Source organism: Amycolatopsis sp. NPDC059021, assembly GCF_042739895.1.
Classification (GTDB): Bacteria; Actinomycetota; Actinomycetes; order Mycobacteriales; family Pseudonocardiaceae; genus Amycolatopsis.
This window is the reverse complement of the sequence record NZ_JBHYIQ010000056.1, coordinates 22,482-65,617: the sequence shown is the minus strand read 5'-3', so window position 1 is coordinate 65,617 and position 43,136 is coordinate 22,482. Positions and strand designations below refer to the sequence as shown.

General features: G+C 69.3%; 41 protein-coding genes and 1 riboswitch. Of the genes, 27 read left to right on the top strand and 14 right to left on the bottom strand.

The window, feature by feature from the left end:
• Window positions 1-530: 530 nt before the first annotated feature.
• The 5 genes from ACFWX1_RS29080 to ACFWX1_RS29060 form a co-directional block, all read right to left on the bottom strand.
• Window positions 531-1,877, bottom strand: a complete 1,347-nt coding sequence (locus tag ACFWX1_RS29080) for a dipeptidase (RefSeq protein WP_378392627.1) — start codon at window positions 1,875-1,877, stop codon at window positions 531-533.
• Window positions 1,878-1,880: 3 nt separating this feature from the next.
• The gene (locus ACFWX1_RS29075; RefSeq protein ID WP_378392625.1) at window positions 1,881-2,312 is read right to left on the bottom strand and encodes a hypothetical protein; all 432 of its coding nucleotides are present in this window, start codon (window positions 2,310-2,312) and stop codon (window positions 1,881-1,883) included.
• Window positions 2,309-3,766, bottom strand: coding sequence for an APC family permease (locus ACFWX1_RS29070; protein ID WP_378392623.1), 1,458 nt, complete (start codon window positions 3,764-3,766; stop codon window positions 2,309-2,311). The genes ACFWX1_RS29075 and ACFWX1_RS29070 overlap by 4 nt, the downstream gene beginning before the upstream one ends.
• Before the next feature lie 163 nt (window positions 3,767-3,929).
• On the bottom strand, window positions 3,930-5,066 hold the full coding sequence (locus ACFWX1_RS29065; protein WP_378392621.1) for a M24 family metallopeptidase: 1,137 nt from the start codon (window positions 5,064-5,066) through the stop codon (window positions 3,930-3,932).
• A gap of 139 nt (window positions 5,067-5,205) precedes the next feature.
• A complete protein-coding gene (locus ACFWX1_RS29060) occupies window positions 5,206-6,132 on the bottom strand; it encodes an NADP-dependent oxidoreductase (RefSeq protein ID WP_378392619.1) in 927 nt (308 codons plus the stop codon).
• A 189-nt stretch (window positions 6,133-6,321) separates the two neighbouring features.
• On the opposite strand from ACFWX1_RS29060, the gene ACFWX1_RS29055 reads away from it, so the two are divergent.
• From ACFWX1_RS29055 to ACFWX1_RS29020, 8 genes are all read left to right on the top strand, one after another.
• Window positions 6,322-7,098, top strand: coding sequence for an AraC family transcriptional regulator (locus ACFWX1_RS29055; protein WP_378392617.1), 777 nt, complete (start codon window positions 6,322-6,324; stop codon window positions 7,096-7,098).
• Between the two features lie 78 nt (window positions 7,099-7,176).
• A complete protein-coding gene (locus ACFWX1_RS29050; protein WP_378392615.1) occupies window positions 7,177-8,772 on the top strand; it encodes an AMP-binding protein in 1,596 nt (531 codons plus the stop codon).
• 45 nt (window positions 8,773-8,817) lie between these two features.
• Window positions 8,818-9,702 (top strand): amidohydrolase family protein, encoded by an 885-nt coding sequence (locus ACFWX1_RS29045; RefSeq protein ID WP_378392613.1) that lies wholly within the window; start codon window positions 8,818-8,820, stop codon window positions 9,700-9,702.
• A complete protein-coding gene (locus ACFWX1_RS29040) occupies window positions 9,702-10,505 on the top strand; it encodes an SDR family oxidoreductase (RefSeq protein ID WP_378392612.1) in 804 nt (267 codons plus the stop codon). Before ACFWX1_RS29045 ends, ACFWX1_RS29040 begins: the two co-directional genes overlap by 1 nt.
• A 128-nt stretch (window positions 10,506-10,633) precedes the next feature.
• Window positions 10,634-10,819: riboswitch (cobalamin riboswitch) on the top strand.
• 446 nt (window positions 10,820-11,265) lie between these two features.
• Window positions 11,266-11,820 (top strand): hypothetical protein, encoded by a 555-nt coding sequence (locus ACFWX1_RS29035; protein ID WP_378392610.1) that lies wholly within the window; start codon window positions 11,266-11,268, stop codon window positions 11,818-11,820.
• Complete coding sequence (locus tag ACFWX1_RS29030; protein WP_378392608.1) at window positions 11,820-13,283, top strand: prenyltransferase/squalene oxidase repeat-containing protein; 1,464 nt, start codon at window positions 11,820-11,822, stop codon at window positions 13,281-13,283. Before ACFWX1_RS29035 ends, ACFWX1_RS29030 begins: the two co-directional genes overlap by 1 nt.
• Complete coding sequence (locus ACFWX1_RS29025; protein WP_378392607.1) at window positions 13,283-14,131, top strand: ABC transporter substrate-binding protein; 849 nt, start codon at window positions 13,283-13,285, stop codon at window positions 14,129-14,131. Before ACFWX1_RS29030 ends, ACFWX1_RS29025 begins: the two co-directional genes overlap by 1 nt.
• 623 nt (window positions 14,132-14,754) lie before the next feature.
• On the top strand, window positions 14,755-16,914 hold the full coding sequence (locus ACFWX1_RS29020) for a putative bifunctional diguanylate cyclase/phosphodiesterase (RefSeq protein ID WP_378392606.1): 2,160 nt from the start codon (window positions 14,755-14,757) through the stop codon (window positions 16,912-16,914).
• A 100-nt stretch (window positions 16,915-17,014) separates the two neighbouring features.
• Here ACFWX1_RS29020 and ACFWX1_RS29015 read toward each other — a convergent pair whose 3' ends face one another.
• Window positions 17,015-17,827 (bottom strand): SAM-dependent methyltransferase, encoded by an 813-nt coding sequence (locus ACFWX1_RS29015; protein WP_378392629.1) that lies wholly within the window; start codon window positions 17,825-17,827, stop codon window positions 17,015-17,017.
• 160 nt (window positions 17,828-17,987) lie between these two features.
• Here ACFWX1_RS29015 and ACFWX1_RS29010 point away from each other — a divergent pair, with 160 nt between their 5' ends.
• Both ACFWX1_RS29010 and ACFWX1_RS29005 read left to right on the top strand, forming a co-directional pair.
• Entirely contained in the window at window positions 17,988-19,313 is a 1,326-nt protein-coding gene (locus ACFWX1_RS29010) for a cytochrome P450 (protein WP_378392604.1), read from the top strand.
• Between the two features lie 35 nt (window positions 19,314-19,348).
• Window positions 19,349-20,410 carry an alpha/beta hydrolase gene (locus ACFWX1_RS29005; protein WP_378392602.1) on the top strand — a complete coding sequence of 354 codons (1,062 nt, stop codon included), beginning with the start codon at window positions 19,349-19,351 and terminating at the stop codon, window positions 20,408-20,410.
• A gap of 21 nt (window positions 20,411-20,431) precedes the next feature.
• Here the strand turns inward: ACFWX1_RS29005 and ACFWX1_RS29000 are convergent, their stop codons facing one another.
• On the bottom strand, window positions 20,432-20,611 hold the full coding sequence (locus ACFWX1_RS29000; protein WP_378392601.1) for a hypothetical protein: 180 nt from the start codon (window positions 20,609-20,611) through the stop codon (window positions 20,432-20,434).
• A 163-nt stretch (window positions 20,612-20,774) separates the two neighbouring features.
• On the bottom strand, window positions 20,775-20,951 hold the full coding sequence (locus ACFWX1_RS28995; protein WP_378392599.1) for a hypothetical protein: 177 nt from the start codon (window positions 20,949-20,951) through the stop codon (window positions 20,775-20,777).
• 123 nt (window positions 20,952-21,074) lie between these two features.
• Between ACFWX1_RS28995 and ACFWX1_RS28990 the strand changes: the two genes are divergently transcribed.
• Both ACFWX1_RS28990 and ACFWX1_RS28985 read left to right on the top strand, forming a co-directional pair.
• Window positions 21,075-21,725, top strand: coding sequence for a lamin tail domain-containing protein (locus ACFWX1_RS28990; RefSeq protein ID WP_378392597.1), 651 nt, complete (start codon window positions 21,075-21,077; stop codon window positions 21,723-21,725).
• Between the two features lie 493 nt (window positions 21,726-22,218).
• Complete coding sequence (locus ACFWX1_RS28985) at window positions 22,219-23,970, top strand: arabinofuranosyltransferase (RefSeq protein ID WP_378392595.1); 1,752 nt, start codon at window positions 22,219-22,221, stop codon at window positions 23,968-23,970.
• A gap of 40 nt (window positions 23,971-24,010) precedes the next feature.
• On the opposite strand, the gene ACFWX1_RS28980 is transcribed toward ACFWX1_RS28985, so the two are convergent.
• Both ACFWX1_RS28980 and ACFWX1_RS28975 read right to left on the bottom strand, forming a co-directional pair.
• Window positions 24,011-24,262: a hypothetical protein gene (locus ACFWX1_RS28980; protein WP_378392594.1), complete on the bottom strand. Its 252-nt coding sequence runs from the start codon at window positions 24,260-24,262 to the stop codon at window positions 24,011-24,013.
• Window positions 24,228-25,427, bottom strand: coding sequence for an AbrB family transcriptional regulator (locus ACFWX1_RS28975; RefSeq protein ID WP_378392592.1), 1,200 nt, complete (start codon window positions 25,425-25,427; stop codon window positions 24,228-24,230). Before ACFWX1_RS28975 ends, ACFWX1_RS28980 begins: the two co-directional genes overlap by 35 nt.
• A gap of 427 nt (window positions 25,428-25,854) precedes the next feature.
• Between ACFWX1_RS28975 and ACFWX1_RS28970 the strand changes: the two genes are divergently transcribed.
• The 4 genes from ACFWX1_RS28970 to ACFWX1_RS28955 are packed head-to-tail and all read left to right on the top strand — an operon-like array spanning window position 25,855 to window position 28,915.
• Entirely contained in the window at window positions 25,855-26,790 is a 936-nt protein-coding gene (locus tag ACFWX1_RS28970; protein WP_378392590.1) for a hypothetical protein, read from the top strand.
• Complete coding sequence (locus tag ACFWX1_RS28965; RefSeq protein ID WP_378392588.1) at window positions 26,787-27,902, top strand: hypothetical protein; 1,116 nt, start codon at window positions 26,787-26,789, stop codon at window positions 27,900-27,902. Before ACFWX1_RS28970 ends, ACFWX1_RS28965 begins: the two co-directional genes overlap by 4 nt.
• 5 nt (window positions 27,903-27,907) lie before the next feature.
• Window positions 27,908-28,258: a hypothetical protein gene (locus ACFWX1_RS28960; protein ID WP_378392586.1), complete on the top strand. Its 351-nt coding sequence runs from the start codon at window positions 27,908-27,910 to the stop codon at window positions 28,256-28,258.
• On the top strand, window positions 28,259-28,915 hold the full coding sequence (locus tag ACFWX1_RS28955; RefSeq protein WP_378392584.1) for a caspase domain-containing protein: 657 nt from the start codon (window positions 28,259-28,261) through the stop codon (window positions 28,913-28,915).
• A 68-nt stretch (window positions 28,916-28,983) separates the two neighbouring features.
• Here the strand turns inward: ACFWX1_RS28955 and ACFWX1_RS28950 are convergent, their stop codons facing one another.
• Window positions 28,984-29,841 (bottom strand): helix-turn-helix transcriptional regulator, encoded by an 858-nt coding sequence (locus ACFWX1_RS28950; RefSeq protein WP_378392582.1) that lies wholly within the window; start codon window positions 29,839-29,841, stop codon window positions 28,984-28,986.
• Between the two features lie 138 nt (window positions 29,842-29,979).
• On the opposite strand from ACFWX1_RS28950, the gene ACFWX1_RS28945 reads away from it, so the two are divergent.
• From ACFWX1_RS28945 to ACFWX1_RS28920, 6 genes are all read left to right on the top strand, one after another.
• Window positions 29,980-30,759 carry an NAD(P)H-dependent oxidoreductase gene (locus ACFWX1_RS28945; RefSeq protein WP_378392580.1) on the top strand — a complete coding sequence of 260 codons (780 nt, stop codon included), beginning with the start codon at window positions 29,980-29,982 and terminating at the stop codon, window positions 30,757-30,759.
• Window positions 30,760-30,828: 69 nt separating this feature from the next.
• Complete coding sequence (locus ACFWX1_RS28940; protein ID WP_378392578.1) at window positions 30,829-32,364, top strand: DUF4157 domain-containing protein; 1,536 nt, start codon at window positions 30,829-30,831, stop codon at window positions 32,362-32,364.
• Between the two features lie 16 nt (window positions 32,365-32,380).
• Window positions 32,381-32,944, top strand: a complete 564-nt coding sequence (locus ACFWX1_RS28935) for a hypothetical protein (RefSeq protein ID WP_378392576.1) — start codon at window positions 32,381-32,383, stop codon at window positions 32,942-32,944.
• Between the two features lie 29 nt (window positions 32,945-32,973).
• Window positions 32,974-33,564 (top strand): prolipoprotein diacylglyceryl transferase family protein, encoded by a 591-nt coding sequence (locus ACFWX1_RS28930; RefSeq protein ID WP_378392574.1) that lies wholly within the window; start codon window positions 32,974-32,976, stop codon window positions 33,562-33,564.
• Window positions 33,565-33,628: 64 nt separating this feature from the next.
• Complete coding sequence (locus ACFWX1_RS28925) at window positions 33,629-34,384, top strand: methyltransferase domain-containing protein (protein WP_378392572.1); 756 nt, start codon at window positions 33,629-33,631, stop codon at window positions 34,382-34,384.
• Between the two features lie 76 nt (window positions 34,385-34,460).
• Window positions 34,461-35,135, top strand: a complete 675-nt coding sequence (locus tag ACFWX1_RS28920) for an MFS transporter (protein WP_378392570.1) — start codon at window positions 34,461-34,463, stop codon at window positions 35,133-35,135.
• Window positions 35,136-35,165: 30 nt separating this feature from the next.
• Here ACFWX1_RS28920 and ACFWX1_RS28915 read toward each other — a convergent pair whose 3' ends face one another.
• The gene (locus tag ACFWX1_RS28915; protein ID WP_378392568.1) at window positions 35,166-35,792 is read right to left on the bottom strand and encodes a winged helix-turn-helix transcriptional regulator; all 627 of its coding nucleotides are present in this window, start codon (window positions 35,790-35,792) and stop codon (window positions 35,166-35,168) included.
• Window positions 35,793-35,866: 74 nt separating this feature from the next.
• Between ACFWX1_RS28915 and ACFWX1_RS28910 the strand changes: the two genes are divergently transcribed.
• Entirely contained in the window at window positions 35,867-36,787 is a 921-nt protein-coding gene (locus ACFWX1_RS28910; RefSeq protein WP_378392566.1) for an alpha/beta fold hydrolase, read from the top strand.
• A gap of 39 nt (window positions 36,788-36,826) precedes the next feature.
• Here the strand turns inward: ACFWX1_RS28910 and ACFWX1_RS28905 are convergent, their stop codons facing one another.
• Window positions 36,827-38,062, bottom strand: coding sequence for a cytochrome P450 (locus ACFWX1_RS28905; protein WP_378392564.1), 1,236 nt, complete (start codon window positions 38,060-38,062; stop codon window positions 36,827-36,829).
• Between the two features lie 202 nt (window positions 38,063-38,264).
• A complete protein-coding gene (locus tag ACFWX1_RS28900; RefSeq protein WP_378392562.1) occupies window positions 38,265-39,347 on the bottom strand; it encodes a PLP-dependent cysteine synthase family protein in 1,083 nt (360 codons plus the stop codon).
• A gap of 315 nt (window positions 39,348-39,662) precedes the next feature.
• Here ACFWX1_RS28900 and ACFWX1_RS28895 point away from each other — a divergent pair, with 315 nt between their 5' ends.
• The 4 genes from ACFWX1_RS28895 to ACFWX1_RS28880 are packed head-to-tail and all read left to right on the top strand — an operon-like array spanning window position 39,663 to window position 42,830.
• Window positions 39,663-40,187, top strand: coding sequence for a GNAT family N-acetyltransferase (locus tag ACFWX1_RS28895; protein WP_378392560.1), 525 nt, complete (start codon window positions 39,663-39,665; stop codon window positions 40,185-40,187).
• A complete protein-coding gene (locus tag ACFWX1_RS28890; RefSeq protein ID WP_378392558.1) occupies window positions 40,171-40,878 on the top strand; it encodes a TenA family transcriptional regulator in 708 nt (235 codons plus the stop codon). The genes ACFWX1_RS28895 and ACFWX1_RS28890 overlap by 17 nt, the downstream gene beginning before the upstream one ends.
• A complete protein-coding gene (locus tag ACFWX1_RS28885) occupies window positions 40,875-42,101 on the top strand; it encodes an MFS transporter (RefSeq protein ID WP_378392556.1) in 1,227 nt (408 codons plus the stop codon). The genes ACFWX1_RS28890 and ACFWX1_RS28885 overlap by 4 nt, the downstream gene beginning before the upstream one ends.
• An 18-nt stretch (window positions 42,102-42,119) precedes the next feature.
• Window positions 42,120-42,830 carry an aspartate/glutamate racemase family protein gene (locus tag ACFWX1_RS28880; RefSeq protein ID WP_378392554.1) on the top strand — a complete coding sequence of 237 codons (711 nt, stop codon included), beginning with the start codon at window positions 42,120-42,122 and terminating at the stop codon, window positions 42,828-42,830.
• Window positions 42,831-43,136 lie beyond the last annotated feature (306 nt).

The following is a 43,136-nucleotide window of genomic DNA, read 5'->3' as shown; positions in this document are numbered from 1 at the left end:
ATTTCGGTGTTCAGTCCGCTGCCGAGCACGTTCTGCGTGCTGAATCCGATCGCCAGACCGGCGGTGACCATCACGATGGGAGCGCTGATCCGCCATTTCGCCAGCCGTGCCGCGGTCAGCGCCCACAGCAGTACGACCGCCGTCGCGGTGAGCAAACTCTGCTTCATCGCGTCCTCGTTTCACATCCCCGTGCCGGCGCTCCGGATCCGCCGCCAGGAGAGTAACCGGTCGACGTTCGCACAGCGCGGCGGAAACAGCGTGGTCGTCCCGGAGACGCCGGATCCGGCGACGGTTCTCGCCGATTACTCACCCGATCGAGTGGATCATCCTCGTCGGCGAAGTCGCCATGGTGGTGGTCGACCGCCTCGACCGCCCGCACCCATCGACCCGGGCGCGTACGGACAGGCGCAACTCCAAGCGAGTCCACAAGGGACTCGAAGGCAGCGAACCGGGTGAAATCGTCCAGTGTGGACTGATCATCGATCGGTGTCCGGCGGCGCGAGAGCGTTTGTGGCCGTGCGGCGGCTCGGTCAGTGGCCGGTGGTCGCGTAGTGGCGCAGGAACAGGGATTCGGCGAGCGCGACCGTGGCGAGTTCGCAGGGGTCGACGCTTTCGTTGGGCGCGTGGATGGCGGCGTGGGGGTCTTCGACGCCGATCAGGAGTATCTCCGCGCCGGGGTGGGTTTCCGCGAGGACGGTGCAGAGCGGAATCGAGCCTCCTTGCCCGAGCGTGGTCATGGGTCTGCCGTAGGCCTGACGCATCGCGGTGGCAAGGGCTTGGTAACCGGGGCCGTCGGTGACGGTGTGGAACGGAGCGCTGGTCGCCTGGGTGCGGACGCTGATCCGGGCGTGCCACGGCGCGGCGGCGTGGAGGTGCCGGATGAGTGCGGTCCGGGCTTCGCGGGGATCGGTTCCGGGTGGAATACGGAGATTGAGCCGTGCGCCGGCTTCCGGGGTGATCGCGGCCGCCGATCCCCGTGCCGGCGGGCAGTCGATGCCGAGGATGGTGACGGCCGGCCTGGCCCACAGCATGTCGGCGACGGTGCCCTCGCCCAGCAGTGCGACGCCGTCGAGCACGCCGGCGTCGCTGCGGAAGCGCTCCGGTGGGTATGGCTCCCCTGTCCATCGCCGGGTGTTGTCCAGTCCGTGCACGGTGGTGTTGCCCCGGCTGTCGCGCAGTGACGCCAGGATCGACACGAGCGCCGCGAGTGCGTCGGGGGCCGCGCCGCCGTACATGCCGGAATGCACCGGTGCGGCAAGGGTTTCCACGGTGACGGTGAGGTCGATCATGCCCCGCAGGCTCACCGTGGCGGCGGGCAGGCCGACGGCGGCGTTGCCGGTGTCGCAGATCAGCATCGCGTCGGCGCGCACCAGGTCGGCGTTTCCGGGCACGAAGTCCTCGAGGCCGCCGGTGCCTTGTTCCTCGGATCCTTCGACGACGAGCCTGAGGTTCACCGGGATGTCGTCGCCGAGCGCGCGCAGAGCGGTGAGGTGCATGAGGATGTTGCCCTTGCAGTCCGCGGCGCCGCGGCCGTACCAGCGCCCGCCCAGCTCGGTGAGCCGGAACGGCGGTGTGCGCCACGCGGCCTCGTCCAGCGGGGGTTGCACGTCGTAGTGGGCATACAGCAGAACCATGGGAGCGCCGGGGTCCGCGCAGCCGCGCGCACCGATCACGGCCTGGCTCCCGTCGGACGTGTCCACCAGGCGCGAGTCGACGAAACCGAGTTCGGCGAACTTGTCCCGGACCCACAGGGCGGCGCGATGACATTCCTCCGGCGGAAACCGGCTCGAACCGGCCACGGAGCGGAAGGCGACGAGCTCGGCCAGTTCCGTGCGTGCGCGCGGCATCAGCTCGGCGATACGGGCTCGCAGATCCATGGCTCACCCGCCCGCCGTCTCGGCGGTCCGCAGCCGGGAGACCGACTGCTCGAAACCGCGCAGCTTGTCCGGGCAGTAGGTCGTGATCACGAGTGTCTCGCCGACGACGAGCCTGCGGTCGGCGATCACCGGTCTCGTGCCGGGACCGCCGGCGCCGTTGGCCAGCTGAGTCGCGGACGCGGCCCGGAGCAGGGCGTCGTCCGGGTTCGCGCAGACCGCGCCGCCGTCGTCACCGAGCACGCGCACGACCTGTTCGCGAGCAGGGGGCCGCGTGCCCGCGATGGTGAGTGCCGCGATGAGCTGGTCGGCCTTGGCGTGCGTCCGCGGCAGTGGCTGCCCGGTGCGGCCGATGAGCAGCCCCAGGCCCATCAGGATGAGCAGCACGGCGGCGAAGATGCCGTACAGGACGAAGCGTTCCCGGGTCGAGGTCGTCATGGCGTGGTCTCCTCTCGGTGCGGCTGTTTCCAGGACGGTTTCCGGCATTGGTAGAACAGGTAGGGCACGAGCAGGCCGAGGCCGAACGCGCCGCCCACCACGATCACGACGTAGGTGCCCACACTCCCGGCGCCGAATTGCGACGGCGGGACGAAACCCACCAGCAGCGCGGCCAGCGACGCGGCGCAGCCGACACCGCAGAGCGCGGTGAGCATCGGCGCCCGATAGCCGCGGGGATGGTCGGGGGCGATGCGGCGGAGCCGGACCGCGGCGACGAACATCAGCAGGTACATGATCAGATAGACCTGCGTGGTGATCACCGAGAAGATCCAGTAGGCGCTGGAGACGTCGGGGACGAACGCGTAGAGCAGCGCGATGAGAGTGGTGACCGCCCCCTGTGCCACCAGGATGTTGCGCGGGACGCCGTGCTTGTTGAGCCGTTGCAGGAACGGCGGGAGGTAGCCCTCCTGCCGGGCGATGAGCAGCAGCCCCTTGGACGGTCCCGCCAGCCAGGTCAGCATGCCCCCGAGCGAGGCGGTCACGAGCAGGACCCCGATGACCGGCGTCAGCCACTGACCGCCGAACTGGGCGAACACCGAATCGAAGGCCTGCATGACCCCCGCGGTGAGGGAAAGCTGCTCGGCGGGCACGACCCAGCTGATCGCCAGCGCGGGCAGCACGAAGATCAGCAGTACCAGTCCCATGGCCAGGAACATCGCCCGCGGGAACTCCTTGGCGGGCGTGCGCAGCGACGACACGTGCACCGCGTTCATCTCCATGCCGGAGTAGGACAGGAAGTTGTTGACGATCAGCACCAGGCTGGCCAGACCCGCCCACGGGGGAAGCAGATCACCGGCGGTCATCGGCGCCGCGGGGGCATTGCCCTTGGCGAGGAAGACAATCCCGAGAACCACCAGCAGTGCCCCGGGAATCAGCGTCCCGGCGACCAGGCCTCCGCTGGCCAGACCGGCGACTCCCTTGGTGCCGCGCGAGGAGATCCAGACTCCGGCCCAATAGGCGACCATGATCACCGCGGCCGTCCACAGCCCGCTGCTCGCGAGCGCGGGGTCGAACACGTAGGCCAGCGTGCTGGCCACATAGCCGAGCAGGCTCGGGTAGTAGAAGATCGTCATCGCGAACTGGCACCACACCGCCAGAAACCCGGCCGGACGGGATATCCCTCGCGCCACCCAGTTGTAGACACCGCCCTCCCAGCCCGACGCCAGTTCCGCTGAAACCAGCGACGTCGGCAACAGGAACACCAGTGCCGGCAGCACATAGAGGAACACACACGCCAGGCCGTAGACCGCCATCGTCGGCGCGGGCCGCAGGCTCGCCACCGAACTCGTGGTCATCAACGCCAGCGCCGTCCACGAGATCCAGGTCGCCGCCGATGCCCGGGAGCGGCGACCGTCCACACCGGACCGATTCCGTGCCGCGTCCGCGGCACTCATGGCAACCATCCGGCCGGTATGCCGTTCCGGGATCTCACCGTCATCCGTCTCACCCTTCGCCGTCGACGTGCCCCTGCGGGGATCAACCTAGAAACCACCGCCGGTACGCCAAATCACCTGCACCGGGTGAAACCGGTCCTCGGCGTTCCGCTCGCCACGTTTCCTAGCGCACGACGAGCAGGCCACGATTCGTGGTGTTCAGCCGTTCACCCCCGTATTCGGTGACAGCGACGACGTCCTCGATCCGGACACCGAACCGGTCCGGCAGGCAAATCCCCAGTCCGATGCTCAAACACATTCCCGGCACCAGTGGCTGGCGTTCACCTCGCACGAGACAGGGCGGCTCATCGGCGGTCACGCCGATCCCGTGCCCGCTGCGGTGGCCCGCCCATTCCCCATAGCCGGCCTCGTCGACGACCGATCTGGCGACCCGGTCGAGTTCTTCACACGCGACTCCCGGCGCCACGGTCTCGAACGCCGCCTGCTGCGCCGCTCGCACGACGTCGTGGATCACCCGTGCCTCCGCCGACGACTCCCCCACGACCACCGTCCGCGTCGTGTGCGACCGGTAGCCGCACAGCACGCCGCCGAAGCGCAGTACCACGACATCGCCCGGCACGAATTCCCGCTCACCGGGCTCATGGCGTGGCCTCGCCCCGTTCGGCCCGGATGCCACCACCGCGACGTCGGCCCGCTCGTGCCCGAACTCGCGCAGCAGATCGGCGAGACCGGCGGCGACCTCCTTTTCCCGCCGGCCGGTGAATCGCACGCCGGTGATCTCCCGGTACGCCGCGTCCGCCGCCGCGCCCGCCATCCTCAGGCAATCCACCTCGTTGTCGTCCTTCACCGCACGCAGCAGGGGAAGAACTTCGCCCAACGCCCAGTACGTCGACCTCGCGACAGCAGCCTGCACACCGAGCAGGTGAGCCGACCACGTCGCATCGGAAATCCCGTAGCGGCCGCCCGCCGGCACGAGCTGACCGATCACCCGGTAGGCGTCCGTATCATCGGTCCACTGGACGATTCCATAACACGACGCTCCCGGAGCCATGGCGGCGCCGGCCTCCGCTCCCTCGGGAACCAGCAACGCCGGTCGTGTTCCCGGGCGCAGGATCAGCATCGTGCGCCGCCGGTCCGCCGGTATCGGCTGATAGCCGGTCAGCCACAGCAGGTCGGGGCCAGGGGCGACAAGCAATCCGTCCAGGCCCGCTTCCACGGCCTGGCCGACGACACGGGAGATTCTCGACAGATAGTCATGTTCGGTAAACGGCGGAGATCCACGGAGCACGAATTTCGTCATCGAATTCCTCCTTCTGGCAGAAGGCTATCGACGCGCCCCGCCGGGAAACCCACCCGGAAAGGGTGAGAAGAGTGTCCCCGCACTCCACAGTGGACAATCCCGGCTACCGCCGAAATCAGCGAAATCGTCCAACACCGGCTCAGACGGTGAGGACCACTTTGCCCTGGAGATGCCCGGCGTCGAGCAGCCGGTGCGCGTCGGCGATGCGCTCGAACGGGAACGTTTCCTGCACGTGGACCTGAAGCCTGCCCTGCTCGACGAGGTCGGCGAGACCTCGCAGGCCGACCGGATCGGGGTCGACGCCGATACCGCTGAAGCGCATCCCGGCCGCCTCGAACTTGGCGGCGAGCTCCGCGTCCTCGTCGGCGACCGCCGTCACCACGTGCCCGCCCGTGCGGAGCACGCCGAGTGAGCGCTCGACGGTGTCACCGCCGAGCGTGTCGAGCACGACGTCGATGTCGCGGACCGTTTCGGTGAAGTCGGCCGTCGTGTAGTCGATCACTTCGTCGGCGCCGAGTCCCTCGACGAACTTCCGTTTGCTCCCACTGGCAGTGGTGATCACGTGCGCGCCGAGTGCTTTCGCGATCTGGATCGCGACGTGGCCGACCCCGCCACCACCGCCGTGGACCAGGACGCGGTCGCCCTCGGTCACGCCACCGAGGTCGACGAGGCCCTGCCACGCCGTCAGCCCGACGATCGGCAGCGCCGACGCCTCGACGTGCGAGAGCGACGCCGGCTTGCGCACCAGGTGCAACGCCGGAGCAGCCACGACCTCGGCGTACGCGTTGGCCGCCCGGGGAAACAGCGGCATCCCGAACACTTCGTCGCCGGGCCGCAGCCGCCACGTCCGCGCTTCTTCGACCACGCCGCTGATGTCCCAGCCGAGGATGAACGGTGGCCGGCCGAGCAGCGGGAACTCGCCGGCGCGCAAGCGCGCCTCCAGCGGGTTCAGCCCGATCGCCTTGACCCGGACGAGAACCTCGGTCGGCAGGGGCCGGGGCTCGGGCGCGTCCACGATGGTGAGTACCTCGGGACCGCCGAGCTGCTGCTGGGTGATGACTCGCATGACTCTCCTTTTGGGTGTGAGAACGAGATGCCGGCTTCCGCGGCCGGGGATGGCGAGGGCGCGCTCACCCGCCACGAGATTCCTTCACTGCGGCATACCTCGACCATGGTCGCCGCAACGCGGGCGCGCCACCGGTTCCCCGCCGGAAAATTCCGATAACCCGCCAAACGCGGGCTAGGCTGGGTACCCATGAGCGAAGGTGCCGGCGAGCCGGTGTTCTGGACCGACGATGCGGCGGTCTGCAAGCCCCTGGCCCACGGCGAGGACGTCGCCGCGCACTTCCATGACTTCGGGCAGCTCAGGTACGCCGCCTCCGGAGCGCTGGTCACCGCCACCCGGGTGGGCACCTGGGTGGCGCCGGCGAGCCGCATCACCTGGGTGCCCCCTTTCCACGTGCACAGCAGCCGCTCGCACGGCGAGACCGACGTCCGGTTGCTCCGGGTTCCGGCGGAACTGGCCGAGCGACTGCCGGCCGAGCCCTCGGTGTTCGTGGCCAGCGCGCTGCTGCGCGAGGCCTACCTGGCGTTGCTCAGCGACCACGACCCGGCCGACAGCCCCCGCGCGAAGCTGCTGCTCGAAGTCGTCGTCTCGGAACTCGCCCGCGCCCGCCGGGAACCACTGCGTCTCCCGGAGCCGAGCGACACCCGCCTCAAGGCCGTCACCGATCTGCTGCACGCCGACCCGGCCAGCCCGTCGACCCTGGCGGAACTGGGGCACCGGACCGGCTCGAGCGAACGAACCCTCAGCCGTCTCTTCGGCAGCGAACTGTCGATGAGCTTTCACCAGTGGCGCACGCTGCTGCGCGTTCAGCGGGCACTGCTCGAACTCGGCGAAGGCGCCTCGGTCACCGACACGGCGATACGGCTGGGCTGGGCGAACCCGAGCAGCTTCATCGAAGCGTTCACCGAACTCGTCGGCCAGACACCCGGTCGCTACCGCTCCGCGGCGCGTGCGGCCCACGACTAGCGCCGGCGTGGCGGGTTATCCGTAATTGCTGGCGGAACATCGGTGGCACGTCCGCCGGGGAACACCGATCGTTGAGGCATGTCTCATCCGGTCAACGCACGGAGCGATTCCGTTTCGGCAGCTGCCGCAACGGCTTCCTCCGGGGTGACACTGGGCGACCTGATCGTCCAGGCCCTCACCCGGCACAGCTCGTCCGAGGCCTTCGTCGCCGGAAACCGGCGGCTGACCTACCTCCAGGTCCGAGATCTCGTCTCGCGGTACGTGACCGCGCTGGCCTGTCGAGGCGTAGGGCTCGGAGCGGGTGTCACGATGCTCAGCCCGAACATGCCCGAGTCCTGGATCGTCCAGGCCGCGACGTACCTCTTGGGCGCGCGCTTCACCGGCCTTCAGGCCCTAGCCTCGATCGAGGACCACATCGTCGTCTGCGAGGACGCGGAGGCCACGGTGCTGGTGGTGACCGCGCCCCTGGAGGAGCACGGGCGCCGGCTCCTCGCCGAGGCCGGTTCGCTGAGACACCTGATGGTGATCCCGGCCGCGGGCGGCCTGCCCGAGGGCGAGTCTCCCGCGGCCGGCCCCCTTGATCCTGGTCCGGCCACCGAGACGGACCTCGCGTGGCTGCAGTACACCGGGGGAACGACCGGCAGGCCCAAGGGCGTGATGCAGCCGCATCGGTCGATGGTGCAGATGGTCTACGCGCACATGGCCGATTTCGAACAACCGCACTCGCCGCGGTACCTGGCCTCGGCTCCGCTCACCCATGCCGCCGGGCTCGGGGTCATCCCGACGCTGCTTCGTGGCGGCACCGTCGTGATCGAGCAGGGTTTCGATCCCGGCCGGTTCCTCGACCTCATCGAGACGGAACGCGTCAACTGCGTCAGCGGCATTCCGACGATGATCTACACGCTGCTGGACCATGAGCGCCCGGAGACCAGAGACCTGTCCAGCCTCGAGGTGATCTGGTACGCCACCGGGCCGATGTCCCCGGTGCGCCTTGCCGAGGCCCGGGAACGCATCGGTCCGGTCTTTTCCCAGATATACGGGCAAACCGAGTCGACCGGCATCGGGACTGTCCTGCCCAAGGCCGCGCACGAGACCGCGAACCTGGAGCAGCTCGCCTCCTGTGGCCGTCCCGTGGCAGGCAACCGCGTCAGGCTGATCGACGAGGACGGTCATGACGTTCCCCTTGGCGAGGTGGGCGAGATCGCCATGCGCAACCGCGGAGTCATGCTCGGCTACCGGAACCTTCCCGAAGAGACCGAGGCAGCGCTCAAGGGCGGCTGGCTGCACACCGGGGACCTGGCCCGCCAGGACGACGAGGGCCTGCTGTACATCGTCGACCGCAAGAAGGACATGATCATCTCCGGCGGCTTCAACATCTACGCAAGCGAAGTCGAGGCCACTCTGGCCGGGCACCCTTCGGTCGGCTCGGCGGCGGTGATCGGCGTGCCCGACGACAGGTGGGGCGAGCTCGTCACCGCGTTCGTGGTCGCGCGCCCTGGGCAGGAGGTCGACATCCTCGCCCTCCAATCCTTCGTGAAGCAGGTCAAGGGCTCGATGTATTCGCCGAAAAAGGTCGTGGTCGTCGACTCGCTTCCCCAGACGACGGTCGGAAAAGTGGACAAGAAAGCGTTGCGCGCACCGTATTGGGGCGATTCGGCGCGCGAAGTCCACTGATCATCTCACATTTTTCCGGCAACTATTCACGAAAGGCATTCAGCGTTGAGCGCACTGCCACCCCGGCTGATCGACTTCCACTCCCATTGGGGCACCGAGCAGGGCTGGAAGGGAAGCCCGTACGAGACCGCCGAGGACCGAGAGGCCCTGCGGGGCTACTTCAAGTGGGGCATGAACTTCGTCAGCGACGAAGAACAGGCGGCACAGTTTCGCCAGGCCAACGCCAAGGTCATGCTCGACTTCGCCTTCACCTACAAAATGGACGCCGGTGCGCTACGAGACCAGCACGACTACGCGTTCGACTTCGCCCGCAAGCACCCCGACGTCGTGCTCGGCAACTGGATCGGCGTCGACCCGACGCAACCCGATCATGTCAAGGAACTCGAGCGCTGCCTGAGTGAAGGGCCCGGACTGACCGGGCTGACGGTTCATTCGTTCACGCCGGCAGGCACACCGGACCAGCCGGAGTGGGAGACCTGCCTGAACCTGTGCGCCGAGGCCGGCCGTCCGGTTCTGGTTCATGTGGGCATGTCGGCGACCGGCGCCGGAACCCGGGGAGGGATGGGCATCACGCTCGAGGGCTGTCACCCCCGGTATGTCGACCGCATCGCGGCGAGGTATCCCGGCCTGAACGTGATCGCGGCCCGGGTGGCGTGGCCATGGCAGTCGGAGATGATCGCCATCGCACTCCACAAAGCGAACGTCTGGATGGAGCTCCACGGCTGGTCTCCGCGCTATTTCCCCGACGAGCTCAAGCGCGAGATCGGGAAGCGGCTTCGCAAGCGAGTGTTCTTCGGCGCCGACTACCCGATGCTCAGCCACGAACGGCTGGTGGAGGAATGGCGTGAGCAAGGCTTCTCGCCGGACGTCCTCGACGACGTGTTCTCGGGCAACGCCGAATCATTTCTCACCTCGATGGGAGTCGAGTGATGGACCTGGGACTGACCGGGAAAGTAGCCATTGTGGGCGGTGGCAGCGATGGCCTGGGTTTCGCGATCGCCGATCGCCTCTTGCGCGAAGGCGCCTTCGTCACGATCTTCGCGCGTCGCGCGGAGAAGATCTCGGCCGCCGCGAAACACCTTGCCGGCAAATACGGCGAGGAGCGGGTCCTCGGGCTTGCCGCCGATTGCTCGGCCGAGGCCGACCTCGAACGGGTCACGGCCGCGACGCTCGCACGGTTCGGTGAGGCCGTCCACGTCCTGGTCACCAACGACGGTGGACCGCCGATCCGCCGGATCGCGGAACTCACCGACGACGTGTGGCTTCAAGCCTTCGAGCGCCACTTCTTCTACGTCGTCAGGTCCGTGCGAGCCACGCTGCCGCACATGACGGCCGAAGGGGGCAGCATCCTCAACGTCGTCTCGGGTGTCGTCGAGCGCCCGGCCGCCGGCATGGCAGCGCCCGTGGCGGTGTGGTCCGCGGTGATCGGTTACGCCAAGACCCTGGCCCTGGAGGTCGGGAAGCACGACATCACCGTCAACACCCTGTTGTCCGGCTACTTCGACACCCCGCTGCTGGGCAGAACCCTCGACAGGCAGCCGGAACTCTCCAGGGTCCGGCTGGGGAGCGGGTTGCCGATGGGACGCATCGGGGAGCCCCGCGAGTTCGGCGACGTGGTCGGCGCGCTCGTGTCACCGAATCTCAGGTTCGTCACCGGCGCGGTGATTCCGGTCGACGGCGGGGCCGGTGTCGGGATGGGCGCGAGCTTCGATTCGCCGCCCGCCGCGAAGTGACCACCGTGGCTGTGAAGGTGTCCAGTCAGCGTGTCGGGTCGCGATGTCGCAGGCAAGAACCTAGCCGGGCGGCGACGCCGCATCTCTGTCTCGTCGACGACAAATGCTCGCGCTGTCACCGGGTGCTGGCTTAAGATGCGAAGGCCGGTCCACGGGATCGGCCGCGACGGGAACCAGGAAGCCGGTGTGAGTCCGGCACGGTCCCGCCACTGTGACCGGGGAGCCGACCTCGCGCTGACCACGGCGAAAGCCGGAAGGTCGGGGAAGGCGCCGATCCGGGAGTCAGGAGACTGACCTGTCGCGGACACCATCTACGGGGCGCGGACCCCAGGAGGCGTTCATGCTGGGAGTGTCGGCGCGACCGAGGCTCGACGACCCGGAGCGGCACCGGTCCGCTCGGTCCTCTGCCTCTGGCGGCCATCGGGCTTCTCACCGAGCGTATCGGCGCGAACGATACGGCGGACCGTGTGCGCGGTCAGCAGATTCACGTTTGGCTGTGCGGCGCCTGTCATTTTCCTGTGCCCATTCCTGAGCCGCGGCATTCCGCAGCCATCAGGCTTTCGAGCGGTCCCGGCGTGCGCTACTATTTTTTTCAGGCGCCTGAGGCGCCAGGAATCTGGGGGCAGGGCACAAGGGAAGAACGGTTCGCGGCACACTGCCATGCACTGTTCTCGCGGCCCTGCCGGGTGTCGTCTTTGTCATCGTGACCCGCATCTTCCCCGCGCGTACCGCGCGGTTTGCAGCTTGGAGAGGACCAGTCGTGAAAGACAGACGCAGGTATCGGCGCGCGTTCGCGGTGTTGTTCGCCTTTTTCGCCGCGCTGGTGGGGACCGCTGTTCCGGCGGGTGCTTCGGCCGCCGTGTCCTGGACCGAGGGCCCGTGCGGTGGGACACCGGGGATCACCGTGGTCGCGGATCTGACGAAGTTCCCCGGTGGCAAGGTGATCCGCCGGTGCGACACGGGCAGCCCCGCCACCGCGTTCGCCGCGCTCGCCGACGTCGGGCTGTCTCCGGAGCACGGCACCGGACAGGGGCAGAACGGCCCGTACGACTACCTGTGCCGCATCGACGGGCATCCGACCGCGGCCGAGGACCCCTGCACCGGGTTCGTGCCGGACGGCGGATACTGGGCGTTCTGGGTCCCCGACACGGCGGGCGCGAACTGGACCTATGCCCTGGAGGGTGTCGACACCTACCATCCGGCGTCCGGTGCGGTGCTCGGATTCTCGTTCGGCGCGGGTACCGCTTCGGACCCGAACGCGATGAGCCTGACGCTCGCCCAGGCGAAGGATCCGAACGGGAACCCGCCGCGCTGATGTCCAGGAGCCGGGCCGGCGCGCTGTTCGGGTGCCTGCTGATCGCCGGTGTGCTCAGCGCACCGGCTGTGCCGTCGTCGGCCGCCACGGGTTCGCCCGCGGCGTCGGCGGCGGCCGGTTTCCTGGAACGGGAATTCGCCCGGCTCGGCCACAGCTATCCGGCACCGGGGTCAGGCGGTGCCGACGGTGGCCTGGTCGCCGACGCGCTGCTCGGCCTGCACGCGGCCGGGGAGACCGGCGGCGAGTTCGCCGCGGCTGCGGCCAAGCTGCGACAGTCGTTCTTCAACGGCGCGATCACCGTCTCCGGGATCGTCGCGAAGTATCTGATGGTCGCGACGCGGGCCGGAGTGGATCCGGCGTCGTGGGGCACTGACTCCCTGGGCAAGTCGATCGATCTGGTGCGGCGCCTGGAGTCCACTGTGGACGAAAACGGCCGGTACCGCGATCTCAATGCCGGTCCGTACGACCCACGGCGGGACAAGTCCAATGTCTTTTCCCAGTCGCTGGCGCTGATCGCGCTGCACGAGCGCGGCAGGACGGGCAAGGAGCGGAAGGCACTGGACTACCTGCTGCGGCAGCAATGCCCGGGTGGCGGCTTTCGCGCGGCTCCGGCCAGGGACGCCCCGGCTTCGGCCTGCACGACGGAGGAGACGCTGGTCAGTGTGGACTACACGGCGATGGCGGTGTGGGCGCTGGCGGAACTGAAGAGCGATCCGGCCGCGCTGGGCCGGGCGGTCGCCTGGTTGCGGTCGCGGCAGCAGCCCGATGGGAGTTTCGCGGACCTGGGCAGGTCCAACGCCAACAGCACCGGGCTGGCGGCCTTGGCGCTGACCAAGGCCGGCGACGTCGCCGACGCCGGCCGGGCCAACGGCTGGCTGGTCTCCCTCCAGCTACCGCCCGGCGGGCCGGTACCCGCGATGGCCGGGGCAGTGGCTTTGAGCGCCGACGCCTACCAGGCGATGCAGCGCGATCCCGCCGGATTCTGGGCCGGTCAACAGGATCAGCTGCGCCGGGGCACCGCGCAGGCGATCCTCGCGCTGTCGGCGGCTCCGGTGCGAGATCCGCAGCCGCCCCCGGTAGCTCCCCCGGATCCCGTGACTCCCCAGCCGAATCCCAGCGGAACTCAGCGGGTCACGCCTCCGACGACATCGGTGGCGAGGAGTGCTTCCGACAGCGATCCGGCGGCGGTCGGGTCCGCTGGGCCGAGGCACAGTACCTCGTCGGCGGAGAGCATCCCGGCAGCGCCGTCCGCGCCACCTGAGCTGCCGCAAGCGGTCCCCGCCCCGGAGCCGGCCGTGGCTGTGGGCGTAGCCGCCGCGTTGCCCCCGCGTGAGGCGGATTTCCTGGCCTTTCTGCGAGGCCCGTGGGGAATCGCGTCCTCGGTACTGCTCGGGTTCGCCCTCGCCGCCGCGGGTTACTGGCTTTTCGCGCGCAAGAACGGGACCGAGCGGGGGACGAAGTGATGGAGCGGCGGAGAACCCTCTTGCTGCCAGCGGTATTAGCCCTGCTCGCGGGTACCGCGGCTCCCGCGGCGGCGGTCGACCAGGGCCGGGGCAGCGCCGGTTACTGCCAGGACGCGAGCGGGGTCACCGTGGTCGTGGACTTTCAGCAGCTCGGTGGTGACGTACTGATCCGGTGTGCGCGGGGTGAGCAGGAGAGCGGGCTCGCGGCGTTGCGGAACGCCGGGATCGAGGTGACCGGGACCCAGCGCTGGGGGCCGGCGTTCGTCTGCCGTCTCGAAGGAAAGCCCGGCTCCGACAGCGAGGACTGCGTGGACACCCCGCCGGCGAGCGCGGCCTGGATGTACTGGACCGCGGCGAACGGGGGAACCTGGGCGAGCAGCCAGTACGGTGCGATGAACCGCAAACCCCCGCTGGGGAGTTTCGAGGGCTGGTCGTTCTCGAAGGACCGGACGGCCGGGAGCAATCCGCCGCCGAGGATCGGGCCGGTGCGGCCCGGCCAGCGGGCCGAGGCCCCGCCGCCGGCCGATGTCCAGCACGGTGCGATCCCCGGCAGGGAGGGCGCGCCGCGGTCCGCCGCGCCGCCGTCGGCTCCGCCGTCCCCGGCCACCCCCGCTGCCTCGTCCGCCACCCCTGGCACGGTTTCTCCCTCAGCTTCCGGCCCGCCGCCGTCCTCGGTTGGCGGGGTCGCGCCCGGTGGTGTCACCTGGACCGGCGGGCAGGGCGTGTCCAGTCCCACCGCGGACGAGAGCGGCTTCCCTTGGGGCGCCTTGATCGGTGGCGCCGGCGCGCTACTGCTCGGCAGCGCTGCTGCTTACGTCGCGCGGAAACGCGCACGCGCCTCCGGATAGCCTTTCGAGCCCGGCCGACGTTCCTGCGCGACGGTATTGCAAAGGGGATTTGACCGATTCACCCGCAACCCCGTTCGCTTTCATCGTTGCCTAGAATCGAAAATGTCGGCGGGCAGCTGAGAAACCGGCTTGCCGCGGCGACGAGGCGGTGATTCACCAACCCGCGACTTGCCGGGAAATACGTTTCCTGTGGCCGGAACGTCCATTCCTGTTCCTTGGCCGCGGAAAAGATCAGCGCTACTTCAAGTGCCGACCGGCGCCTCGCGACGTCACCCCATCGACTGATCTGCCGTCACACCGATGGACCAGACACCACCACGGCGGAAGTGAGTAAGCTGTCCGTCCCAAGCTGAGTGAGGTGTGCGGTGACGACGCCACGTCAGGAACAAGGCCGCGTTCCACCCGGAATCGGGCCGGCCCGCGAATGATGACCATGGCGCGCCGGAGCGCGGCGGAGCCCGCCGGTTGCGCATTGTGGCGACCGAGCAGACCGGGTGACATTTCGGAGGCACCCTCGGGAGATCACCCCATGGTGGACCTGCCCTACCCTGAACGGCCTCGGACGGAAACGGAATCGGCATGAGTGGCCGGTCGGCGACACGGAATTCAGGGGGCCACGCGTCATGACCAGGCCATTACCTTCCGGCGGGCAGGAGCGGCCCGCCGGAACGCGGCCTCTTCCCTCGCAGCGGGAACGCGTCAAGGTCGCGCGGAAATGGGCCTATCTCGTCAGTCTCACCACTTACATCCCCCTGTCGCACGACGAGATCGAACGAGAGCTGCTCGGCCTGCTCGACCGGCTGCTCGACGCGGTGAGCGGAGACCAGCCCGCCATCGAGAGCGCGGCGGAGGTCGGCGCCGAACTCGTCCGGCTGCACTGTGTCGGCAAGACGAGCCTGCAATGCACGGTGGACGTGCTCGCCTCCGCGATGCTGACACCGGCGGATTCCTCGTCCGCCGGCCGGTTGCCGGAGCGCGTCGCCCGATTGCTCGGTGCCCTGGCATCCGGTTACGTGGAGGCGATCCGTTCGACGACCGTCGAGCAGCAGGACGCCAGTAACGAGGCGTTGTTCAACGCGGTCCGGAAGTCGCAGCGTGAACTACAGGCCAGCGAAGCCCAGCTGGACGAGATCTTCGTCAGTTCGCCGAGCGGCATCGCGGTCACCGGGCCCGACGGGCAGTTCATCCGCACGAATCCCGCTCTGCACCGGATCCTGGACCGGACGGCGGGTGAGGTCGCGAGCGGCAACCTGTTCGAGTTCGCCCACGAAACGGATCGACGGATCCTGCGGGACGGATACCGCGATCTCCGGGAAGGCAGGTTCGACCGGCTGCGATCGCGCCCGCACTTCGTCACCAAGGACGGTGACCTGTCCCAGGTCACGCTCACCGCTTCGCTGCTGCGCGGTGCGCACGGCCGTACCGGGCACTACGTCACGATCGTGGCCGACGACGCGGAACTGGCGCTCCTGCAGAACCAGCTGCGCCACCAGCTGTTGCACGACATGCTCACCGGGCTGCCGAACCGGCAGTTCTTCAGCACGCACCTCGAGCATGTGCTGCACCTGCCGAATCCGGCGACGCTCTACCACCTGCAGCTCGACGGACTGTCGCTGGTCACCGACGGTCTCGGCAGGAAGGCCGGGGACACCCTGCTGCGGACCGTCGCGGACCGGCTCAGCTCCGCGGTAGCGGGTGAGAACGCGATGGTCGCGCGGTTCGAGAGCGACAAGTTCGGAATTCTGATCGAAAACACGGCGACCACCCCGGACGCGGCCACGACGATCGAGCGGATCAACGAAACGCTGGCCGAGCCGGTCTACGTCGGCGGCAAGGGCCTGGCGGCGATGGCGACCTTCGGCGTGGCCGAAAGCCTTTCCCGTGACGTCGAACCGGCCGAGTTGCTGCGTTCGGCGGACCTGGCGATGCGGCGGGCCAGGAGCAAGGGCCCCGGCCGGTGGGAGCGGTACGACCCGGTGTGGGACGCCCACGCCGGGGAGGCCATCGGCCTGGTGGCCGCCATGCCCGGCGCGTGGGAGAACGGCGAACTGGGCATCGGTTACGAGCCGCTGGTACGCCTTGCCGACGGCACGATCATCGGGGCCGAGGCGCGGCTGCGGTGGGAACACCCGGAACTCGGGGTGGTACCGAGGGAACGGTACCTCGAACTCGCCGAGCGCACCGCGTTGATCGGCCCGCTCGGCGCGTGGCTGATCGAGCGCGCCTGGACGGAGAAAGCCGCGGGCGGTGGCGTGGATCTGTCGCTGCTGGTTCCGCTCACGCCGAATCAGCTGGCCGATCCCGGGTTGCCCGGGAAGATCCAGGGAATCCTGGACAGCGCCGGGCAGGCCGCCGGACGGATGTGGCTCGGCCTGCCTGCCGGGGCGTTGCTCGGGTCAAGGCACGAGATCGCCGACAACGCGCGCGTGCTCGCGGACCTGGGAATCGGAATCGTGCTGGACGACTTCGGCGCGACGCCGGGTGAGCTGGTGCTGCTCGAGGATCTTCCGGTACATGCCGTACGCCTCGACTCCCGCCTCGTGTGGCGTGCCGCCGAGGACTCGATCGTCATCGCCGCGACGAGGAACATGATCGCGCTGGTTCGCCAGGCCGGGCTCACCGTGCTCGCCGGTGATCTCGAAACGGGCGCACAGGCGCGGTGGTGGCAGCGAGCGGGAGTCGATCTGGGAATGGGCCCGCTGTTCACCGGCGACGCCGGGTCGGCGACCGACCTCGAATCCCTCATCCGCGGCGAACGGGCCGGACCGTTTCGAGGACGATGAGCCTCAGTGTCCTGAGTGGACTATCGTGCGGCGGAAACGTTCGTGCGGGCCAAAATCGCCGACGACCAGGACCACGGTGGGCAAGCCGCGGATCGTGGTTTCAGGATTTGTGCGCGACTCCGGCGTAGAGGATCTGGTTCAGTACCGGGTCCTCGGCGATGTCGCCCGGCCCGGCAGGACGCCAGGTGCCGCACCCGACCAAGCCGGGTTCGAGCAGTTCGAGGTCGCCGAACAGGGTGCGCACCTCGTCGTAGGGACGGGCGGTGACCTGGTCGCCCCCTCGGGTGGCGACCTTGAGCGCTTCCCGGACCTGGGAGGGCTGGTAGTCCTCGGTGATGTGGGTGATCGCCAGGTAGCTCCCGGCGGATATCGCGTCGACGTAGCGGTCTACCAGGCCGCGGGGGCCGGACTCGTCCGGGATCCAGTGCAGCAGGCACAGGAACAGCATCCCGACCGGCTCGTCGAGATCCAGCAATCGACGCAGCCGAGGATCGCTGAGGATGACGCTGGGTTCGCGGGCGTCCGCGTGGAGCACGGTGGCGCGCTTGTTGCCTTTCAGGATCAGTTCGCTGTGTGCGACCGCGATGGGGTCGTGGTCCACATACACCACCCGGCATTCCGGGTCGGCGTCCTGCGCGATCTCGTGCACGTTGCCGACGGTCGGCACGCCCGAACCGATGTCGAGGAACTGGCGGATGCCCTGATCGACCATGAACCTGACGGCCCGCCGGAGAAACGCGCGGTTGAGCCTCGCGACACCACGCGCGTGCGGCACGAACCGCTCGGCCTTGGCGGCGGCCTCGCGATCCACCGCGAAATTGTGCCCACCGCCCAACATGTAGTCGTAGATTCTGGCGGCACTCGGCACCGCGAGGCTGATACCCGGTGGGACCCAGTCCGGCGTTTGTGTCAGCGTGGACACCCCAATCGTTCCTCGGGCCGTGAGCATACCGAGCTCGGCACGGTGATCGGTATCAGGTCACGACTTCGCGCTCACCCGAACGAGCGCTGTCGGCTGCCGCCGAACGGCGCTAGCGTGATCTGTCCCTTGCTGCGTCGGCGATGGAGTGCGAATGCCCGTACCGGTTGCGCCCGGTCGATGGCCGGTGCTCGGACACACTCCTGCCATGCTGCGGCGTCGCTTCCGATTCACCTCGTCCTTGCACACGCACGGGGATGTGGTGCGGATTTATCTCGGTCCGATGGAGACATATTTCCTGACCAGTCCGGAATTGACACACCAGGTCCTGGTCACCGACGGAGGCAGTTTCCGCAAGGGTGCGATGTTCGAGAAATTCCGGCCGTTGATCGGCAACGGACTCGCCTTCGCCGACGGCGCTTTCCATCTGCGGCAGCGCCGGCTGATGCAACCCGCTTTCCATCGCGACACCATCGCGCGGCACACGGAGATCATGGCGCGGGCCGCCGCCGGGCTGATCAGGACATGGCGGCCGGGCGAGGTGCGCGAAGCAGACCACGACATGCAGGCACTCGCGGTCGGCATCGTCGGCGAGGCACTGTTCTCCACCGAACTCGGCAAAGCCGCGATCGAGGAGGCCCGCCGTTCGATCCCGGTCATCGTCAAATACGGCATGATCCGCGTCCTGGCGCCCACGTTCGTGGAGAAGCTCCCCATTCCGGCCAACCGGCGGTTCGACGACGCCATCGACCGCATGCGCGCGATCGTGCTGGAGCTCATCGAGGACTGGCGTGCCGAACAGGCCGACCACGGCGACCTGCTGTCCATGCTGCTACTGGCCAGGGACGCCGAAACCGGCGAGGGGATGACGGATCAGCAGGTGCACGACGAGGTCATCACCCTGCTCACCGCGGGAATCGAGACCAGCGCGCTGGCATTGTCCTGGCTGTTCCACGAAATCGCCCAGAACCCGGAAGTCGAACAAAAGCTGCATGACGAGGTCGACGAGGTCCTCGGCGGCAGGCAGGTCACCGCCGGCGACGTACCGCAGCTGGTCTACACGCGGCAGATCATCAACGAGGTGCTGCGTGTATATCCGATCTGGATTCTCATGCGGCGGGTCATCAAGGAGGTCGAGCTCGGTGACGTGCGTTTGCCGCCGGGCAGCGAGGTGATCGTCAGCCCGCACGCCATGCATTTCGACCCCAGGTTCCACGACCACCCCGAACGTTTCGACCCGGGCCGGTGGACGGGCGAACGAGCCAAGAACCTTCCCCGCGGGGCCTATGTTCCGTTCGGCGCCGGTACCCACCAATGTATCGGGAATTCCTTCGCCATCACCGAGATCACGATCGTCGTGGCCACGATCGCCGCGAAGTGGCGCCTGGTTCCCGTCCCGGGAAAACCGGTTCGGGTGAGGTACACGACCACCGCCTATCCGAGCCGTCTGCCGATGACGGTCGTCCCCCGCGACCGATAATTCTCGATCACGGTATTTCAGTGGAGGTTTGTTTTATGCACCGGCGTCATGGCAGGGTGAAACGCCGTCCCCTGCGCCGTGCCGGCGCGGCCACGTCGGCCGTTCTGGCGACCACGCTCCTGCTGGCGCCCGCTCAGGCACAGGCCACCGAGTCGTCCTGCCAGGACCTGAACATCCCGGTGCAACTCCTCGGACTGGTTCCCGAGACAGTCCACGGCAGACTGTGCACACCGCCGGGAGGCGCGGAAACCGTTCAGGTGCTGGTTCCCGGCGCGACCTACAACAGCGCGTACTGGGATCCCGCCCTCACCCCGGAGATCCGTTCGTTCCGGCTCGCGATGAACCAGGCAGGGTATGCCACTTTCACCCTCGACCGGCTCGGCAGTGGCGCCAGTTCCCGGCCACCCAGCGCACTGCTGACCGCGTTCACCCAGGCGGACGTGGTGCACCAGGTGATCCAGGCGATCCGGCGCGGCGAAGCGGGATCGCGGTTCGGCAAAGTGATTCTCGGCGGGCACTCGCTCGGCTCCGCCATCACCGTGCTCGAGGCGGGGACTTACCACGACGTGGACGGCGTGCTGGTCACGGGCCTGGCGCACCACATCAACCCTCCTGGCGCGCTGATCGTCCTCGGCTCGTTCATCCCGGTCGCGCTCGACCCGGCGACGTCGCAGCGGGGACTCGACCCCACCTACCTGACCACTCGGCCAGGCACCCGCTACCCGGCATTCCACGCGCCCGGACCCGACATCCCCGAGGTGGTCGCCTACGACGAGGCCACCAAGGACGTCGTCGCCCCCGGCGAACTGCTCGACGCCGCCGCCCTCGCCACGATCCTCCCCTACACCTGGCAGATCACCGCGCCGACGCTGGTCGTCGTCGGAGGCGGGGACGCCGGCCTCTGCGGCCCGCTCGCGACCGACTGCACCTCCTCGGCCGGCCTGCTGGCGTCCGAAGCGCCCTACTATTCGACGGCGGCGCGACTGCGGACCTACGTCCTGCCCGGCTACGGCCACTCGATCAACTACGCGCCCAACGCACCCGACTACCACCAAGCCGTCGCGCAGTGGGCCGCCGACATGGGATTCTCCCAGTAGCCGACGCCGAAAGACGCGGGGTCACTCCGGGTCCTTCACCAGACCATCCGCGGCTTCGAGACCGAGAATGTCGAGCAACAGCGCGCAGTCCTGCGCGTCGAGCGCCGCCGAGGCAACCATGCGCGCGCCGCGACGACGCTGTTCCTGACTCAGTTCCGCGATGTCGACCTCGTCCGCCGCACCCCGCGAGTACCGCCCCATGATCCCCCTTCGATCGCTGCCGCCATGCGTTCTCGGTACCGCCGGGGGCCAGGGCGGGCTGGGTCCGAAACCGTTTCCCGACGGTAGCGGGAAAGCCGCTGTGTTGTGGATACGGCAGCCGGGCAGTACCGAGGACCACCACTGCCACCGACAGTGGGTTTACCTACACCGGCCGGGTGAGCCCCGCGGGCGACGACGGTGGCAAGTGTCCGGTACCGGCGGATTGACCCGTCCGCCCGGTGTTCAGGCGGTGACGGCGGCCGGGAAGACCCGGCCGGCGCAGGAGATCCACAATGGACGGTCCGGCCGCCGCGAGCACGCCGGCCGGCACCCGGGTCACACCGGGACTTCGGCCCTGCCCCCGAGGCCGGATGGCGGCGGCGCCGCCGACTGGCCCCTTGTGAGCGGTGTTTTCCTTGCCCAGCATGGAAACACACCGACCCACGACCTGAGGAACCACATCATGATGAGCCGTCTCGTCATCGGGGTGTTCGCCGCGCTCACGGTGCCGACCGTCACCGCCGCCCCGTTGGAGGCCCAGGGCCTCGCTCCCCAAGTGTCGACCACGGTGGTGGTCAACGAGGTGGCCCCCTCGGGCCCGGCCGGTGAGAAGGACGAGTTCCTCGAACTGCGCAACATCAGCACTGCCCCCGTGAGCCTCACCGGTTTCACCCTGCGGTTCTCCGGGCCGACCTGCGCGCTCACCACCGTCCTCGCCCTTCCGGCGGGGCTTGTGCTGCAGCCCGCCAATGCCGCGGGCCAGTACCTCGTCGTGACGGGCCAGGACTTCGCCGGCACCATCTACGACCAGACGAACGTGCTGTCGTTCGTCGGCCCCGACCTGATGCGCGCCGACGTCGGCGCGGTGGCTCTCTTCGACCCCACCGGAAGGCGGGTCGACGCGGTCGGGTGGGCAGCACCGTTCCGCTCGGCGTGCCCGCAGGAGGGGCCGCCCGCGCGCACCCCGCCGCCGTCGCTGGGCCTGTCCCTGTCCCGCAACTACCTGAGCTGGGACACCGACAACAACCGCAACGACTTCAACCCGACGCCCCGTACTCCCGGCGCCCAGTGGCCGGAACCCCTGGCACGGCCGGAAACCGGTCTCCCCCGCTGAGCGCCGGTGCCTCAGGTCCAGACACCAACGCCCCCCGGGCGATCCTGATGCTGCCCGAATGGAATGGCCGCCCGCCCGCCTTTCCGGCAATCCCACGACCGGCGATCACTTTCACATAACAACACTCCGGAATAGGCAACCGGACGGGCATTACGCCGAACGGCCCAATCACCAGTTCCCTGAAGCGCGATGCGTATTTCGTCGGCGAACCGCATCGGAAGACCGCCACGCGCAAGCAGAGTGCCCCAGGCGGTGATCCACCTCACAAAGCAAGTATCAGCCGTGGCGGATGTAACGCCGGACGTCGCGCGACCGATGCGCCCGTCAGGTGAAACGCTTTCACCACGTTTCGGGGGGATCCCAGCACGCGTATCGGGAATGCACGCGCGATGACATTCCGGATACCGGCTGTCTTCCGTATTACGAGCTGCCTACGGCGGGTCGTGGTCGGGAATTCCCCCGCTCACACTTGTGAAGTAGGAGAGTCTCCCGGATGACCACGGTCCTCACCACTGAGCCCGGCGCCTCGGCCGCCGAGCCCGCCTCGGTGTCTCCCCGCCCCCGGGCCCGGGTCTGGAACTGGTTCGCATTCGGGCTCACCACCGCGGTTTTCGTCGTGCTGGCCTGGAACCGGCGCTGGATGAGCGACGACGGGCTGATCGTGCTGCGGACGGTGCGGCAGATCCTGGCCGGGAACGGGCCGGTGTTCAACCTCGGCGAACGGGTCGAATCCAATACCAGCACGCTGTGGACGTTTCTGCTCACGTCATTGGCCTGGATCCCCGGCCTCCGGCTCGAGTGGCTGGCGGTGCTCACGGGCTTGATCTGCGCGACCGGCGGTCTGCTGCTCGCTCTCGACGGCGCCCGGCGGCTCGCCGGCTCCGGCCGGTCGGTGTTCGTGGTGCCGGCCGGTGCGCTCGTGATGATCGCGCTGCCGCCGTTTCGCGACTTCGCCACGTCGGGACTGGAGACCGGGCTGATCACGCTGTGGCTCGGTGCCACGTGGTGGCTGCTGGTGCGGCACGCCCGGCGCCAAGCGAACGAACCGGTGGTGCTGACCGCCCTCGTGATCGGCCTCGGCGTCCTGGTCCGCCCGGACCTCGGACTGTTCAGCGCCTTTGCCGGGGCCGGGCTGCTGGTGCTCACGTGGCGGGGCTGGCGTGCCGCGCTGATGTGGATCGCCGCGGCCGCCGCGCTGCCGGTCGCGTATCAGATCTTCCGGATGGGCTACTACGGTCTGCTCACCCCGAACACCGCGCTGGTCAAGGAAGCCTCCAACGCGTTGTGGCACAGGGGGCTCATCTACCTCGCCGATTTCGCCGGCCCCTACTACCTGTGGATCCCGCTGGGATTGTGCGCGCTCGTCTCCGTGTTCCTGCTGTGGCGTAAGCCCGTGGACAAGCGTGTCGCGGTGGTGGTGGCCGTGCCGCTGCTCGGCGCGCTCGCGCTGGCGCTCTACGTCATCCGGGTCGGCGGCGACTTCATGCACGGACGCATGCTGCTGCCCGCGCTGTTCAGTCTCCTGCTGCCGGTGATGGCGATCCGGCTGACCCGCGCGACCGTCGTGCCCACGGTCGCGCTCGCCGCGTGGGCGCTGGTCGCCACCGGCTGGCTGCGGACCGAGTACACGAACCTGTCCCGGCCGATGAACGAGGCGACGGGCATCGCCGACGAACGCGCCGCCTACGTGACCGAAAGCCACCACACGCACCCGATCCTCGCGGAGGACTTCGATCAGTTCACCGCGATCGCCGAGCCGATCCGCGCACTGCTGCCCAGCGGCCATGGCGCGGTGCTCGTGCGCACCGAACAGGGCGACTGGCATCTCTACCCGGCCGGCACCGGGCGCAGCGTCGCGACCTTCTTCAACATCGGCGGCCCCGGCATGCTCCTGCCGCTGGACATGTGGGTCCACGACCCCATCGGGCTGTCCAATCCGGTCGCCGCGCACACCACGCCCTATCCCGATCGCCGGGTCGGGCACAACAAGTACGCGGGCATCGACTGGGAGGTCGGTGATCTGGCCGAGGGAACGACGGCGCAGCTCGCCGAGCGCGGCGACTTCACGGCCGCCGACCTGGACGCGATCCGCCACACGCTCGCTTGCCCCGGCACCCAGGAGATGCTCGCCTCCGTACGGGCACCGCTGACCTTCGACCGCTTCCGGGACAACTTCGTGCACGCCATCGAACGCAGCGGACTGCGCTACGACCACAGCCCAAGCACAACGCAGACATGCTCCTGAGGTCGAGTGCGCGCCGTTCCGGCTTCGCGCAGTTCATCCTTCACGGGGCCTGAGGCGCGGCCTCCCTTCCCGGTGTTTCGGCCGTTGCCGGGTCACCGGTGAAGGCGAGGAGATGGAGCGCGTCTTCGAGGGCTCGGCGCGAGCGGACGCGCAGCCGGGCGACGAGTTCGGCTCGCCGGGCATCGTCGGCCGCCGCGAACTCGCGTTTCCACGATTCGGTTCCGTGAATACTGGCGATCACCGTGTCGAGATCGACGTCAACGGCCAGTGACAGGGACGTTCGTTCCGTCATGGTCACCTTCCTTTGCGGGACTCGGGTTTTCCTGGCTTTGCCGGGGCCGCGGTACCGGGCGGGCCCTGGCAGCGAACCGGCGGACGAGCGGTGGCATGACCAGGCAGATGGCGAACAGCCGCAGGCTCTGGACCGCCGAAACGATCGGCACGTCGGCGCCGGTGGATCCCGCGGTGGCCAGTACCGCGTTGATCCCGCCGGGAGTCGTGGCGAGGTAGACGTCGAGGAAGCGCATGTCGGTGACGCGCGTCAGCAGCCAGGCCAAGCCGGTGCAGGCCAGGCAGATCAGGATGGTCCCGGCGAGAATGTGCGGAAGCGCTTTCCCGACCTGGCGCAGCGAGGGCGTGCTGAAGCGGAGACCGACCTCCAGGCCGATGACGAGGAAGATCAGGTCCCGTAGCGGGCCGGCGGGGGTGAAGCCGCTGGTCACGTCCGCGGTGGTGGCGATGGCGGCGGTCAGCATCGACCCGAGCACCATCGGGGCTGGCAGCGACAGCCGGCGGCCGAGACCGCCGCCGAGCACACAGATCGCGGTCAGTGCGAGCAATCCGGTGATCTGGTTCGGCGCGGTGACAAGCGGAGGAAAGAAGGCCGGACCGGCCGGCGGCGGATCGCTGTCGCCTGCCGAAGTGTGCTGCACCGCGAAGACGAGTAGCGGCGCGGTCATCGCGACGAAGCCGACCCGCAGGTACTGCGCGACGGCGACCAGGCGGGAGTCGGCGCCGACCGCGGAGGCGCAGGCCACGATCGCCGCCGAGCCTCCCGGCATCATCGCCAGCACCGTGTCCGGCAACGCGACCCGCGTAGTGCGAGACATCCCGTACGCGATGGCGGTGCTGACGACGACCGTGGCCAGGGTAACCGCTGTGAGAGGCAGTACAGAGGGGCCGATCGACGCGAGAGCGCCCCAGTGCAGATAGCCGCCCATCATGGCTCCCACCATGGCGTGGCCCGCCCGGGTGAGCTGCCGCGGCAGCGGCTTCCCGGCCATTCCGGTCAGTGCGAGCGCCGCACCGAGTACCAGGGCGACCAGCAGGTGCGCGGCCGGGACACCGGCTCGATCCGCGAACTCGCCGAGGATCCCGGCGGCCACCAGCGCGAGGACCCACGGCCATCCCTCGCGGATCCGGTGGTAGAGCGTGTTCTGCTTCGGAAGGGTGGTCATCACGGTGCGACGTTCGCCTTTCACTGGCCGCTACCCGAGGGCGAGTAGCGGTGAGTGTTCAGGTGGACACGTACAGCAACGTATCGTGAACCGATCCAGAAAAGGGACAAACATCATCATTGCGACACCTTCGAGTGATCACGAGCACCGAGTCGACGGAGACGCCGGGATCCCGCCACCCGAGTCCACAAAGGACCAACGGCGGCCACTGGCACGCAGCGGACTGTCTACAAAGGACGCACGGTGGCGGGCGCCTGCGACCGGAGTGGCGACTCCGCACCGGAGGCCTGTCCTGTCGATCCCGCAAGGTCCGCTTCACCGGAATCTCGTTACGACATCAGGGTGAACGCGTGCGAGTTCGATAACAGGACGGAGGGTAATCGCTACTTTCCCGGTGGTTGCCCGCCGCCACTGGGAAGGACCCACCGTGATCGAAGATCGACCCCAGCCCATGCCGGGCTGGCGAGGGGGCGACGGCAACGCCGCCTATCTGGACAAGAACCTGCGGCACCGGCCGATGGACCTGTCCCTGGACGACACCGTGAGCTGGCGGGTGGTGTTCCAGATCTGGTCGCGCGCGGCCGCGGCCTCGGTCGCGGTCTGGCTGGTGTTCGCGCTGATCGCCTTCCTGGTCGGCCTGGGCAGCGCGTCCTCCTCCAGCCGGCTCAGCAGCTCCGGGCTCGGCGCCTCGGCTGTGCTCTACTCGATCGGCACCCTGCTGGCCATCGTGGCCTTCTTCGTGGTGGCGCTGCTGACCAAGCTGCCCGAACCGATCGCCGAGTGGCGGGTGCTGCTGGCCGACCGCGCCGAGTTCGCGCCCGCCGTGTACAGCCAGATCGCGGGCACTCTGCGGGAGCGCCAGCTGCCCATCGGCGGCGGCGCGCGACGCATCCGCACCGGGTTCGGCCCGGCGCACCACAGCAACCGGCTGGTCCTCACCGAGGGGGATTTCCGGGTGTACGTCTCGGTGTTCAGCTACGGCACGAGCCTCTACCTGGGCTGGCTGATGTGGCGCTCGCGGCGCGGGAGCACGCTGATCGGGCAGTTCCTGGCCGGCATCGTGCGCGGCATGGCGGGCCACAACGACCCGGAGATCGCCATGCTGCGCGCCGAGCGGGCGCGGGCCATGCGCGAGGCCGTGCACGCCGCCTGCCGGGAGGGCCTGATCGTGGCCGTGGACGGCCTCCAGGTGCCCGACCAGTACGGCTTTCCCTACGGCATGCCTGCCGTGGAGGACGGGGAGTTCGCCAGCGCGCCGGTGCCCGGCGCGGGCTACCCTCAGCCGGTGCAGCCGCCGATGCCACCGCCGGCACAACCGCCGGAGACCGGGCGGCACGCCACGCCGGGAACCCAGGCGCCGTGACCGTTCCCGGCGTTCTGCTGGAGAGTTCGGCACGGATGAGCTGGGCGTGGGCCGGCCTGCGGGTGAGCCCCGCCCCGAAACTGGCCGACACCCGCGCGTACGCCGACGTGGCCGAGCCCCAGCGGCGCGCACAGACCACCGCCCGCGAGCGCGCCTGGCTCGCGGGCCAGTGGACCACCGAGTCGCAGGCCCGCTGGGAACTGCGGTTCGGCAACGACCCGGCGACGCGGCTGGTGTCCTGCACCCTGCTGGCCCGGGTGCAGGACACCGACCCCCGGCTGGCCGAGCAGGCGGCGGTGCGGCTGCGGGACCGCCTCGCCGCCGCGCCCGCGCACGTGCTGACCGAGCCGGTGCTCGACGAACACGAGATCAGCCACCGGCTCGTGCCCGGCCCGCTGGACGGCCGGGGCAGCTTCGAGGTGCGCAAGCGGCTGAGCTGGGCGACGTGTTCGAGGCGCGACACGGGGCGGCAGGTCTGCTTCGCCGTGTCCCCGCTGGTGCCCGAGGACCGGTCCTGGGAACCCCTGTGGCACGAGCTGGCAAGGCTGCCCCAGCCCACCGTGCTCAGCGTTTACCTGGAACCGTACGCGCCCTCCCCCGGCCTGATCGGCGGGCTGCGGCGGCTGGTCGAGGAGTACGACCATCTCGCCCGGCCCGGCTTCGCCAACCCGATCTGGCCCGTGCCCCCGGCACCCGACCGGTTCGCCGAGCGCGCGGCCCCGCTCTACGCCCGGGCCGCCGCCCGCTACACCGGCGGGCTCTGCTTCCGCACCCGCGTTTCCGTTGCCTCCTCAGGACCTGTGCCCTACGGCTTCGCCGAGCTGCTCGCCGACACGGTGGGCGGCGGGGTAGCCTGCCAGCCGCCCGCCGCCGAGCTCGACGCCGCGTGGCGCAACCTCGCCGCGCTCAACCGGGACTGGCTCGACCAGAGCTACCGCCAGGGCGCTCCGGCCGGCAGCCTGCGGGACACCGAGCGCGTCCTGTGCGATCTGTGCGACCTCGACGAGGCCGCCGCCGCGTTCCGGCTGCCCTACGAGGTGCCGGGCCACCTGCCGTTGTTCGAGACCGCGGGGCGGCGCCGCCGTCCCGGTACCACCACCGCCGAAAGGTGACCGCAGTGCACGAAGTCCTCTTCGAGTTCGAGGGCACCCCCGCCGACCGCGACCGCGACGCCCGCGACCTGGTCACCTGGCTGGAGGAGGACCTGCGGGGCAGCGTCAGCCTCCGCATGGCCGGCCCCGCCGAGGGCGAGCTGGGCGGCGCCGCCGACGCCGCCGTCGTGCTGGCCGCCACCGCCCCGCTGGCCCGGCCGTTCTTCACCTGGCTGACCGAGCGGGTCAAGGCACGCAGGATCAGCCTGCGGATTTCCGCCAGCCACAAGGGAGAACAGCTCAAGATCGACGTCGAGACCCCGCAGGACGCCGAGGCGCTGCTGGAGCGGATCGTGCGGCTGCTGGACGAGAACTGAGTGCCCGGCTCCCGTGCCGTACTGGTCGGCACCTGCACCTACACCCAGGGCCTGCCCCAGCTGGACCAGGCCGCCGCCAACCTGACCGACCTGTTCGACGCCCTCGTCGAGGTCGTCGACCCCAGCGGCCTGCACGCGGTCACCGACCCGACCGCCGCCCAGCTGGTGCTCGACCCCCTCGACCGGTGTGCCTCGTCCCCGGCGGAGCTGCTGCTGTTCTACTACGCCGGTCACGGTCTGCGCGACCAGGACGACCGCCTGTGCCTGGCCCTGCCCGGTTCCGTGGACACCCCGCACGACGCCCGCCGCACCTCCCTGCCCGTGGACTCCGTGCTGGAGATCATGAAACGCGCCCCGGCCCGGCACCGGGTCGTCATCCTGGACTGCTGCTACTCCGGTCTGGTCATGGACTCCCCCGCCGCGGCCGACCTGCACCTGCTGACCGCCACCACCCGCACGGCCAGAGCCGCCTACCGCGCGGACGCCCGCAACACCGAGTTCACCGGCGAACTCGTACGAATCCTCGCCGACGGCCCCGGCCCGGTCGACCTCGGCGGCGTGTACCGCCACCTCGACCGGGCGCTGCGTGCCCGCGGCCTGCCGCGTCCCCGGCAGCGCTGCGTCGACCACAGCGCCGGCTTCGTGCTGCGAGCGTAGACCGGTCTTGTCCCGCGCCCACCGCGACGACGACCAACCGGCCACTGTGGACACCGCACGCCGGTGCCTCATCTCCGCGAGGCGGACTCCTCACCGACCGATTCCCCAAGCGGGCCAGCGTCCTCCGCGCCCAGGCCGGCGAGCAGGCGCAGCCCGTCCTCGGCGGCGCTGCCGGGGGCCGCGGACAGCACCAGCAGCTCCATGCCCGACTCGTCCGGTAGCGCGAAGTTCTCCTGGTGCAGCTCCAGAAGCCCGACCAGCGGATGCCGGTACGTCTTGCGTCCCTGTGTCCGGGCGCGCACGTCCGCGCGGGCCCAGAGGCGGCGGAAGCGCTCGCTGCCCATCGCCAGCTCGCCGATGAGCGAGGCCAGCCGGGGGTCCTCGGGGTATTTGCCGGCGGCGAGGCGCAGGTGCCCGACCACGTCGAGGGTGCAGTTCTCCCAGTCCGCGTAGAGGCCGCGCTCGGTCTCCTCGAGGAAGATGTGCCGCGCGGTGTTCAGGCCGGGCATCGGACGGCCGTAGAGGAGCCCGGCGAGGCGGTTCCCGGCGAGCACGTCCATGCGGTGGTCCATGATCAGCGCGGGTGCGCCCGCGACCAGGTCGAGGACGCGCAGCAGCTCCGGCCGGAGCCGCCCGCCCGGCGCCTTCGCGCGGCGGCGGCGTTGCCGGGCGAGCCGGTAGAGGTGCTCGCGCTCGGTCTCGTCGAGGCCGAGGACGCGGGCGAGCGCGTCGAGGACCTGCTCGGAGGGCTGAGTCGCGCGGCCCTGCTCCAGGCGCACGTAGTAGTCGACGCTCACTCCGGACAGATGCGCGACCTCCTCGCGGCGCAGCCCTTCGACCCGGCGGTACCGCTCGGCGGGGATGCCGACGGCCGCCGGGTCCACCCGGGAACGCCGGGTACGCAGGAAGCCCGCGAGATCGTCCATGCCTCCAGTATGGCCGCGGCGGCGTGCGTGAGGGTGGCCCTGCCGATACCAGGATGTCCGGTCCGAGGGAAGCGGCGTCCCTGAACGCCGGGCGCCGCGGCGCCCAGGATCGGAAGCACCCGATCCGAAGGAGTTCCCATGAAGACGCTGATCGTCTACGCCCACCCGGAGCCGAAGTCGCTCAACGGCTCGCTGAAGGACCTCGCGGTGTCCACATTGGAGACCGCGGGGCACGAAGTACGGGTGAGTGATCTGTACGCGATGAACTGGAAAGCGGTCGTGGACGCCGCGGACTACGGCCCCGGTGCCTCGAGCCCGCTGAAGGTCGCCCTGGACTCGGGCCGCGCCTTCGACGCCGGGACGCTCACCCCGGATGTCCTGGCGGAGCAGGAAAAACTGCTGTGGGCCGACACGATCGTCTTCCAGTTCCCGCTCTGGTGGTACACGATGCCCGCGATCCTCAAAGGCTGGGTGGACCGGGTGTTCACCTACCACTTCGCGTACGGCGTCGGCGAGCACAGCGACACCAGGTACGGCGAGCGATTCGGCGAAGGCACCCTCGCGGGCAGGAGGGCGCTCCTGTCGGTGACCGCCGGCGGCCCGGAATCGCATTACGCCGCGCGCGGGATCAACGGCCCCATCGACGATCTGCTGTTCCCGATCCAGCACGGCATCCTCTACTACCCGGGCATCGAGGTGCTGCCGCCGTTCGTGCTGTACGGCACCGACCGGATGACCGGCGAGGACTACGCGGACGTCGCCAAGGCCTGGGAGCAGCGCCTGCTCACCCTGGAATCGACCGAGCCGATCGCGTTCCGGCGGCAGAACTTCGGTGACTACGAGATCCCCTCGCTGCACCTCAAGGACGGGCTGGAGCCCGAAGGCCGCACGGGCTTCGGGCTGCACGTGCGCGGCTGACCACCGGCGCGGGCCGGGGTGTGCGCCGACGGTGACGCGGCGGTGACGGCGGCCGCCGACGATCCGGTGGTGCCTTTCGAACCCGTGCGCAGGCGACCCCCGGCGCAGGCGCCCGCCGCCGCGCCCGCGCCGGACACCACCGCCGGACCCGAGCCGCTGCCCGACACTCTTCGCCGGAACCTGGAAGCACGGCTGGGCGGCGATTTCAGCCGGATCCGGGTGAGCAGCGGAGCGCAGACCGCCGACGCGGCGGGCGCCAGGGCCTGGTCCATGGGGGACGACCTCTGGTTCGCCAGGGCCGAATACCGGCCGGGCACCCGCCGCGGCGACGAGCTCATCGCCCACGAACTCGCCCACACGATGCAACAGCACGGCTCGCCGGACTCGTCCTCCGCGACGAGCACACATCCCGTGCTCGAACGGGAGGCGGACGCCGTGGCGGCGGCGTATGTCGCCGGATCGGCGGTCCCGCCGATCTCCCGCCGGGTCGGCGGACGCAGGCGGCGAAAGGAACCGGAAGCGCTGTCGGTCGTCCCGTCGATGGCCGAGTCGGACAAGACCCGGAGCTGGTTCGATCCCGCCGACAAGACCGTGAAGCCGGTCTGGACCGAAGCGTCGGGCTACGTCAAGAACCCCTCGGCGCGCAAACTCGAGTCTCTTGTCCAGAACGGCAAGATCGGCGGCGGCTTCGAGAACGGCGTGTTCCCTTACGCGATCGACACGAACGGCGAGGCGATCCTCGGCAAACGTCTCGGCGAGCGGGGCGGCGGGCCAGGCCGGGCGACCGGCCTGCCGCATCCGACGTTGATCGGGGGCAAGAATCCCACCGGACTGGCGTTCGGCGACGTCGAGATCCGGGCGGGACGGATCTACCGGATCGACAACCAGTCCGGGCACATGCAACCGGGGCGGGCCAGGCTCGGGATCGCCTCGAAAACCTTCCTCAAGCTTCCCACGTCGGCGTTCCACCCCGACTTCTTCGCGGAGTCCGTCCATTTCGACGCGGCAGGCGGGAAGACCACCCAGCGGTTCCGTTCGCTCGACATGCTCAAACTCAAGATGCGGGACTTCAAACGCTCGCTGCGGGTGCTCAAACCGCGGGCACTGGCCGGCCGTTTCCGCAGCCCGAAGTTCCGCGCCCAGGCCGCGTCCGGGGCGAAGGCCGCCGCGGCGATCCTGGCGATGTTGCTCCTCGACTACCTGATGTCGGAGGTCAAGTCGTCGATCGACGACTCGCTGATCCAGCAGCAGATCGACAAACTGGGGCCGGAGATCGAGCGGAAGCTGGCGGCGCAGGGCGAGCAGCTGGACGCCCTGCTGGCCGAGGATTCGGAGGCGGAGGTCCAGATGAACGTCCGGTTCGACATCATCAAGCCCCAGATACGCACTTTCGGCGAAGGCGAGACGACGTCCGTGGAAGGTCTTCCGATGGTGGAACTCGCGGAGGTCGGCTTCAGCCGTCAGCCATGGGACGCGACGCCGACGCGATCCACCCAGTACACCTGCGGTTCGACCCTGCACACCACGCGGGTGACGGTCAGCCAGCCGTTCGACCCGGGTGCGCTCTTCACCGGCGAATCGGCGCCCGAAAGCCCGGCGAAATGAGAAAGGCGCGTTCAGCATGACCGAGGCAACGGTCTTCCAGGCGCTGGAGAGCAGGCGGCCCGGCGAGCCCGCCGGCCCGTGGCTGTCCCGGATCCTCGCGGCGCTCCCCAGCGAGCGGCCGCCGTCCGAAAAGTGCGTCGACACCCTCGCCCACGTACTCGTCGGCGGAGCCGGAGATGTCCATCCCCACCTGGACGAGGACCCGGCGGCCCAGGTCGGGTTCTGGCGGACGCTCAGCACACGGTTTCCCGGCGTGCCAAGGCTGCGGGGCATCTACGCCGACACGCTGCTGCTCACCGGGAGCACCGATGAAGCGCTGCGTGAGTTCCTCGCGGCCTTCACCGCGGATCCCCTGCTCATCTACCGCTTCAGCGGGGACCTCAGCGACCTGTTCGAGCGGGCCGGAGGCGTGTCATGGGCCCTTTACCGCGCTCTCGTGATCGTGGCGGCCGAGCGGGACGACCCCGACGGCAATCGGGACTACATCGCCGAACAACAGCGGCTGCTGGTGCACGACCTGCGCGAGCAGCCCGCGCTCCTGCAACCGGTGCTCGGCATACTGCGGCCGCTGCGGCGGTGAACGGGCTCAACGCCTTCTTCGATCAAACGGTGGGCCCGCGACTGAAGCTGGGAAGCCGCCTGGTCGGTTCCTGGGAGGCCTTGCTGGTCGCCGCCTGCGTGACCGGCACCGCGGTGTGGACGATCCTCGGCACGACGGCCGGGCTGCCCGCGACGCTGCTGGCCGGTCTCCCCGTGGCTTGGGCCGCGGCGTTCGCCCTGGCGTGGCACCGGATGCGACGTGCGCCGGCGCCGCGGTTCATCTTTCACCGGCACGCGGCCGTCGGCTTGGCCATGGCGGTGCTGCTCGCCCAGACGACCGGTGCCCGCTCCCCCGTCGTTCTCGACGTCTGGGCGATCGCGTCGGCCGCGGGGCTGGCCGTCGGCCGGGTGGGCTGTCACCGGGGTGGCTGCTGTGCCGGCCGGCCCGCCAGGATCGGTCCGCGTTATCCGATGCTGGGCGGCGATCGGCACCTTCCCGTGCAGTTGCTCGAATCCGCGTGGTGCCTGACGCTCGCTGTCGCCGCCTGCGCCTGCCAGGACCTCTTCACTCCCGGCGTCACGGGCATCGCGGTCATATGCGCCTACGTCATGGTGCGGGTTCCCTTGCAACGGTTGCGCCAAGGCACGCCGCACAGCTGATCCTCCAGCGACGGCAACCGGCTCTTGTGGCGCCGCCCGAGCTGGGTAAGCCAGCATGGCCGGTATGCCTGCCGTTTCCGAGAATCACGTGGAGCCCGGCCAGCCGTCTCGGGTGAACGACTACGACAACTTGGCCGAGGGGTACTCGGCCGAGAACGAGACCAGCCTCATGAACGCCTACTACGAGCGGCCCGCGATGCTGGAGCTCGCCGGGGAGGTGACCGGCAGGCGGATCCTCGACGCGGGCTGCGGAGCAGGCCCCCTGTTCGCCGCGCTGCGCGATCGCGGCGCTGTCCTGACCGGTATCGACGCGAGTGCCGGGATACTGGAGCAGGCCCGGCGGCGGCTCGGGGCCGAGGCGGACCTCCGGGTGGCCGACCTGGCCGGCCCGCTGCCCTTCCCCGACGAGGCCTTCGACGACGTCGTGGCGTCCCTGGTGTTGCACTATCTGCGGGACTGGGGACCGGCACTGGCCGAACTGCGGCGCGTGCTGCGGCCCGGCGGCCGGCTCATCGTCTCGGTCGATCACCCCTTCGCGATCAACCTCCTGCACCGCCAGGCCGGAGCCGCGCCCGACTACTTCGCGACCTACAACTGGACCGAAGACTGGACCATGGGCGGCCGGACCACCCGGATGAGCTTCTGGAACCGGCCGCTGCACGCGATGACCGACGCCTTCACCGCGGCAGGCTTCCGCATCGCCGTCATCAGCGAACCGCACCCCGCACCAGGCGCCCGCGAACGCTTTCCCGACGAGCTGGCGAACCTGCCTTCCGGGGCTTTCCTCGGCTTCCTGTTCTTCGTCCTCGAGGCAGGCTGACGCCGGAACTCGCTGGGCCTCGCGGTTTTCCGGTGAAGTGATCCAGCCGCGTCGCCGGACGCTATACGGTGTGCGCATGTACGTGACGCCGTCAACGCCGAGCGACCCGCGCCCGGCTGCCGGACCGCCCTGGTGGCTGGTCATCGGGCCCGGGTTCGCCGCGCTCATCGGCCTGTTCCTGCTCACCGTGATCTACCCCGTCGACGGCCGGTCGGCCCTGCAGCTCGACTTGGCCCTGTCCGATCAGTCGCTGCTGCTGAGCGGCCTCGTCGCGTACCTCGTCGCCGCCGCGATCGCCTTCCCCGCCGGTCTCCTGCTCGGCGCGCGGTTCCCGACGTCGGTGACCGTGCCCGCGATCTGCCTGATGCTCCTCGGCGTGCTGCTGGTCGCCTTCGTCCCGGACAGCGGGCTGCTCCTGCTCGGGCGAGTACTCAACGGGCTCGGTGCCGGCGCGGCCATCGGCGTGACCGCCACGCTGATCCGGCGGCTCCGCACGGGTCGCGTCGCGGCGGCCGCGACGACGGCAGGCCTCGGCGTCCTCGCCTTGGTGATCGCGCCGTTCCTCGGCGGGCTCGTCTCCGAAGCGCTCAGCTTCCGTCTGGTGTACCTGATCGCCGCCCTGTTCACGTTCGTCGCGCTCATCGCCGCCGGAGTCACCGGCGTCGTGACGCTCATGTCGGCGAAGCCACCGGTCCAGCCGATGCCCCCAGGAATGCCTTATCCGCCACCGGGTCCGCCGCCCGTCGCCTGACTCCCCGCGTCCCGCGGCACCGGCACGCCGTCAGGCGGCGAAGACGGTGCGGACGACGGACTCGTCGCCGTCGATCTCGGCCAGTCCGAGGGCACGGGCGTCGCTGAGCGTCAAGGCACCGGCGGCAAGGCCGAGGACACAGGCGGGGTCGGCGCGGACGGTGGCGTCGAGGGCGCGGCCGTCATGCGGGCCGACCTCGACGCCGGAGCACGTCGCGTGCAGTTGGAGGGGCGGGTCGCCGATCTCGAGACCGACCGTCGCCGAGTGGCGGACCTTGACCCGGGTACCGAGCAACGCGGGGACCGCGAGGGCGAGCCACTCGGGGCGGAAGGAGTCGCCGCCGGGGCCGCGGACCATCAGCGGGGTGGACCAGCGGATCAGGCTCTCGATCGGCTGGCGCAGCTCCGCGCCCCACGGCGTGAGGGCGTACTCGACCACGCTGCCCTCGCCGGCCAGCCGCCGCTCGACCACGCCCGAGTCCTCGAGGTCGCGAAGCCGGTCGGCGAGCAGGTTGGTCGCGATGCCGGGCAGGCCGTCGAGCAGGTCGCGGTAGCGGGCGGGGGCGATGAGGAGCTGGCGGACGATGAGCAGATTCCACCGGTCGCCGACGACTTCGAGGGACCGGGCGAGCCCGCAGTACTGGCCGTAGCTACGCATCGGGTCATTCTACTTGAGATTCTCAAGTGTGCGTGACAAGCTCAAGTCCACCGCGAGACCGAGAGGGGACCGTCATGGCCGGCACCACCCAGAGCGTGCGGCCCGGCTGGGTCGACGACGGCCTGTTCCCGTTCGAGAGCCGCTTCGCCGATATCGACGGGCACACCGTGCACTACGTCGACGAGGGGTCGGGCCCTGCATTGCTGTTCCTGCACGGCAATCCGACCTGGTCGTTCCTCTGGCGCGACGTGATCCGCGCGCTGCGCGGCGACTTCCGGTGCATCGCCCTCGACTACCCGGGCTTCGGACTGTCGACGGCGAAGCCCGGCTACCGTTACCTGCCCGAGGAACACGCGGACGTCGTCACCGGGTTCGTCGACGCGCTCGGTCTCACCGGCGCCACTCTGGTCGGACAGGACTGGGGCGGCCCGATCGGCCTGGCCGCCGCGCAGCGCCGGCCGGGCGTCTTCGATCGGCTGGTACTCGCCAACGCCTGGGCGTGGCCGGTCAACGGCGACCTCTACTTCGAGGCCTTCGCACGCATCGCCGGTGGTCCCCCGATCCGTTTCCTGGCCCGGCGGCTCAACCTCGTCGTCAACGCGTTCATCCCGATGGGTCACCGAAGGCGGAAGCCGACCGCGGCCGAGATGACCCACTACCGCCGGGCGCTGGACACTCCCGGGCGGCGGCAGGCCTCCGCCGTCCTCCCCGGCCGGATCACCGCCAGCAAAGCCTTCTTCGCCGAGATCGAGGCCGGCCTTGCCGACCTCGCCCACCTGCCGACACTGATCGTGTGGGGCGACGCCCAAATCGGCTTCCGCCCTCAGGAACGCGAACGCCAGGAAGCGATCTTCACCGACCACAAGACGGTGATCCTCAAGGGCGCGGGCCTCTACGTGGAGTCCGACGCACCCGAGGAGTTCGTCGCCGCGATCCGCGACTGGGCGCCGACGCGGCGCGAAGACGCGAATCGTGCGGGCGAGCGAGACGTGTAGACCCGCTCCCCCGCCCCGGGGTCGTGATGGCAGTGCTGCTTAGGGTGCTGTGGCCGGTTGATGGCCGCGCAGCAGGACGGGCAGGGTCCGATGTCCGTTGGAGATGAACGAGTCCAGGTGCCGCAGTTCGCCCGGGGCGACCGCGAGTGTCATGTCCGGGAACCGCTCGAACAGCGCCGGCAGGGCGATCGCCGCCTCCAGCCGGGCCAGTGGCGCGCCGATGCAGTAGTGCACGCCGTAACCGAACGCGACATGCGATTTGTCCGCGCGGCTGACGTCGAACTCGTCGGCGTCCTGCCCGTGCAGTGCCGGATCCCGGCCGGCGGCGGCATAGCCTGCCAGAATCGCCTCGCCCTGCCGGATGACGACGTCTTCGAGGTGGATGTCCTCGACGGCGTACCGCAGCGGCAGGTGCGCGACGGGCGCCTGCCAGCGCAAGGTTTCCTCGATCGCGTCCGCCCAGCCGATCTGCCCGGAGCGGATCAGGGCGAGCTGGCCGGGGTGGGTGAGCAGTGCGGTGATGGCCTGATCGAGCAGGTTCACGGTGGTTTCGTGACCGGCCGAGATGAACAGGATCAGCGTGTCGAGCAGTTCGGTCTCGTCCAGCCGGGCGCCGTCGTCCTGGCTGTGGGCGGCGATGAGCGCGGTGGTGAGGTCCTCGCCGGGCGTCACGCGCTTGGCCTCGACCAGTTCCGAGAGGATCGTGTGGATGTCCTGATACGCCGCCAATACCGCTTCCTGGCTTGCCGTGGTCTGGAAGAACATGTCGACGGCGCGGCGCAGCCCGGCGCGGGCCGCGTCCGGCACCCCGAACAGCCGGCAGATCACCTCGATGGGCACCGGGTAGGCGAAATTCTCGCGCAGGTCGACGGGTTCGCCCGCGGGCATGGCCTCGATCGCGGACAGCAGGCCGGTGACGATCTCGGTGATCGCGGGGCGCAGCGTGGCGATCCGGCGTGCGGTGAACGCCTGTGTCACGAGCGAGCGCAGCCGTTGGTGGTCGGCGCCGTAGGCGGTGAACATGTTCCGTACCGAGACCCACACGAGCAACGGCCAGTCCTGGCCGACGTCGGCCAGCGCGGGCCAGTGCTGCCGCGCGTCCTTCGAGACGCGAGGGTCGCTGAGCAGGCTGCGCAGCAGCTCGTAGTTCGTCACCGACCAGGCCACCACACCGCCCGGCAGTTCCACCAGGGTGAGAGGACCATGTTCGCGAAGCCGCTCGTTTTCGGCGTGGATGTCGTGGCCGTTCGGGTTCAGCGCCAGAGGCCGGAGCACCGGAGATCTCCTTTTGCCGGGAGGGGCACGAAACTCCAGCGTGCCAGTGGTCCGGACGTCCGGGCTATTCGCTGATCGGCTACTGACCCCACTACGGAAAGTAGCGCCCCTCGGCGCGGCGTGGTGTCATGCGCCGTGCTCACCATCGACCTCAGCCACTCCCCAGGCCACCTACCCCTGGTAGCGGCTTGAGGCACGCCCGCTAGGCGGCGTGATTCAGCCCGTCGTCGCGATCTTCCTCGGCACGCAGCGATTCCACGGGAACGGCCGGGTGCGCCGGGCACCGCGCGAGTTCGACGAGACGGTCGGGTTCGCGCAGTGCGGCGTCGTCGAGCACTGCGGCGAGCCCGCGCTCGCGCAGCCAATCGTCGTCGAAGGACTCACCCAGATAGTTCGCGCCGTCATCGGCCGCGACCGCGAGGATCCGGCTGCCCGGGTTGTGGTGCGCGTGGTGCAGCGCGGCGAACACCGCCGCACCCGCCGACTCGCCCACGAGCACCCCTTCGCGCCGCGCGAGCGCCCGGCTCGTGGCGATGCCCTCGTGGTCGTCGACCAAATGCACTCGATCGACCACCGAAAGGTCCAGGTTGCCGGGTTTCCACGCCAGCCCGAGCCCCCGCATCGCGTAACCGCGGAAGGGAAATCCGAAGGCCGCCGAGCCCGCGGCGTCCACCGCGATCGTCGTGAGGCCGGGTAGTTTTCCTTTGAGCATCCGGGAAAGCCCGCTGATGTGGCCGCCGGTGCTGACCGACGCCACCAGCGCGTCGAATGCGGGGAGATCGCTCAGTACTTCGCCCGCGGTATGCTCGGCGTGAATACGCGGGTTGTCCGGATTGCGATACTGATCCGGCCAGAACACCCGGGGATCGCCGGCACGCAACTGCCGGACACGCTCCAGCCGCTGTCGCTGATAGCCGCCGCTTTCGTCGGGAGTGTCCACCAGTTCGATCTCCGCGCCGAGCGCTTTCGCGTACCGCAGCACGGAAACCGGGGTCTTGGGGTCGACGACCAGGATGACGCGATATCCCTTCGCGGCACCGATGAGGGCGAGCGACTTGCCGAGATTGCCCGAAGTGGACTCGACGATGGTGTCGCCGGGGCGCAGCCTGCCGCTCGACTCGGCCTGCTCGATCATGAAATGCGCGGCCCTGTCCTTGATACTGCGGCCCGGATTCGCCGACTCGACCTTGACCAGCACCTGGCCGCCATTGTGCACGGTGAAGTTCCGCAACCGGACGATCGGCGTTCCGCCGATCAGTTCCAGTACACTATCGTGGATCGCCATCCCGCCATTCCTCCCCGACAATTCCGTCCACGACGCGGCTCGCGTCCCCATGGTCGCACAGCACGGCTTTTCCTCACTTGCTCCCTTTTCCCGGAAACCGCCGGCGCCGGTCACTCTCGGTGGCGGCCGGGTGCGCACGACCGAAGTTGCCGGTGCGCGAGGGCCGCGGATAGCTTCGTTTCCGAGGACGAATCCCGCGTGCCTGTCGCTCACCGCGCTCAGGCGCGCCGATCTTTCCGACGCCCTTTCGGGCCGCGAACTGGGGGCTTCGCCGTGTATACCTGCGTATGGCTCGAGGCCGGATCCGGCTCCGCCGTGACCGAGGTCGTCCGGCTGATCGAAATCGTCTCGGCGGACGAGCCGTTCGTCGGCCTGCCCGCGAACCCGACGGCCGAGGCGTCCTCGGCACTGCAAGCGAAACTGGCCGACGGCATCGCCTCCGGTCAGACGCAGGTGCTGACCGTGCGCGCGGAGTCCGGTGAGGTCGCCGGCTGTGTGGCGATCAGTCGCCCGGCCACGGCCAATCAGCGCCATATCGGCGAGCTGACCACCGGCGCCGTGCACCCCGGGCACCGGGGCGGCCCCGTGGTGACCATGGCCTTCCGCGAGGTCGTCCGCCGCTGCGAGGAGATCGGGATCGACCTGCTCCGGCTCGACGTCCGCGCCGGTATCAGAGCGGAACGAATCTGGCGTTCCTACGGATTCGGCGAGTACGGCAGGCTCGACGACTACGGCCGGATCGGCGCGGAAAGCTACTCCGGAGTCTACCTGGCGCAGCCGGTGAAACAGCTCAAGGCAAGGCTCTTCCCCAAGGAGGTATCCCGTGCTCAGCAAGGATGAATTCAAGAAGCGGTGCTACGCCACGATCGAGGAGCACACCTCGGTCACGCACCCGCTCGTCGCCGAGCTCGTGAAACCGGAGGCGAACTGGGAACTGCTGCAGGCACTGACCTTGCAGGGGTACCAGCTCACCAAGCATTTCCTGACCTACATCGAGCACCTCTTCTTCTACTGCCCGCTGCCCAAGCACAAGAAGGCGCTCATGGTCAACATGTACGAGGAGGAGACCGGCAGGCTTTCCGGCACGAAGAACCATGTCCGGCTGATGCAGGACTTCGTGCGCGCCATCCGGATCGACGACGCCACCCGGGACGCGGCCGAGCCCTACCCGCAGACCCAGGAACTCATCGACTACCGGATGGACCTGGTGAAGAACCCGGACACCTACCACCTGGGCGCGGCCGCCGTCGCGATCGCCAGCGAGGGCCAGAACCTCGAGGACACCGCCGGCCAGCACCGCCACTCGCTGCTGGGCAAGGTCTACGGCCTCACCGACGCGGACACGCTCTTCTTCTCCGTGCACGCCAAGGAAGACGTCGGGCACGTCCGGGAGGGCATCGCCCTGGTGAACGACCTGTGCACCGACGCGAAGATGCAGCAGGACGCGCTCGAGGTGGTGGAACACACCTGCAAGCTGTTCCAGGGGGTCTACGATGGCGTAGCCGAACGCCATCTGACCGGTGTGCGATGAAATCCGCCACGGCCACCAAAACAGCGAAGATCGGCGGAGGCGTCCTCGCCGCTTCCGTCGTGCTCGGGTTCGTCATATCGTTGCTCGGCTCCTCGCTGAAGAACACGGTGCAGGTCTACTTCCTGCCGATGGCGGACTCGTTCGGCCAGCAACGCGGCACGTTCGCGCTGGCCACAACGGCTTTCGCGATCACCTACGCCGTCGCCGCGCCGTTGACCGGCGCGCTGGCCGACCGGCTCGGGCCCGGCCGCGTGCTGCTGATCGGCACGGTGAGCGCCGGTTGCGCGTTCCTGCTGTGCGCGCTGGTCCCGTCGTTCGCGGTTTTCGTTGCGGCTTACGGGTTTTTGGCCGCCTTCGCGTACACGATGCTTTCGTACGTACCGCTCGGCGTGCTGGTCGACCGGCTGTTCTCGGAGAAACGCAAGGGCTTCTTCTACGCGCTGCTGACGAACGGCACCGCCGCCGGGTTCATCCTGCTCGTTCCACTGTGGACCTGGCTCGACGGCAGAACCAGCTGGAACAGCGTGCTCATCGGGCTCGGGGTGCTGTTGTTGTGCGTCATCACGCCGCTCACCGCGCTGCGCTTCCGCGGCGAGGCGAAGCCCGCCGCCTCGGTCTCGGCCGCCGGCGAACGTCCCAGCATCGCCTCGGCGCTGAAGACGTCCACCTTCGCGCGGCTGGCGGGTGCGTTCTTCGCCTGCGGGGCGACGATGGCGTTCATCGACGTCCACCTGATGCCGTTCATGGGCGATATGCACGTCCACACCGATCTCAGCGCGACGAGCGTCATCCTGCTCGGGCTGTTCGAGATCGGCGGTTCGCTGGTCGCGGGCAAGTTGTGCGACCGCGGCCTGGTCAAGAACGTGCTGATCGGCGGCTATCTGATGCGCGCGGCTTCGATGTTCCTGATCTCGGTGTCCACGTCCGGGTTCGCCGTCATCCTGTTCGGGTGCGTGTTCGGCCTGAGCTACCTCGTGACGGTCGTCGCCACCTCGCTCTGGGTGCTCAAGGCGTTCCCGGTCGAGGTGAAGGGCACGGTGATGGGCTTCATCTGGACCGCGCACCAGATCGGCGCCGCACTGAGCAGCCAGTTCGGCGCCTACACCCGCGACTCGACCGGCTCGTACCTGCTCGAGATCGTGGTCACCGGCGGCCTCGCGGTCCTCAGCGTCGGCCTGATCGCGGGCATGCCCGCCCCCGACCGGAAACTCGCGACCACCTGACCGTTCCGAGGAGACAGCATGCAGGAGACCAGGACCGTCGGCGTCATCGGCGGCATGGCTTGGGAGAGCTCGGCCACCTACTACCGGATGATCAACGAGAAGATCGCGGAACGGCTGGGCGCCAGGCATTCCGCGCGGCTGCTGCTCAACAGCACCGATTTCGAGGAGATCATCCAATGGCACGGCGCGGACGACTGGGCCGCCGTCGGCCGCAAGGTCACCGAACTCGCGCAGGGACTCGAAAAGGGCGGGGCGGGCTGCGTCCTGATCGCCTGCGTCACGCAGCACAACGTGGCCGACGAGGCCGCGGCCGGGATCGGCATCCCGCTCATCCACATCGCCGACGTCACGGGCGAGGCGATCGTCGCCGACGGCCGCCGCACGATCGGCCTGCTCGGCACCCGCTTCACCATGGAGAAGGACTTCTTCGCGGGCAGGCTGCGTGACCACTTCGGGCTCGACGTCCGTCTCCCCGACGAGCCGGGCCGCGCGTACCTGCACGAGACCATCTTCGAGGAGTTCGCCAAGGGCGTCTTCACGGACACCGCGCGCGCCCGGTACATCGATATCATCCGCGGCCTCGTCGCCGAGGGCGCGGAAGGAATCATCCTGGGCTGCACCGAAATCGGCCTGCTGATCCGCCAGTCCGATGTCCCCGACGTCCCCCTCTACGACACCACCGAACTCCACGTGAACGCCGCGGTCGAGTTCAGCCTCGCCAAGGACTAGCCGCAGTTCGTCCTTTGTGGACGCGGATCCACCGAGGGACGCCTTCGGTGCGCTCACCGCACCGAGGGACGCCCTCGTCGCACTCAACGCACCCAGGGCGTCCCTCGGGCGTCCCGCCCGGACAGCACCGGGTCTCGGTGTCGTGAACGCTCCGTTCGCGACGATCAGCGTCTCCAACGGAGCGTTCAGGACATCGCCGCGGGCAGCTGGATCCAGCTCGAAAGGGGCGAAGCGGGCCGGGCGCTAGGTGGAGGCGGGGGGTTGGGAGCCCTAACTAGGCTCCGGGTGGGGGGGGTGAGGGGGGAT

Coding starts and splice junctions, on each gene's coding strand:
- ACFWX1_RS29025 (WP_378392607.1), top strand. CDS start 13,283: ATGGAGCGGCGGAGAACCCTCTTGCTGCCAGCGGTATTAGCCCTGCTC.
- ACFWX1_RS29000 (WP_378392601.1), bottom strand. CDS start 20,611: ATGGGGCGGTACTCGCGGGGTGCGGCGGACGAGGTCGACATCGCGGAA.
- ACFWX1_RS28975 (WP_378392592.1), bottom strand. CDS start 25,427: ATGACCACCCTTCCGAAGCAGAACACGCTCTACCACCGGATCCGCGAG.
- ACFWX1_RS28935 (WP_378392576.1), top strand. CDS start 32,381: ATGACCGAGGCAACGGTCTTCCAGGCGCTGGAGAGCAGGCGGCCCGGC.
- ACFWX1_RS28910 (WP_378392566.1), top strand. CDS start 35,867: ATGGCCGGCACCACCCAGAGCGTGCGGCCCGGCTGGGTCGACGACGGC.
- ACFWX1_RS29050 (WP_378392615.1), top strand. CDS start 7,177: ATGTCTCATCCGGTCAACGCACGGAGCGATTCCGTTTCGGCAGCTGCC.
- ACFWX1_RS29040 (WP_378392612.1), top strand. CDS start 9,702: ATGGACCTGGGACTGACCGGGAAAGTAGCCATTGTGGGCGGTGGCAGC.
- ACFWX1_RS29020 (WP_378392606.1), top strand. CDS start 14,755: ATGACCAGGCCATTACCTTCCGGCGGGCAGGAGCGGCCCGCCGGAACG.
- ACFWX1_RS28950 (WP_378392582.1), bottom strand. CDS start 29,841: ATGGACGATCTCGCGGGCTTCCTGCGTACCCGGCGTTCCCGGGTGGAC.
- ACFWX1_RS28900 (WP_378392562.1), bottom strand. CDS start 39,347: ATGGCGATCCACGATAGTGTACTGGAACTGATCGGCGGAACGCCGATC.
- ACFWX1_RS29005 (WP_378392602.1), top strand. CDS start 19,349: ATGCACCGGCGTCATGGCAGGGTGAAACGCCGTCCCCTGCGCCGTGCC.
- ACFWX1_RS28885 (WP_378392556.1), top strand. CDS start 40,875: ATGAAATCCGCCACGGCCACCAAAACAGCGAAGATCGGCGGAGGCGTC.
- ACFWX1_RS28980 (WP_378392594.1), bottom strand. CDS start 24,262: ATGACGGAACGAACGTCCCTGTCACTGGCCGTTGACGTCGATCTCGAC.
- ACFWX1_RS28990 (WP_378392597.1), top strand. CDS start 21,075: ATGATGAGCCGTCTCGTCATCGGGGTGTTCGCCGCGCTCACGGTGCCG.
- ACFWX1_RS28945 (WP_378392580.1), top strand. CDS start 29,980: ATGAAGACGCTGATCGTCTACGCCCACCCGGAGCCGAAGTCGCTCAAC.
- ACFWX1_RS29070 (WP_378392623.1), bottom strand. CDS start 3,766: ATGAGTGCCGCGGACGCGGCACGGAATCGGTCCGGTGTGGACGGTCGC.
- ACFWX1_RS29060 (WP_378392619.1), bottom strand. CDS start 6,132: ATGCGAGTCATCACCCAGCAGCAGCTCGGCGGTCCCGAGGTACTCACC.
- ACFWX1_RS28880 (WP_378392554.1), top strand. CDS start 42,120: ATGCAGGAGACCAGGACCGTCGGCGTCATCGGCGGCATGGCTTGGGAG.
- ACFWX1_RS28925 (WP_378392572.1), top strand. CDS start 33,629: ATGCCTGCCGTTTCCGAGAATCACGTGGAGCCCGGCCAGCCGTCTCGG.
- ACFWX1_RS28920 (WP_378392570.1), top strand. CDS start 34,461: ATGTACGTGACGCCGTCAACGCCGAGCGACCCGCGCCCGGCTGCCGGA.
- ACFWX1_RS28985 (WP_378392595.1), top strand. CDS start 22,219: ATGACCACGGTCCTCACCACTGAGCCCGGCGCCTCGGCCGCCGAGCCC.
- ACFWX1_RS29075 (WP_378392625.1), bottom strand. CDS start 2,312: ATGACGACCTCGACCCGGGAACGCTTCGTCCTGTACGGCATCTTCGCC.
- ACFWX1_RS29080 (WP_378392627.1), bottom strand. CDS start 1,877: ATGGATCTGCGAGCCCGTATCGCCGAGCTGATGCCGCGCGCACGCACG.
- ACFWX1_RS29030 (WP_378392608.1), top strand. CDS start 11,820: ATGTCCAGGAGCCGGGCCGGCGCGCTGTTCGGGTGCCTGCTGATCGCC.
- ACFWX1_RS29065 (WP_378392621.1), bottom strand. CDS start 5,066: ATGACGAAATTCGTGCTCCGTGGATCTCCGCCGTTTACCGAACATGAC.
- ACFWX1_RS29055 (WP_378392617.1), top strand. CDS start 6,322: ATGAGCGAAGGTGCCGGCGAGCCGGTGTTCTGGACCGACGATGCGGCG.
- ACFWX1_RS28915 (WP_378392568.1), bottom strand. CDS start 35,792: ATGCGTAGCTACGGCCAGTACTGCGGGCTCGCCCGGTCCCTCGAAGTC.
- ACFWX1_RS29010 (WP_378392604.1), top strand. CDS start 17,988: ATGCCCGTACCGGTTGCGCCCGGTCGATGGCCGGTGCTCGGACACACT.